This window comes from Terrabacter sp. Ter38, assembly GCF_024519435.1.
Taxonomy (GTDB): domain Bacteria; phylum Actinomycetota; class Actinomycetes; order Actinomycetales; family Dermatophilaceae; genus Terrabacter.
The window spans coordinates 1-56675 of the sequence record NZ_JALJRZ010000003.1 but is presented as its reverse complement, the minus strand read 5'-3'; the positions used below and the strand labels follow the sequence as shown (position 1 = coordinate 56675).

Genomic DNA, 56675 nt, shown 5'->3' with positions numbered 1-56675 from the left:
GCTCACCCAGCGGCTTCGAACACTCCCGGACAACCCCCGTGTCGTCGTCAGCGGCAACATGGCGGTCCCCTGGGAGGGTGTCCGGGCGCTCGACGCGGCCCAGCCGAGCTACGTGCTGCACGCGCTCAACGCGCCCGCCGGTCTTCCCGACCGAGAGGGCGTCACCGTCGAGACGTGCTTCGTCGGACCGGGTATGCGTCGGCACCCCCGGCTGCGCTACGTGCCCTCGCGTCTGTCGCTCGTGCCGCTGCTCTACGGCCGTGCCCTGCCGCCAGACGCCGTGCTGCTCCACTGCGCGCCGCCTCGCGACGGCCAGGTCAGCATGGGCCTGGAGGTCAACGTCCTGCCCGCTGCCCTCGAGGCGTGCCGGGCCCGAGGCGGGCTCGTCGTCGCGGTCGTCAACCCGCAGATGCCCTACACGTTCGGCGACGCCCAGGTGCCGCTCGAGCACGTCGACCTCGTCGTCGAGGTCGACGTGCCGCTGCCCTCGCACGCAGCGACCGAGCCTGACCCCGAGAGCCGGCTCATCGGCGAGCGCGTGGCGGCCATGGTCCAGGACGGCGCGACGATGCAGCTCGGCATCGGCGCGGTGCCCGACGCGACGCTCTCTGCGCTGACCTCCCGCCGAGGCATCCGGATGTGGACGGAGATGTTCTCCGACGGCGTCCTCGCGCTCGACGAGGCCGGGGCCCTCGATCCGGACCACCCTCTCGTGACGTCGTTCAGCTTCGGCTCGACCGACCTCTACGCCTGGCTCGACGGCAACCCCCGCGTCCGGATGATGCGCACGGAGAAGACGAACGACCCCGGCCTCATCGCCTCGCAGCGGCAGATGACCTCGGTCAACACCGCCCTCGAGGTCGACCTCTTCGGCCAGGCGAACGCCTCGCGGATCAACGCGCGCATCCACTCCGGCTTCGGCGGGCAGACGGACTTCATCGTCGGCGCGCTGCACTCCGCAGGTGGCCAGTCGTTCATCGCGCTCCGCTCGTGGCACCCCCGCGCCGACGTGTCGACGATCGTGCCGCTGCTCGACGAGCCGGTCACGAGCTTCCAGCAGAGCGCCATCGTCACCGAGCAGGGCGTCGCGCCGCTGTGGGGCCGCAGCGAGAAGGACCAGTGCCACGACATCATCGAGAAGTGCGCCCACCCGCGCGTCCGCGACGACCTCTGGGAGGAGGCGCAGTCGTTGGGTCTCGGCTCGTAGGGTGGCGGGATGAGCTCTGCGCCTCGCTCCGACGCCCCCGCAACGAACCCGGACAGGCGTCCGGTCGCGGTCGTCACCGGCGGCACGCGCGGCATCGGGCTCGCCCTCGTGCGGGACCTTGCCCCGACCCACCACCTCGTCGTCGGCGGGCGCAGCGCCGCGTCGGTCGCGGACGTCGTCGCCTCGCTCCCGTCCGCGGAGGGGCTCGTCGCCGACCTCGCCGACTGCTCCCCAGGCGGGTCGCTCGACACCGCCCTCGCGGCGCTCGCCACTCACCTCCCGCGTGTCGACGTGCTGGTCCACTCGGCCGGCGTCCTGCGCAACGGCACCGTCGCCGACTCGCCCGTGCAGGACTGGGCCGACTCGATGACCGTCAACGTCGTCGCCGTCGCTGCCGTGACCCGCGCGCTCCTGCCGGCGCTCCGGGCCGCGCACGGCCTCGTCGTCACCGTGAACTCGGGCTCGGGCCTGACGGCGACCCCGGCCTCCGGCGCCTACTGCGCCTCGAAGTTCGCCCTCCGAGCACTCACCGACTCGCTGCGGCAGGAGGAGCGCGAGCACGGCGTCCGCGTCACCTCGCTCCACCCAGGCCGGGTCGACACCGACATGCAGCGCGAGCTCGTGGAGTTCGAGGGCGCCGACTACGACCCGAGCTCCTACCTCGAGGTCGACTCAGTCGTCCGGGCCGCGCGCCTGGCCATCGACGCCGGCCCGGACGCGAGCGTCGACATGGTCTCGGTGCGCCCTCGCGGCTGGCGCCCCGCGACCGCCTGATCCTCCCGACGTCCCCGGAGAGGCCCCTTCCGGGCAACACACCGAGCAGGTCACAACCCACCGGGATCGGATCGCGGTGGGTTGTGACCTGCTCGGTGTGTTGCCGGGTGGAGGCGGTCAGATGCGGCTGGCGCCTCGGGTCGGGACGAGGGCGAGGCGCGCGAAGGCGAGCGCCTCGGCGAGGTCGACCTCCCGCTGGTCCCGACCCACCTTGCGCGTCGACACCTCGACGACGACGTCGCCGCTCCAGCCGCTGTCGGCCAGGTGCTCGAGCACGGCGCCGCACGGCTCGCCGCCGCGTCCGGGGACGAGGTGCTCGTCGAGGAACGAGCCGAGTCCGTCGGCGAGGTGCAGGTGCGCGAGCCGCGACCCGAGCGACTGCGCCATGAGCAGCGCGTCGGACCCCGCGGTCGCCGTGTGCGAGAGGTCGAGCGTCACGTGGTCGTAGGGCTGGCCCACCGGGTCCCAGTGCGGGAGGTAGGCCATGACCTCGCGCCGCGCGGTCCGCCAGGGATACATGTTCTCCACCGCGAGCCTGATCCCCGACTCGTGCTCGCGCAGCGCCACCCCGTCGACGAACCCGGCGGCATACTCCCGCTGCCAGCGGAAGGGTGGGTGGAGCACGACGGTGCCGGCACCCACCTCCAGCGCGAGGTCGATGGAGCGGTCGACCTTGCCCCACGGGTCGGTCCCCCACACGCGCTGGGTCAGCAGCAGAGTGGGCGCGTGCACGGAGACGATCGGCAGGGCGTGCAGCTCGGACAGCGCTCGCAGCGCACCGGCCTCCTGCGTCACGGGGTCGGTCCAGACCATGACCTCGATCGCGTCGTAACCGAGCCGCGCCGCGGTCGCGAAGGCGGTCGCCGCGTTGTCGGGGTAGAGCGAGGCCGTCGACAGGCCGACCCGGATGGTCATGCGGCCATTCTGCGCCACGCACCCGGGGCGGGTTCGGGCCGGTCCATGCGGCCGCTGTGGATCCGCTGCGTCACGACGTCAGGTGGTCGAGGCGACGGAGGATGAGGCCCTCGCGCAGGGCCCAGGGGCAGATGTCGAGCTGCTCGACCTGGAGCAGGTCGAGCGCTGCCTCGGCGACGAGCGCCCCCGCGTAGAGCTGCCGGGCGCGACCCTCGGACACCCCGGGCAGGTGCGAGCGCGCGGCCGTGTCGAGCCGTCCGACGCGGATGACGATCTCGTGGAGGTCGTCACGCGAGAGGGTCCGCCGCACGAACGGGCCGTCCGCGCGCGGCGCGGCACCCGCGATCCGGGCCAGCGAGCGCATCGTCTTGGAGGTCCCGACCGCTCGGTCGGGGCTGCCGGACGTCAGCAGCGGTCGCACCTGCTCGGCGAGGCATGACCGGACGTGCGCGCGCAGCTCTCGGGCGACCGCTTCCGAGGGCGGGTCGTCGGGCAGCCGCTCGCGGGTCAGGCGTCCGGCCCCCAGCGGCAGGCTGAGGGCCACGTCGGGCTCCTCGTCGAGACCGCAGGCCAGCTCCAGCGAGCCGCCGCCGATGTCGACGACGAGCAGGCGCCCGCTCGACCAGCCGAACCAGCGACGCACGGCCAGGAAAGTCATCCGTGCCTCGTCCGCACCGCTCAGGGCCTCGAGCTCGACGCCGGTCTCGGTGCGCACCCGCTCGATGACCTCCTCGCCGTTCGGCGACTCACGCAGCGCCGACGTCGCGAAGGCGAAGAGGTCGCTGACGCCCTGGTCCTCCGCGACGTCGAGGCACTCGCGGACGAAGGCGACGAGCCGACCGGCCGTGGCATCGCTGACCCTGCCGTCGGCCTCGAGGCTCTCCGAGAGGCGGAGCTCGGTCTTGTGCGAGAAGGCAGGCAGCGGCTGCGCGCCCGGGTGTGCGTCGACGACGAGAAGGTGGATCGTGTTGGACCCGATGTCGATGACGCCCAGGCGCATGCCCCAACCCTAGTCAGGCCGCCGAACCCCGGACGCGGCTCCCGTGCCGGGCCGGTCACGGAACGTGGCGTATGCCGTCAGGCGGAGCGGCGGCTCAGGGTGAGCGAGGCGAGGGCCAGGGCTCCGGCGATGAAGGCGGCGACGATGCCGAGGTCGCCCAGCACCGCGGTCACAGGGTCGGCATTGCGCGCGATCTCCTTCATCGCGTCGACGGCGTAGGAGAGCGGCAGGACGTTGCTGACCCACTCGAGGACGGTCGGCAGCTGGTCGCGCGGGATGAGCAGCCCGCAGAGCAGGAACTGCGGCAGGAGGAAGGCGGGCATGAACTGCACCGCCTGGAACTCGGTGCGCGCGAAGCCGCTCGCGAGCAGGCCCAGCGCCGTGCCGAGGACGGCGTCGAACACCGCGACGACGACGAGCAGCCACACCGGCCCGGCAACGCCGAGGCCGCACACCCAGACCGCGAATCCCGTTGCGATCACGGCCTGCACGACGGCGAGCGCTCCGAAGGCCCCGGCATACCCGAGCATGAAGTCACCCTTGCCCATGGGCGTGGTGAGGAGACGCTCGAGCGTGCCGGACTGGCGCTCACGCAAGGTCGCGACGGAGGTGACGATGAACATCACGACCATCGGGAAGACACCGAGCAGGGCCGGGCCGATCGCGTCGAAGACGGGCGTGCCGGTGTAGATCCACGCGAGCAGGCCGAGCAGGACGCACGGCACGACGATGATGAGGCCGATGGTGCGGTGGTCGGTGCGCACCTGGCGCAGGACGCGGCCGGAGGTGGCCGCGGTGAGTCCGGCGTTCACGACGAGCTCCTCTCTCCGGACCGGGCGGTCTCGGCGTCGATGAGGGCGAGGAAGGCGGCGTCGGCATCGACGGCGCCCGTCTGCTGGAGCAACTCGGCAGGCGTGGCGTCGGCGAGGACGCGACCCTCGCGGAGCAGCACGAGCCGGTCGCAGCGCGTCGCCTCGTCCATGACGTGGCTCGACACGACGAGCGAGTGTCCGCGGTCGGCGAGGTGGCGGAAGAGGTCCCACAGGTCACGGCGCAGGACCGGGTCGAGGCCGACGGTGGGCTCGTCGAGCACGAGCAGGCTCGGCCGGCCGACGAGCGCGGCGGCGAGGGAGACGCGGGACTCCTGACCACCCGAGAGGTCCTGGACGAGCTGGTCGGCGTAGGACACGAGGTCCACCTCGGCGAGGGTGCGGTCGACGGCCTCGCGCAGCTCGGCGCCGCGCAGCCCGATGGCCCGACCGAAGTAAGTGACGTTGTCGCGGACGCTGAGGTCGGCATAGACGCTGGGACTCTGCGTGACGTAGCCGACGCGGTCGCGGAGCGTGGGCGAGCCCGCCGGATGGCCGAGCACCGTGACGGTGCCCGACTCGACGATCTGCACGCCGACGATGCACCGCATGAGCGTCGACTTGCCCGAGCCGGACGGCCCGAGCAGGCCGACCACCTGGCCGGCGGGGATCTCGAGGTCGAGGCCCGGGATGACCCGCCGCTTCCCGCGCACGACCTGCAGGCCGCTCACGGCGACCGCCGGACCACTGTTATTCACCATGTGATGAAATCTACTCCTGCTCGGGCACCCTGTCCACGAGATGGTGCTGGAGGACGGGTCCGATGCGCTCGACGAGCTCCTCGCGCGTCGCGTCGGCCAGCGCCGGCACCCGGATGACGTAGCGCGCCACGACGAGCCCGATCATCTGCGACGCGGCCAGCGCGCCGCGCAGCTGCGGGTCCGGGGCCCCGGTGCTCGCGGCGATGCGGCCGAAGACCTCGCGCCCGAGGAACTCCCGCAGCATGCGCGCGGCCTCCTCGCTCGTCATGCTCGACCGGACGAGCGCCACGAGGGCGTCACGCCGCTCCGGCGGCTCCCAGACCGTCAGGAAGGTCTCGACGATCCGCCACCCCAGCCGGTCGACGTCACCCGACGTGATGCGCGCGATGAGCTCGGCCGGGTCGACCGGCACGTCGAGCGTGGCCGCGAAGAGTCCCGCTTTGCCCTCGAAGTAGTGGTGCACGAGCGCCGGGTCGACGCCTGCGTCGCGGGCGATGCCGCGCAGGCTGGCCTTGTCGTATCCCTTGGCCGCGAAGGACTTTCGCGCTGCGTCGACGATGGCTGCACGGGTGTCGGCGCCCCCCGGCCGTCGTCCGCGCCCCTTCGGCGTCGCCTCGCTTGCCGTGCTCGACGTCATGCCCACACGCTAGCCCTCGAGTCGCGGGGCTCCTGGCGTATGCCGTCCGGCGGCGTCGCGCAGCACGGCCGCGGCGCGCTCGCCGCGGGCCCAGACCGCCCAGCGGTAGGGCGTCGTGCCGTGCATCGCGTCGACGACGGTCGGGTCGGCTCCGGCGTCGAGGAGCGCGGTGACGAGCTCGACGTCGTCCATGAAGGCCGCCTGATGCAGCGCCGTGCGACCGTTGCGGAGGCTGTCGACGCGAGCGCCGGCGGCGACGGCGGCGCGGACGGCTTCGGGCGTGGCCGCTCGATGGATGTCAGGCACCCTCGGGTCACCCGGCCACGTGCCGGTGACCGGGATGTCGTCACCCACCACGTCGTCCGGTGCCAGGTGCAGCGCTCCCTGTGTCGCGAGGCCGTGCGCGACGAGGAGCGCGAGGCGGTCGACGAAACCGTGGGCGCGCGCCCACTCGACCTGCCGCGCGAGCATCTCGTCGATCGTCTCGGCGGGCTCGCCGGTGCGACGGGCCCAGACCTCGGACGCCGGGTGCCCCAGACCGTGCTCGAGGAGCAGCTCGAGGTGGCTGTCGTCGCGGTTGAACATCCGGTTGTAGAGCGCCTGCCGGTCGTTCGGGTCGGCGCCGCGCTCGAGGAGCAGCTCGGCGAGGGGCCGCCACTGCGGGTGCCTGGGCTGGCGGCCCGGTCCCATCTCGCCCTCGCCGAAGACGCCGGTCAGCGCGGTGAAGGCGGTGGGCAGCCCCTGCCAGAGGTAGCCGCTGTCGGGGTCGGCGCCGGCGTCGAGCAGGACGCGCGCGGAGCCGATGGCGTCGACCTGCGGAACGCGCGAGTAGACGAGGTAGAGCAGCGGGGGCCACCGGAACGGCCCACCCTCCCGGGTGGCCGCTCCGCGCGCTGCGGCGACGTGCGCCCGCAGGGCATTCGCGTCGCCGGCGGCCGCGGCGAGGAAGACGTCGCGGTTCACGAGATCCGGATCGTCCGCGAGCAGCCGCGCCGCTCGGGCCCATCGCTCGGGCTCGTCGCGGTCCGTGTACGTCAGGCAGGCGAGCGCCGCTGCGAGAGAGGCGGACTCGCCAGTCGCCTCTCCGTCGGCTCGGTCGGCGCCACCCGACGCGGGGTCAAGGGCGGCGGGGTCGCGGCTCAGGTCCGCGGCCGCCGTCAGGTAGGAGCGCAGCCGTGGCCAGCTCGCGAAGCCGAGCCGTCGCGCCACGACGAGCTGCGCGTCGGCCAGGGCAAACGACGCCGTCTCGCCTCGCAGCCCCTCGGGGTGCAGTCGGGACACGAGGCCCAGCGCGACTGGTTCGGCGGACCGGACGGCGCGCTGCAGGCTGCGTGCATCGCGCCGCAGGTGCTCGAGGTCGGGGTTCTGGGGCAGGGACAGGGCCATGACGGCCTCCTCTCGTCGTGCCCGCGTGCGCTGGTCGGGCCGAAAGGAGGTCGGACCGCATGCTGCCGTGCCCCAGGGAGGCTGAGCCCCTTCCCGCGCACCGGAGGCGCCCTGGACGCCACGGTCAGCGTACGCCGCCGCCCGCACCCGGGGAAGCACACGGCATACGCACGCAGGCCCCCCCGCGACGCACCATCCACGGGGTGGGCGTCGTCGGCGCGGCGGAAAGGTCGGCGGCATAGGGTGAGCCGGTGGCTGAAGCACCTCTGGACCTCCCCCGCGTCTGGGTCGAGTTCACCGACCCCGCCGACACGAACCAGCGCTACCGCTGTGACCTGACCTGGCTCACGAGCAGCTGGACGTGCATCTTCGGCAGCGGCTGCCAGGGCATCTACGCCGGCCGGCCCGACGACGGGTGCTGCACCCTCGGCGCCCACTTCACCGAGAAGGACGACTGGAAGCGCGTCGCCAAGGCCGTCGAGGACCTCGGCGAGGACGAGTGGGAGTACCACTCGGTCGGCCGCGCCACCGGGAGCAAGGACGACTGGACCGAGAAGGAGGACGGCGCGCGCAAGACGAAGGTCGTCGACGGCGCCTGCATCTTCCTCAACCGACCCGGATTCCCCGCGGGCGCCGGGTGCGCGCTGCACCAGCACGCGGTCCTCACCGGCGTCGAGCCGCACACCCTCAAGCCCGACGTGTGCTGGCAGCTGCCGATCCGCCGCACCTTCCGCACCGTCGAGCTGCCTGACGACTCGAGCTACCTCGAGGTGACGATCACCGAGTACGACCGCCGCGGCTGGGGTCCCGGCGGCCACGACCTCGACTGGTACTGCTCCGGCAACTCCGAGGCGCACGTCGGCCGCGAGCCGGTCTACCGCTCCAACGCACCCGAGCTCACCGAGCTCATGGGACCGCTCGCCTACGCCGAGCTGGCGATCCGCGCCGAGGCGCACCTCGCCCAGGTCAAGGCCGTCCGCGCGCGCGGCGTGCGCAAGCTGCTGCCGCTGCTCGTGCACCCCGCCACCATCGAGGCCCAGCGCAACCCATGAGCGACGAGTCCGGGATCATCCCCTCCCCCAACATCTGGGAGACGCCCGACGTCTACGAGGTCGAGAACCGCGGCGTCGACCGCGCCCACGTCATCGAGGACGCGATGCGCTCGGTCCTCGACTGGTCGGGTCTCGACGTCGTCGACATCGGGTGCGGCACGGGTTACCACCTGCCGTTCTTCGCCCGCGACGCACGCTGGGTCGTCGGTGTCGAGCCACACCCACCGCTCGCTTCCCTTGCCGCACAACGTATCTCGGGTATGCCATCCGTCTCGGTCCGCGAGGAGGGTGCCGCCGCGATCGGCGTGGCCGATGGGTCGTTCGACCTCGCGCACGCGCGGTGGGCGTACTTCTTCGGGCCAGGCTGCGAGCCGGGGCTCGCCGAGCTCGACCGCGTCATGCGGCCGGGCGGCGCGGCGTTCGTCGTCGACAACGACGCGACCCGCTCGACGTTCGGTCAGTGGTTCCGGCGGGCGCTGCCGGGCTACGACCCGCGCGCGGTCGAGCGCTTCTGGGAGCGGCAGGGCTGGCAGCGCGAGCGCCTCGACATCCGGTGGGACTTCGACTCGCGCGAGGACTTCGAGGCCGTCGTCGGCATCGAGTTCGCACCCGAGCACGCCGACCTCATCCTCGCCGAGCATCCCGACGCCACCGGCGTCGACTACGCCGTCAACCTCTGGCACCGACGCTACTGACGCCGGTCGAGAGCCCAGCTCCGGCCGCCCCCGACCCGTCGAGGCCGGAACCCGACGTGGTCATTCCTACCCATGCCCTGCGTCGGGGATGGGCACCGCTGCCGACGCGGTGACCGCCCTGCCGTTCCTACCGTCGAGACATCGACCACCGGGAGGACACCATGGAGACCATCGAGACCGTCATCGTCGGCGCGGGCCAGGCAGGGCTGGCCACGGCGCACGAGCTCGCCGAGCGGGGGCACGAGTGCGTGCTCCTCGAGCGCAACGAGGCCGTCGGGGACGGCTGGCGTCAGCAGTACGACTCGCTCCGGCTCTACTCCTCCGTCCGGCACGACTCCCTGCCCGGGATGCCGTTCCCGGGCGACCCCCGGTCGTTCCCCGGCAAGGACGAGGTCGCGGCCTACCTCCAGTCGTATGCCGCCCGCTTCCGTCTGCCCGTTCGTCTCGGCGTGCGCGTGGAGCGGCTCGCCGCCGCGTCCGAGGGTGACGGCTTCGTCGTCACGACCGACCGCGGGAGCATCGCCTGTCGCAACGTCGTCGTCGCCACGGGGACCTTCGGGCGTGCGCCTCACGTGCCGGCCTTCGCGGCCGACCTCGACGCCTCGATCCTCCAGCTGCACTCGAGCGAGTACCGGCGGCCCAGCCAGCTGCGCGACGGGTCGGTGCTCGTCGTCGGCGCCTCGCACTCGGGCTGCGACATCGCCTACGAGCTCGCGGAGGACCGGCGCACCGTGCTGGCCGGGCGAGACTGCGGCCAGATCCCCGTGCGCTGGGACACCCCTGCCGTGCACGTGGCGTTCCCCTTCCTGCTCTTCGCGTGGCGCCACGTGCTGACGCGCCGGACGCCGGTCGGTCGGAAGATGATGGCCGAGATCCGCCACCACGGCGGACCGATGCTGCGGGTCAAGCGCGAGGACCTCGCCGCGCGTGGTGTCGAGCGCCAGGTGCAGCGCGTCACCGGCGTGACCGACGGGCGCCCGACCCTCGACGACGGGACGGTCCTCGACGTCGCCAACGTCGTCTGGGCCACGGGGTTCGAGCAGCGCTTCGACTGGATCGACCTCCCCATCATCGGCGAGGACGGCTGGCCGCGGGAGTACCGCGGCGTCTCGACGGACGTGCCCGGCCTCTTCTTCTGCGGACTCGCCTTCCAGTTCGCGTTCGCCTCGATGGTGCTGCCCGGCGTCGGTCGCGACGCGGCTCACGTGGCGACCCACATCGCCAGGCGGTCGATCGCGTCGACCACGCGGCTCGAGGTGGGCGCCGCTGCCGGGTGAGACCACCGGGGAGGTGCGGTGCCGGACCGGTCGAGGATCTTGACCGGTCCGGTCTCAGTGGTTCGGCGAGGTCAGGGCTGACGGCGCACGAGGTCGTGCTCGAAGGCGAAAGCCGCTGCGGCCGTGCGGCTCCCGACGTCGAGCTTGGTGAAGATGTTGCTCAGGTGGCGGGCCACGGTCCGGTCGCTCAGCACGAGCGCGGTCGCGATCTGGGCGTTGCTCCGGCCCTCGGCGACGAGGCCGAGCACCTCGACCTCGCGCTCGGTGAGGCCCCCGGGTCGCGTGCCGGGTGAGCCCAGCCGGTCGAGCGCGTCGACGTCGGGTCGGGCCCCGAGCGCCACGAGCTCCTCGCGCGCCGACGCCAGTGACCGCCGGGCCGACTCGTCGTCGCCGAGCGCGAGGAGCGCCCGCCCGCCGGCCGCCTGGGCGAGCGCGGCCTCGTGCGGCACGTCGAGGCGCACCCAGGCCTGGTGCGCCTTGCGCAGGTAGGGCAGCGCACCGGCCGGGTCGCCGGCAGCCAGCTCGACGCGGCCCCAGGCCGTGGCCGCCGTCGCGGCGAGCACCTCTGACCCGAAGGACTCCGCGAGGCCGTCGAGCTCGCGAGCGCCGTCCCGGGCTGCGTCGACGTCGTCCGCGGCCAGCAGGACCTCCACGGCGGCCGGCAGGATCCGGCTGCGTCGCACCGCCGGGCCCGGCTCACGAGCAGCCTCTTCACTGCGGCGAGCGCGGCAGCCGTCCTCCCCCGGGCCAGCCAGAGCAGGGCCGAGCCCGGCTGCGGGTCGTAGCCGTGCTCCGCACTCAGCTGGTAGGCCGCGTCGGCGGCCTCGAGGTCGCCGCGCAGGCGCAGCAGGTCGCCGCGTTCGCAGGCGGCCTGCCCGACGGCGTCGGTGGCACCCGCCAGCCGGTAGCGCTCGACGGCAGCCGTGAGCTCGTCGAGCGCGGCGTCCCAGGCGCCGTGAGCGCGCATCACCTGGGCGCGGTGCAGGCTGCACTGCCCGGTGAAGGTCACGAGGCCGGGCTGGTCGGTGCACCAGCGGTGCAGCAGCTGCGTCCACTCGACGACGCGGCGCAGGTCGGAGACCTCCTGACAGCCCTCGATGGCCGTGCAGTAGACGTGCCCGAGCATGACCGGGGCCAGGGTCCGGGTCGTCGCCTCGAGCATCGACTCGTCGAGGAGGGAGAGACCATCGGTCACGCGGTCGCCGTAGATGGCCATCCGACCCTGGGCGCACAGCCCGGTCGCCAGCAGGCCTGCGTCGTCATGGCGCCGTCCGGCCTCGGTCGCCTCGAGCGCGCACGCGTGCGCCTCCGCGAAGCGACCCGCACCGAGGTGCGTGAACATCCGCGCGAACGCGACGTAGCCGGACTCCAGGCTCCCGTCGGGCAGTGCCGCGACGAGGCGCTCACCGCGGCTGAGCCACGCAGCTGCCGCAGAGTGGTCTCCGCTCGTGCGGCCGACCATCGACAGGTCGAAGGCGCACCGGGCCGCCCCGGCGGTGTCGTGGTCGGAGAGCCTGACGTCGAAGGCCCGCCGATAGCGCTCGACGGCGTCCGTCATGCGTCCGAGCAGGTGCGCTGCGGCGGCGGACGACTCGAGATCGTCGGCCGTCAGCCCGGCGGCCTCGACCCCGGACCACCGGTCGAGGGCCGCAGACCACTCGCCACGCTCGAACTCGGCTCTGGCGCGGACCAGCTCGTCGACGACCCCCACGGCACCCTCCTGCCCCGCAAGGCTACGCCCGCCACCACCGCCGACCGCCCCGTTTCCCTCAACCGTCGACAGCCACGTTCGGCCGCTTCCCGGCGGTCGAGTGGCCAGTCGTCGCGGCAACCACACGTGGCCTCTCGACGGGTTGGAGGCGGCCACACGTGGCCTCTCGACGGGTCGGAGGCGGCCACACGTGGCCTCTCGACGGGTCGGAGGGGGCCACACGTGGCCTCTCGACGGTTCAGTCGGTGAGGTCGAGGGCGATGTCGACGATGGGTGAGCTGTGCGTCAGGCCGCCGACCGACACGAAGTCGACACCGGTCCCGGCGTACTCCCGCACGACCTCGAGCGTCAATCCACCGGTCGCCTCGATCTCGACGGGCTCGCCGGCGCCGCGCAGCAGCCCGACGGTCTCGGCGAGCACGTCCACGCTCATGTTGTCGCACATGATGAAGCGCGCGCCGGCGTCGTAGGCCTCCTGCGCCTCGGCCGGCGTCGTCACCTCGACCTGCACGTCGACGTCGGGGAAGCGCCCGCGGACGAGCGCGTACGCCGCTGCCACCGAGCCGGCCGCGAGCTTGTGGTTGTCCTTGATCATCGCGACGTCGTAGAGACCCAAGCGCTTGTTCGTGCCGCCCCCGCAGCGCACGGCGTACTTCTCGAGCCAGCGCATGCCCGGCGTCGTCTTGCGCGTGTCGAGGACCATCGTCGACGTGCCCTCGAGCGCGTCGGCCCAGCGACGGGTGTGGGTGGCCACGCCCGACAGCCGGCTCAGGATGTTGAGGATCGTCCGCTCCGCCACGAGGATCACCTGGGTGGGCCCGGTCAGCCGCGCGATGACGTCGCCGCGCTCCAGCCGCGAGCCGTCGTCGCCCACGACCTCCACCGTCGGCACGTCGCGGCCGAGCTGCTTCGCGACCGCCGCCAGCACGAGCCCGATGACGGGCACGCCCGCGACGACACCTGGTGCCCGCGCGACGACCTCGGCGGTGCGCGTCTGGTCGGCGGGGATCGTCGCGAGGGTCGTCACGTCGACGCCGTCGGGACCGAGGTCCTCACGCAACGCGACCGCGACGAGCTCGCGCGCCCACTCGTCCGGGAACCCGCTCAACCCGTCGCCGCTCACTGCGTCTCCTCCGTCGATCCCACTGGTTGCGTATGCCGTCCAGCCCCGTTCGCGGGTCTCGCCCCGTCCGCGCGGTCCTCGTCGAGCACGTCGAGCGGCACCGAGCCGTCGAGGTCGAGGCCGTCGAGGTTCGCGCGGGGCACGGGCACGACCGTCGCCTCGAGCACGCCGGAGCCGGAGCGCTGCAGGTGCACGTGGTGCAGGAAGTGCGCGTCGTCGCGGGCCGGGAAGTCCTCGCGCACGTGACCGCCACGGGTCTCGTCACGCAGCGCGGCCGCATACGTCAGCGCGCGTCCGAGGTGGAGCAGGTTGGTCGTCTCCCAGCTCTTGGGGCCGCCCTGCTTGTCGGCGTCGTCCGCGACGGCGCGCGCCGCGAGGGCCGCAAGGGTCTTCTGCGTCGCGGCGAGCGACTCGGCCGAGCGCACCGTCCCCGACCCCGAGGTCATGGCGCGCTGCACGTCGAGGCGGCGCTTGCCCCGGATCAGCTCGGGCTCACCGACGGGGGCGACCGGCGTCGTCTCGGAGAGCTCCCCGGCGCCGAGCCGGGCCGTGAGGTCGTCGGCGATGCGGCGCGCGAAGACGAGGCCCTCGAGGAGCGAGTTGCTCGCGAGGCGGTTGGCGCCGTGGACGCCGGTGCACGAGGTCTCTCCGCACGCGTAGAGCCCCTCGAGGGAGGAGCGGCCGCGCAGGTCGGTGCGCACGCCACCGCTCGCGTAGTGCTGCGCGGGCGCGACCGGCAGCAGCTGGGTCGCAGGGTCGAAGCCGAGCTCACGGCAGCGCTGGACGATCGAGGGGAAGCGCTGCTCGAGGAACTCGGCACCGAGGTGGCGGCAGTCGAGGTAGACGTGGTCGGTGCCGGTCTCGCGCATCCGGGCGATGATGGCGCGGGCCACGACGTCGCGTGGCGCGAGGTCGGCGAGCGGGTGCTGGCCCTGCATGAAGCGCTCGCCCGCCTCGTCGACGAGGAAGGCGCCCTCACCGCGCACGGCCTCGGAGATGAGCGGCTGCTGACCGCGAGAGCCCTCGCCGAGCCACAGGACGGTCGGGTGGAACTGGACGAACTCGAGGTCGGCGAGCACGGCACCGGCCCGCAGCGCGGCCGCCATGCCGTCCCCGGTGGCGACGGACGGGTTCGTCGTCGAGGCGTAGATCTGGCCGAGGCCGCCGGTGGCGAGGACGACGGCACGGGCGTGGGCTGCACCGACCCCGTCGACCTGCCCCTCGCCGATGACGTGGAGCGTCACGCCGCACACCCGGGCGTCCGCGTCGGTCAGCAGGTCGACGACGAGGGCGTGCTCGATCACCTCGATGCCGGGGTCGTCACGCACGCGGTCGAGGGCGGCGATGAGGGCGCGGCTGATCTCGCGGCCCGTGGCATCGCCACCAGCGTGGAGGATCCGGTCGCGGTGGTGCCCGCCCTCGCGGGTCAGCGACAGCCCGCCCGTGTCACCGCGGTCGAACTCGGCCCCGAGGGCGATGAGGTCCCAGACGGCGTCGGTGCCCTCACGCACGAGCGCCTCGACGGCGTCGACGTCACAGAGACCGACCCCGGCGACGAGCGTGTCATGGATGTGCTCGGCGGCGCTGTCCTCGGGCGACATGACGGCGGCGATGCCGCCCTGCGCCCAGGCCGTCGAGCCCTCGTCCAGGACGGTCTTGGTCACGAGGAGCACGCGGTCGACGCGGCGCCGGAGCCGCAGGGCCGTCGTCAGGCCGGCGACGCCCGAGCCGACGACGATGACGTCGGCGGTGGCCGTCCAGCCGGGCGCGGGCGCACGCAGCCGTCGGGGGACCGTCACGTCGGGGAGCCCGCTCTGCGACATACGGCTGGCCTCTCAGTCCTGGTACTCGTGGTGGCGCCCGGTGACGGCGGAGGTCATGAGACCGAAGCCGTCGGGCACGTCACCGGCATCGTGCCCCACCTCGACGACGCGGTTGTCGTCGTCGACGAAGACGACCTGCGGCTCGAAGGTGCGTGCCTCGGCATCGTCCATCGCGGCGTACGCGATGATGATGACCGTGTCACCGGGCGAGATGAGCCGGGCCGCCGCGCCGTTGATGCAGACGATGCCCGTGCCGCGCTCGCCCTCGATCGCGTAGGTCGTCAGGCGGTTGCCGTTGTCGACGTCGACGACGTCGACCTGCTGGCCCGGCCACAGGTCGGCGGCGTCGAGCAGGTCGCGGTCGATCGTCAGGGAGCCGACGTAGTGCAGGTCGGCCTGCGTCACCGTGGCCCGGTGGATCTTCGAGTGGAGCATGAAGCGCTGCACGACTGGGACCTCGAAATCGTCTGTGGTGGAAGGGAACTCAGGGCTGAGAGAAGGTCTCGAGCGCGCCGCCGCCGGGGCCGACGAGCACCGGCAGGTTGTCGATGAGACGAGTCGTGCCCACTCGGCCCGCCACGGCAAGGAGCGCCTCGCCGCGATACCACTCCGGCACGTCCTCGAGCGTGTCCGGGTGGACGAGCACGAGGTAGTCGACGAGCGCGAGCGGCTCGCGCACGAGCACGGCCCGGGCGGAGCGCCGGACGGCCGACGGGCCCTCGGGTGCGGCGTCGGCTCCCGCGCGCAGCGCGGCCGACAGGCACAGGGCGGTCTCGCGGTCGGACTCGGTGAGGTAGGTGTTGCGGCTCGACATCGCAAGGCCGTCGGGCTCGCGGACGGTCGGCACCGCCACGACGCGCACCGGGAAGTCGAGGTCACGGCACATCCGGCGGATGAGGAGCAGCTGCTGGGCGTCCTTCTGCCCGAAGTAGGCGGCGCTGCACCGGGTCAGGTGCATGAGCTTGCCGACGACGGTGAGCATGCCGTCGAAGTGGCCGGGTCGCGACTGGCCCTCGAGGACGTCACCGAGCGGGCCGGCAGAGACGCGGACGCCCGGGTCGCCGTCGGGGTAGATGACGTCGGGCGTCGGGGCGAAGACGACGTCGACGCCCGCGGCCGTGCAGATCTCGAGGTCGGCGTCGAAGGTGCGCGGGTAGCGCGAGAGGTCCTCCTTGGGCCCGAACTGCAGCGGGTTGAGGAAGATCGTCACGACGACGTGGCGGTGCGTCTTGCGTGCCTGGTGGATCAGCGTCGCGTGCCCCTCGTGCAACGCCCCCATCGTCATGACGACGGCGACGTCGGCGTCGTCGAGCGCCGACCGGGCCTCGCTCAGCTCGTCCCTCGTCCTCGCCACCACGGGCGACCCGGGCCGCGTGTCGGTGACGGCGGCGGCGGCGTGGTCGCCGGCGCCCGTGGTCGTGCCGGTCGTGCCGGTCGTGCCGGTCGTGCCGGTCGTGCCGGTCGTGCCGGTGGCGGTGGTGTCGGTCACGGTTGGTCCTCCTCGTGCGCGAGCAGCTCGAGCAGCGGGCCGGCGTCGGAGGCGCGGAGGCGTCCGCTGAGCAGCGCTCGCTGCGCCGTCGCGCGGGCCAGGGCGAGGTAGGTCGGGCGAATGTCCGGGGCGACCGTGCGCAGCATCGCGACGTGCCCGGCCACGGTACCGGCATCGCCGCGCGCGACCGGACCGGTGAGGGCTGCGTCACCCCGGCGGAGGGTGTTGGAGAGGGCAGCGGTCAGCAGCGGTTCGAGCACGCGCGCCGGGTCGTCGACGCCCGCCTCGCCGAGCAGCTGCATCGACTGGGCCACGAGCGTCACGAGGTGGTTCGAGCCGTGCGCGAGGGACGCGTGGTAGGTGACACGGTCCTCCTCGGCCACCCACACGGGGTCGCCACCCATCTCGATGACGAGAGCCTCGCCGAGGGGCCGCGCGAGGTCGAGGGTCGTCACCCCGAAGCAGCAGTCGTGGAGCCGGTCGAGGTCGATCTCGGTGCCGGTGAACGTCATCGCCGGATGGATCGCGAGGGGCACGATGTCGCTGTCGGCTGCCGCCTCGAAGACCGAGATGCCGTGCGCCCCGGAGGTGTGCATGACGAGCTGTCCGGGCGTGAAGGTAGCGGTGGCGCTGAGACCCGCGACGAGGTCGGCGAGGGCGTCGTCCGGCACCGCGAGGACCACGAGGTGCGCGCCGGAGACGACCTCGGGGATCGGCTTGACCGGCACGCCCGGCAGCAGCGTGGCCGCCCGCTCGAGGCTCTCCTCGCTGACGGCCGAGACGCCGCTGACGACGTGACCGGCCCGGGCCAGGGCGGCTCCGAGGACGGCTCCGACGCGTCCGGCGCCCACGACGCCGACGTCGAAGCGCGCGGGACGCTCGTGCGGGGTGCTCACCCACGGCACGCTATCGCCTACAGTCGGCGGTCGTGGATCCCCTTCCCTGGAGTGAGGCGTGGCACGAGGCGTTGTATGCCGCCGAGCAGGGTTTCTACGTCACGCGCGGTGGGCCTGCAGCGCACTTCACGACGGCCGCCCACGGCCCGACCGGACGCGTGCTCGCCGAGGCCCTGCTGGCGCTGTGGGCCGCCGAGCACGGCCCGGCGCTCCCCTCGGTCGTCGTCGACGTGGGCGCGGGCCGGGGCGAGCTCGCGACGCACCTGGTCGACGCCCTCGAGCTCCTCGGGTCGAGGTGTGCCGCCACGCCCGAGAGCGAGGAATCACCTCGACCCAGCGACGCCGACTCCCGGTCGAGGGATGCCACCGCGCCGGGCCGCGACGAGTCACCCCGACCGAGGGTGGTGGCGGTCGACGTCGTCGACCGGCCCGAGGGGCTCGACGACCGGGTGGAGTGGGTCCGCTCCCCCGGCGGCTCGGCACTGCCCCCTGAGCTGACCGGCCTGCGCAGCGCCCTCGTCATCGCCCACGAGTGGCTCGACGTCGTGCCGTGCACCGTCGCCGAGGTGGACGCCGACGGAGTCCTGCACGAGGTGCTCGTCGAGCCGACCACCGGCGTGGAGTCGCTCGGTCCCCTGCTCCGCGACGCCGACCGGCGCTGGGCCGAGGCCCACTGGCCCACGCGCACGCCAGGTGACCGCGTCGAGGTCGGGCTCGCCCGCGACGAGGCGTGGGCCGAGCTCGTCTGCCGGGTCGAGGACGGCACCCTGGTCGCCGTCGACTACGGCCACACGGCGACGGGACGTCCGTCCGGGGGGACGCTCACGGCATACGCCAGCGGTCGGCTGACGACGCCCGTGCCCGACGGTTCGTGCGACGTGACGGCCCATGTCGCGATGGACACCCTCGACGCCGACCAGGTGCTGACCCAGCGCGAGGCGCTGCAGGCGCTCGGGCTGAGCGGCACCACGCCGCCGCACGCTGTCGCGAGCACCGACCCGCTCGGCTACCTCGCCGCGCTCGAGCGGGCGAGCCTCGAGGCACGGCTGCTCGCCGCGGACGGCTTCGGCGGCTTCCGGTGGGCGGTGAAGCGCGTCCGCGGGCACGACGTAACCTGAACGGCATGCGTCGTCTCGCCTCCGCGCTGCTCGCCCTCGGACTCCTCACCCTCGGACTCCTCGTCGCCGTGCCGACGACCGCCTTCGCGCACGACGTCCTCGAGCGCACGAACCCTGCCGACGGCACGAGCGTCACGCAGCTGCCGGGCACCGTGGTGCTCACCTTCTCGGAGGCCCCGCTCGAGATCGGCACCCAGGTCGTCGTCACCGGCCCGGCGGGGCCCGTGTCGTCCGGCACCCCGACGATCGAGGGCCGCGACGTGACGCAGGCCCTCGCGCCCAACGCGCCCGGCGGCGACTACACGGTGTCCTACCGCGTCACCTCCGACGACGGTCACCCCGTCACCGGCACGTTCTCCTTCCACGCGGCGATCGGGCTCGACGGGTCGACCGCCACGGCCGGAGCGAGCGTGCACGTCAAGCCCACCGCCGGCGCCGACGACGCCCAGGGCTCGCTCCTCGTGCCGATCCTGCTCACCATCGTGGGCACCGTCGTGCTGCTCGGGGTGGGTGGCATCCTCGTGCTGCGTGGCCGCGAGGCCGAGCGCAGCTGACGCCGTCCGAGCGGCTCAGTCGGGCTCCGGCCCCGCTTCCGGCGCCGGCTCGGTAAGGGGCTGGTTGAGGAACCAGCGGTGCCCGAACGGGTCGTGGAAGACGGCGAGCCGGCCGATCGGCGGGTTGTCCTCGGGTGGCCGGTCGACGGTGGCTCCCGCGTCCTGAACCCGGCGGCAGAGGGCGTCGACGTCGGTCACCGTGAGGTGCAGCGTGACGGCGTTGCCGCGGCCGGGGTCCGGCGGGGCGACCCCGGCGGACTCGAACGCGTCGGACATCATCCAGCGCGCGCCGTCGACCGCCAGCTCGCAGTGCCCGACGTGCCCGTCGTCCATGACGATCGGCTCGTACGTGACCTCGGCCCCGAGGTGCTCGCGGTACCAGTCGATCGCAGCCCTCGAGTCGGCCACGCAGATGTAGGGGGTCAGCTCACTCATCGCTCCACCCTCCTCCGTCGGGTCCGTCCGTGGGGCGTTGCCGGACGACGAGGTGCTCGTAGCCGCGCAGCACGAACGTCGGTCGCCGCACCGCCTCGACGACCTCGATCGGCCCCAGCCGCTCGAGGAGGGCCCGGACCGAGATCTGCAGCTCCATCCGGGCCAGGGGCGCCCCGAGGCAGAAGTGGATGCCGGCGCCGAACGCCAGGTGCGGGTTGGGCTCGCGCGATGCGTCGAAGCGGTCGGGGTCGGCGAAGACGGCCGGGTCGCGGTTGGCGGCGCCGAGCAGCGCCGCCACCTTCTGGCCCGCCCGGACCGCCACTCCATGGAGCTCGACGTCGGCCGCGGCGGTGCGCTCGAAGAGGTGCAGCGGTGAGTCGTGCCGGAGCATCTCCTCGACGAGTCGCTCGACGGCGGTCGGGTCGTCGAGGCGGTCGTGCACGGCGTCCCGCTCCCCCGCGTCGGCAAGCAGCGACGCCAGCCCGTTGCCGAAACCGTTGACGCTCGCCTCGTGCCCGGCGTTGAGCAGCAGCACGACGGTCGCGACGAGCTCGCGCGGCGAGAGGCGGTCGCCGCCGTCCCTTTCCTGGACGAGGGAGGTCAGCAAGTCGTCGCCCGGTGCGGACGCCCGTTCTGCCGCGAGTGCCTCGACGTACGAAGCGAACTCGTCACATGCGCGCTGCGCGTCGTGCTGGGACTCGGCATCGGGGTCGACCTCGTACATCCTGACGATGGCCTGGGACCAGTCCCGAAGCACCTTCCAGTCAGCGGTCGGCGCACCGAGCAGCTCGCAGATGACGAGGACGGGCAGCGGTTCGGCGTAGGCGGCGATCACGTCGACCCGGCCGTCCCGGTCGAGGACCCGCTCGACCTCGTCGAGCAGCCCGGCCGCGATCTCCTCGACGCGCGGGCGCAGGCGCGTGACATGCCCTCGGGCGAAGGCACCGGCCACGAGACGCCGCAGCCGCGTGTGCTTCGGTGGCTCCGAGTCGAGGATCGAGTCGGCGTGCAACCAGTCGAACGTCGTCCACGCGTCGTCACCCTCGGAGCGCGGCCGCAGGATCCGCCCGAGCCTGCGGTCACGCAGCACGTCGTTGGCCGCAGCGTGCGTCGTCGTCACCCAGAGGCCCAGACCCTCGTGCCACAGGACGGGCGCCTGCTCACGGGCGGCGGCGAGGGCCCCGTAGGGCTCGGCCACGAAGGCGGGGTCGCGCAGGTCGAGCACGTCGGTCACCCCCACACTCTGCCCGACCGGGAGTGCCCCGGGGAGGGGCCACACGGCATACGCCCTCCGCAGGGGCCGTAGGCTCGGGCCCATGACGGAGACCACCGCCTCGTCGCCGCCCCGGCGTCAGGCCCTGACCGTCGGCATCGGTGCGGGCGGGCTCGCGACCGCCGACATGGTGCTCAACATCGGGCCGCAGCACCCGGCCACGCACGGCGTGCTGCGGCTGCGCATCGTCGTCGACGGCGAGCGGATCATCAGCGCCGAGCCGATCGTCGGCTACATGCACCGGGGCGCCGAGAAGCTCTTCGAGGTCCGCGACTACCGCCAGATCCTCGTGCTCGCCAACCGTCATGACTGGCTCAGCGCCTTCTCCAACGAGCTCGGCGTGGTGCTCGGCGTCGAGCAGATGCTCGGTATGGAGGTGCCGGAACGGGCCGTCTGGGCGCGCACCGCCCTCGCCGAGCTCAACCGTGTGCTCAACCACCTGATGTTCCTCGGCTCCTACCCGCTCGAGCTCGGCGCCATCACGCCCGTCTTCCACGCGTTCCGCGAGCGCGAGGAGCTCCAGGCCGTGATGGAGGAGGTCTCGGGCGGACGCATGCACTACATGTTCAACCGCGTCGGCGGCCTCAAGGAGGACCTCCCGGCCGGCTGGATGGGCCGTGTCGACAAGGCGATCGCCAACGTGCGCAAGCGGCTTCCCGACCTCGAGCGGCTCATCGTCGGCAACGAGATCCTCGAGGCCCGCACCCGCGGGGTCGGCGTGCTACCGCTGTCGACCGTCCAGGCCTACGGCGTCTCGGGACCCATCGCGCGGGCCAGCGGCCTCGACGTCGACCTGCGCCGGGACGCGCCCTACCTTGCCTACGGCGAGCTCTTCGGCGACAAGGGCCCGGGCCGCGTCGTGACCCGCACGGCCGGTGACTGCCTGTCGCGCCTCGAGGTGCTGCTCGAGCAGGTACACGTCTCGCTCGACCTCGCGCAGGCCTGCCTCGACCGGCTCGTGCAGCTGCCGCAGGGGCCGATCAACGTCAAGCTGCCCAAGGTGCTCAAGGTGCCCGAGGGCGAGATCTACAGCGCGACCGAGAACCCCCTCGGCTTCAACGGCTACTACCTCGTCTCCCGCGGCGAGAAGACCCCGTGGCGCCTCAAGCTGCGGTCGGCGTCGTTCAACAACGTGTCGGTGCTGAGCGAGATGCTGCCCGGCCAGCTCATCGCCGACATGGTCGCGATCCTCGGCTCGATGTTCTTCGTCGTCGGCGACATCGACAAGTGAGGGGTCGTATGCCGTCCGCCCGGGTCTCGCGCGCCACGGTCCTCCGCGCCGCCGCCGTCACCGTCATCACCGCGACGGTGACGCTCGCGGCAGCCTGCTCCGACGAGGACACGGTCGACACGATCCCGCCGCCGTGGCCCGTCCGGACGACGACACCGGACGGGCCGCCCAAGCCGCCGTCGGTGTCGACCACGACGCCGGCACCCACCTCGACGATCACCGTCGCCGGCACCACCTGAGTCCCGCCTGCCGACCCGTCAGAAGGGCGGCACCCCGAGCACCCGCGGCCTGCCCGACGCGATGTCGATGACCGGCCGCGTGCCGAGCGGCTGCGCCAGGTGCAGCCGCGCGGGGCGCGACGCGTAGTCGAGGGTGCAGGCCGTGTCCTTCGGCGGCGGCGGCGTCGTGCCGCCGACGACCACCATGTCGTCGAGCTCGACGACGTGTGCGACGAGACCCGAGTCGCAGCCTCCCCCGCCGATGCCGACGTCGATGGTCGTGCCCTCGACGCGCCTGAGCGAGTCCGCGCCGTGAAACTCGGGCGGCGCGTCGGGCAGCCCGGGCAGCGGCCCCAGGTGCTGAGGCTGCGCGAACACCCCGTCGGCGACGGCGATCACCGAGAGGGGGTGAGCGAGGCCGTCGACGGTGAGGCGCCAGACCGGCACGGTCGCGTCTCCTCCGCCCGTGCGCACCGCGGCCTCGACCAGTACCGCCTCGGACACGACGAGCCGGCACAGCGCGGCGGGGACGCCGTCACAGTCCCTGGGCGTGCTCAGGGCACCCTCGAGAGCACGGTCCAGGGCCGGGCGGACTCCGACGAGGGCGACCGGTCGAGACGAGCCGTCGGGCATCCGGAGGGTCCCGGAGCCGGCGACGGCCTGGTCGACGGCCGGCGCGAGCGTGACGTGCCCGTAGGTCCACGCGACCTTCTGCTCGCCCGTGTCGAAGCCCTCGACGAGCGCCCAGCTCGACAGGAGCACGGGTTGGGTGGGGACCGGCGGCGGGCCTGCGCGGCGTACGGCGTGGGCGACCACCCTTGCGCGCTCGGCGAACTCGGCCGACGGAGCACGGACGGGCAGCATGCCGGGGTCCGGGCTCGGCAGGGCTGGCACCGGTGCCGAAGTCGTGGCATCGTGTGCCGGCACGCTGGTGGCGACGCGACCGTCCTCGCGACCCGGAGCGTCGGCCGAGCCGCACCCCGTCAGCAGCACGAGCCCCAGGGCGAACATGCCCATCCTCGATATCGCGCGACGAGAACCCCGTGACGTCATACCTGTGATGACAGCACGGGGACGCCGATCGTTGCATCGAAACCCGACATGATCCGGCACGCGTCACGCGTCAGCGGCGGGTGTCCGCCTCGCGCTCGTCCTCGTCCTCGTCGTCTCGCGGCCGGAGGCGGCACCAGTTCTGGACGACCATGCCGGCGACGGCGAGGAGCAGTGCGACGACGGCGTGCAGCACGAACGGCAGGATGCGCCCGCGCTGGGCGTCGACGTCGGCGTCGGGCAGCAGGACGAGGGCGTTGGCGAGGTACCAGCCGACGAGCACCGAGCCCGTGAGCGCCCCGGCCTGTCCGAGCACGAGCGTGCGGGCCGCGCGGAGCGGCGTGACGGCGGGGTTGGGCACGCCGTCGCGGACCTTGCGCACCTGCCGGCCGGCGAGGACGAGGCCACCGGTGAGGAAGAGCATCGCGGCGGCGCCGACCCAGCCGGGCTCGGGCACGGCGCTGCCGCCGGACGTCATCCAGCGCAGCGCGAGCCACGCGACCACGGTCATGGCGAGTCCCGCGAGCACGAGGGTCGTGACGCGGATGCCGGAGTGTGGTCTCACTGCTGCTCCCATCGGGGACCGGGACGCACGCCCGATCGGTCGAGGTCGGCCACCAGGTCGGCCACCGGTCGGATGCCGTGAGCGCCCTCACCCATGCGCAGCGTGGCTCGCGGGTCGGCGTCGAGCCACGGCACGAGCACGAACGCCCGTTCGTGGGCACGGGGGTGTGGCAACGTGAGGCGCTTGTCGTCGCTCGTGACCTCGCGGTGGCCGCCGGGGTGGCCGTACTGGATGAGGTCGAGGTCGAGCGTCCTTGCGCCCCAACGCACCTCGCGCGTGCGACCGTGGTCGGCCTCGATCCGGTGCAGCTCCGCGAGCAGGTCGGTGGGGTGCAGAAGGGAGCGGCCGACGACCACGGCGTTGAGGTACTCCGGCTGCTCGGGCCCACCGACCGGGTCGGTGGCGACGATGTCGGACACGCCCGTGAGGGTCAGCCCCGGCAGCGCGGTGAGGGCCGCCACGGCGTCGGTCAGCGTCTGGCCGCGGTCGCCGAGGTTGGTACCGAGCGCGATGACGACATGGGCGGCGTTGCTGCGTGAGACCTGCACCTGGACGTCGGTGAACGGGTGCCCCACCGGCGCCTCGGGCTTGTGCACGACGACCTCGACGGCATCGACGAGGTCGTAGCGCAGCACGTCGTCTGCGATGACCTCCGCGAGGCGCTCGATGAGGTCGAAGGAGGGGCCCGTGATGCGGGCCACGACGTCGCTCGCCACCGCGGCGTAGTTGACGGTGGCGGCGAGGGCGTCGGTGCGGCCGGCCGGCTCGAGGTCGAGCGTCATGGTGACGTCGACGAGGAAGGTCTGCCCGTCGCGCTTCTCGACGTCCAGCACGCCGTGGGTGCCGCGCGCGGAGACGCCCTCCAGGACGATGCGGTCGGTCATCGGTGGAGGCCCTCCGGGTCTGCAGGGTCGTGGACGTCGGGGTCGTCGGGGGCGTGCTCGAGCGCAGCCTGGACGACGGTCAGCGCGCGCACCGTGGAAGCCACGTCGTGGACGCGGACGCACCAGAGCCCCGCCATGGCGGCCATGACCGACGTGGCCGTCGTCTCGATGTCACGCTCGGCCGCGGGCCGAGGGGCCTCACCCTCGTCGCGGCCCAGCCGTCCGAGGAAGGTCTTGCGCGAGGCACCGAGCAGGATGGGCTGGCCGAGGTCGTGCAGCGCGGGGAGCGCGGCCATGAGGGTCCAGTTGTGGTCGGAGTTCTTGGCGAAGCCGAGGCCCGGGTCGAGGACGAGGTGCTCCTCGTCGATGCCACCGTCGAGGAGGGCGTCGCGCCGCTCCGCCAGCTCGCGCAGGACGTCCTCGACGACGTCGTCGTAGGCGGCTCGCGACTGCATCTCGGTGCTGTGCCCTCGCCAGTGCATCGCGATGTAGGGCAGGCGGTTGGCCGCCACCCACGGGACCATGTCGGGGTCGGCGAGGCCACCCGAGACGTCGTTGACGATGGAGGCACCGGCGTCGACGGCCGCTCGGGCGACCGAGGCGCGCATCGTGTCGACGGAGACCACGGCACCGTCGGCGGCGAGGGCGGTCACGACCGGCACGACCCGGCGCAGCTCCTCCTCGACCGACGGGCGTTCGGCGCCGGGGCGGGTGGACTCGCCACCCACGTCGACGATGTCGGCGCCCGCCGCGAGCACGTCACGACCGTGCGCGATGGCGGCGTCCTGCTCGAACCACTGCCCGCCGTCGGAGAAGGAGTCGGGCGTGACGTTGACGACACCCATGACGATCGTGCGGTCGCGCACGCCGAGCAGGGACGTCGCGTCGAGGTCGGGGCGGCGCACGGTCATGGGCGCCATTGTGTCGCGGCCGGTGGCTCGGGTGTCGGGCCGTCGGTCACTTGTTGCCCTCGAGCATGAGCGCCATGGCCTCTGCTCGAGTGGCCGCGTCGCGCAGCTGGCCGCGCACCGCCGAGGTGATGGTGCTCGCGCCGGGCTTGCGGATGCCGCGCATCGACATGCAGAGGTGCTCCGCCTGGACGACGACGATGACGCCCTGCACGTCGAGGTGCTCGACGAGCGCGTCGGCGATCTGGGTCGTGAGCCGCTCCTGCACCTGCGGGCGCCGGGCGAAGACCTCGACGAGCCGCGCGAGCTTCGACAGCCCGGTGACCCGTCCGTCCTTGCCCGGGATGTAGCCGACGTGCGCCACCCCGTGGAAGGGCACGAGGTGGTGCTCGCACGTGCTGTAGAGCTCGATGTCCCGCACGATGACGAGCTCCTGGTGGTCGATCTCGAACGTCGTGCCGAGCACGTCGGCCGCCGTCATGTCGAGCCCGGCGTAGATCTCGGCGAACGACCGAGCCACGCGGCCCGGGGTGTCGAGCAGGCCCTCGCGTTCGGGGTCCTCACCGATGGCGAGGAGCAGCTCCCGGACGGCCGCCTCGGCGCGCGGCTGGTCGATCGACACCCGTCAGCTCTTCTCGTTGGGGTTGACGGGGCGGTCGTCCGGCACCTCGATGACCTGCTCGACGGGGTGCTCCTCGGCGAGGGGGTGCGCGCCGACGGAGGCGGCCTCGTCGATCTTGTGCTCGATGACGCGGTCGGCCGGCACCGGCGGGGGGAGGTGGCCGTTCTGGCCCGAGCCGTTCTGCGCGGCGATCTCGGCCGGCGTCAGGACCGGCGGACGGTCGCTGAGCTGGCGCGTCTGGGACGAGAGCCACGTCGGCCGGGTCGGCTGCTTGACGACCGGCTTGAAGAGCTCGGCGAGCTCGTGGACGTTGAGCGTCTCCTTCTCGAGCAGCTCGAGGACGAGGTGGTCGAGCAGGTCGCGGTTGGCGTTGATCGCCGCATACGCCTCGTCGTGGGCCGCGTCGATGAGCGAGCGGACCTCCTCGTCGACGATTCGGGCGACCTCCTCGGAGTAGTCGCGCTGGTGCCCCATGTCGCGACCGAGGAAGACCTCGCCGGTGCTCTGGCCGAGCTTGATGGCACCGACCCGCTCGGACATGCCGAACTCGGTGACCATCTTGCGGGCCATGCCGGTCGCCTTCTCGATGTCGTTGCTCGCACCGGTGGTCGGCTCGCGGAAGACGATCTCCTCGGCGACGCGGCCACCGAGGGCGTACGCGAGCTGGTCGAGGATCTCGTTGCGCGTCGTGGAGTACTTGTCGTCGATCGGCATGACCATCGTGTAGCCGAGGGCACGGCCGCGCGGGAGGATCGTCACCTTCGTGACCGGGTCGGTGTGGTTGAGCGACGCGGCGACGAGGGCGTGGCCGCCCTCGTGGTAGGCCGTGATCTTGCGCTCCTTGGCCGACATGATGCGGGTGCGCTTCTGCGGGCCGGCGATGACGCGGTCGATGGCCTCGTCGAGGGCCTCGTTGTCGATGACCGTCTTGTCACTGCGGGCGGTGAGCAGGGCGGCCTCGTTGAGGACGTTGGCGAGGTCGGCGCCGGTGAACCCGGGTGTGCGGCGAGCGACGGCGAGCAGGTCGACGTCGGCCGTGACCGGCTTGCCCTGGGCGTGCACCTCGAGGATGCGGTGGCGGCCGATCATGTCCGGGGCGTCGACGGCGATCTGGCGGTCGAAGCGGCCCGGACGCAGCAGCGCCGGGTCGAGGATGTCGGGGCGGTTGGTCGCGGCGATGAGGATGACGTTGGTCTTGACGTCGAAGCCGTCCATCTCGACGAGCAGCTGGTTGAGCGTCTGCTCGCGCTCGTCGTGGCCGCCGCCCATGCCGGCGCCGCGGTGGCGACCGACGGCGTCGATCTCGTCGACGAAGACGATGGCGGGCGCGTTGGCCTTGGCCTGCTCGAAGAGGTCGCGGACGCGGCTCGCGCCGACACCGACGAACATCTCGACGAAGTCGGAGCCGGAGATCGAGTAGAACGGCACGCCGGCCTCACCCGCGACGGCGCGGGCCAGGAGGGTCTTGCCGGTACCGGGCTGGCCGTAGAGCAGCACGCCCTTGGGGATCTTGGCGCCGACGGCGAGGAACTTCGCCGGCTCCTGGAGGAACTCCTTGATCTCCTGGAGCTCCTCGATGGCCTCGTCGCAGCCGGCGACGTCGGCGAACGTGACCTTCGGGGTGTCCTTGGTGGCGAGCTTGGCGCGCGACTTGCCGAACTGCATGACGCGGTTGCCGCCGCCCTGCATCTGACCCATGAGGAACCAGAAGAGGCCGAGGATGATGATGATCGGCAGGATCGAGAAGAGCAGCGAGCCGAACCAGCTGGGCTCGTCGATCTGGTCGTCGACGCCCTGGGCCGGCGGCTTGGCGTTGAGGGCCTGGACGACGTCGGTGCCGCGGGCGTCGACGTAGTAGGCGTAGACCGACTTCGCGTCCTTCACCGTGCCGTCGGGCGAGGTGTAGGGGGTCTTGAGGGTCAGCTCCATGCGCTCGTTGTTGAGCAGCTTGGCCGACTCGACGTTGCCGTCGGTGATCTGCTTCATGGCAGCCGAGGTGTCGATCCGGGGCGGCCCGGACTCGGAGAACATCATGCCGAAGACGAGCGCGCTGATGAGGACCAAGATCCACAACAGTGGTGTGCGCAGAATCCGCTTAGCGTCCATGTACGTGCGGGGCCTGTGGGGCCCCGGTCCTCCTGCTCGTCCGGTGAGTTAGTCCACCGGCACAACGTCCGGGGGACTACCAGTGTTCCGCATGCGGCGGGCTGGTGACCAACCAGCCCACGCACGGATCGGCGTGCCGACCGGGCGGGCACGCCGATGACGTATGCCGTGTGCCCGGGCTCCCGGCCCGGAACCGGTTGCCGCACGCTCCCCCGCATGGACCGCCAGTGTGGGGCCGCCGCGCCCACCACAGCTCCCGGACACCTCACCACCCGCCAGTTCGGGGACCGCGGCGCCGGGGGTGCGGGTCAGTCGGTCGCGGCGCGGAGGGCCTCGAGGACCCGCCGGTCGATGCCGTCGGGGCTCAGGCGCGCCTCGTAGTTCGCGTTGCCGGCCCAGTCGGCGAGGGCCGTCGCGACGTCGGCGTCGGTGAACCCGGCCCGTGCCAGCCTTCCGCGCACCTCGTCGGCGAGCTCGCCCGCGAGCGGGGCGACGTCCTCGGGCTTGCCGAAGTACATCTCCCAGTCAGACAGCAGGCGTCCGAGCTCGCTCACCGGGTCGACGTGGTCGTCGACGCGCAGGTCGGCGAGCACCCCGCACGCGTCGTAGCCGGAACCCGGCTCGACGGCATACAGGGCTGCGCTCTGGCGTCCACGGGAGTCGCCACCGGCGGCGTCGCCGGCCACGAGCGCGGCGAGCAGTCGCCCGGCGAGCGGCTGGCCTGCCGTCTCGTGCCAGGCGCGCTCCATCTCCTCGACGACCTCGGGACCGGTGAGGATGTTGCCCTGGATGGCGTATGCCGTGTCGCCGTCGTCGCGCGCGACGCCGCCGGCCCAGTCGTTGCACTCCGAACCCGTGAAGGTCGCGGCCGTGCCGAGCCCGACGATGCCGACCTGACGGGTCTCGCGACCCTCGTCGAGCGCGGTCGCGGCCGCCAGCGCCTCGTCCGCGGGCTCGCCGGCAGCGAGGCGCCCGAGGAGCTCGTCGAGGTACGCGACGCGGGCGAAGGACTGCGTCGCGACCGCGCCCACCCCGAGACGGGCGGCCGGGACGACCGCACCGACGGCGAGGAACTTGCTCGCGACCGCGATGCCGTGGGCATCACCCTGGCGGGCGACGATCGAGAAGGTCACCGGAGGCCGCCGAGGTCAGGCGTAGACGTGCGGGGCGAGGGTGCCGACACAACGCAGGTTGCGGTACTTCTCTGCGTAGTCGAGGCCGTAGCCGACGACGAACTCGTTGGGGATGTCGAAGCCGACGTACTTGACCGGGATGTCGACCTTGACGACGTCGGGCTTGCGCAGCAGCGTGCAGATCTCGACCGAGGCCGGCTTGCGCGACTCGAGGTTGGACTTGATCCACGAGAGCGTCAGGCCGGAGTCGATGATGTCCTCGACGATGAGCACGTGGCGACCGCTGATGTCGGTGTCGAGGTCCTTGAGGATGCGCACGACGCCCGAGCTCTTCGTGCCGGAACCGTAGGACGAGACCGCCATCCAGTCCATCGGCGCGGTGCCGGGCAGGGCGCGCATGAGGTCGGCCATGACGACGACGGCACCCTTGAGGACGCCGACGAGGAGGAACTCCTTGCCCTCGTAGTCCCGCCAGATGTCGGCGGCGAGCTCGGAGAGGCGGGTCTGGATCTGCTCCTCGGTGAGCAGGACCTTGGCCAGGTCATCTCCCATGTGCTCGTGGTCCACGAAGGCTCCTCAAGTGCGTTGCGGGGGGTGTTGCGCGGGGTCGTGCGGGGCGGGTCCATTCAACCGCACGCGGCCGGGTGCCGTCGCCGCCGGGGACGCGGGCCGTGCGGCTCAGCCGCGAGCCGCCCGAGCCACTCCTCCAGCCGGGCGTATGCCTCTCGCCCGGCTCAGGCGGGGGCGGTCTGACGCAGCGGGCTGAAGACGATCGCCCCGCCCGTGCGCGCGACGGCGATGCCGCCCGGCACGTGGAGCGGGCCTTGTCCGTGCCAGGACGTGAGGAGCGCGTCGAGCGACTCGACGTGCGCGGCGCTGACGTCGGCGAGCGGTGCGCCGGCCTCGGCCGCGAGGATCCGCCAGACTCGCGTGCGGATCGCCCGTGGCAGGGCCCCGAGCGCGTCGAGGTCGATGCCCTCACCGCCGGGACCGGCGGGCAGGTCGGCTCGGGCGCGGACGGCCAGGCTCTCGAGGTAGTCGGCGTCCTCGCGCAGCAGGTCGGCACTGCGGGCGAGGGCGGCGCCGAAGCCGGGTCCGAGGTCGGACTCCAGGGTCGCGAGCAGCCGGCGGGCGCGGACCCGGCGGAACGAGTCGTCGCTGTTGTGCGGGTCGTCCCACGGCTCGATGCCGTGGGCCGCACAGGCGGCCAGGGTCGTGGCCCGCGGCAGGCCGAGAAGGGGGCGGACGAAGCGGTCGCGCCGCACCGGCATACCGCTCAGCGACCGCGCCCCCGATCCGCGGGACAGGCCGAGCAGCACCTGCTCGGCCTGGTCGTCGCGCGTGTGGCCGATGAGCACCAAGGACGCGCCGACGCGGTCGGCCGCTCGCTCGATGGCGGCGTAGCGGGCCGTCCGGGCGTCGGCCTCGAGGCCGGCGCCGCTCGTGCGCACGTCGGCACGGACGACCTCCACCGGGTCCAGGCCGATCTCGCGGCACAGGGCGGCAGCGGCCTCGGCGACCTGGGCAGACCGGTCCTGGAGGCCGTGGTCGACGACGACCGCACCCGCACGCACACGGGAGCGCGGCGCCTCGAAGGCGAGGGCCGTGGCGAGCGCCACGGAGTCGGGGCCGCCCGAGCACGCGACGAGGACGACACCGCCCTGGGGCACGTCGGCCAGGTGCTCACGCACCGCGAGCCGGGTGGCGGCGACGGCGGGGTCGGGACCGGGCATGTCTGCGGGACCTCGCATCGTTCAGCCGTGGACCCGACGCACCCAGGCGTCCGGATCGACGATCTCGGCGGCCCGGGGCAACGTCTCCGGGGAGGACCACACGACGTTGAAGCCGTCGCGGCCCACCTGGTCGGTGACGGCCCGGACGAAGACGGCGCCGTCGCGGTACTGGCGCATCTTGGCCTCGAGGCCGAGGAGCTTGCGCAGCAGGCGGTCGATGCCGACCGAGCTGCTGCGCCGCTCGTCGAACTTGCGCCGGATCTCGCTGACACTCGGGATGACCTGCGGACCGACGGCGTCCATCACGACGTCGGCGTGGCCCTCGAGCAGCGACATGACGGCGGTGAGCTCGGCGATCTGGGCCTTCTGCTCCGGGGTCGCGAAGAGCTGCCCGATGCCCTCGCCGGAGCTGAACACCTCGGGGAGGTTCTTCGTCAGCTGCTCGAACCGCTTGGAGAGGTCCTCGGGGGTCGGCGCGAGGTCGACGGCGAGCGCCTGGGTGCGCGCCACCATGTGGTCACGCAGCCACGGCACCGCGGTGAACTGCACCCGGTGGGTCTCCTCGTGCATCGCGACCCAGCGGCGGAAGTCGGTCGGGTCGACCTCGAGGCGTCGCTCGGTGGCGACGATGTTGGGGGCGACGAGGAGCAGCCGGGGCGTGCCACCGGGTGCGAGGTCGTACTGCCCGAGCACCTTGCTCGACAGGAAGGCGAGCAGGCCGCCCATCTCGGCACCGGTGACCTTGCCGCCGATCGCCGCCGCGGTTGCGCTCGTCGACGACTTCTTCGTCGCGTTGAGCTTGTCGACGACGGGGTCGAGCATCGACTTGAACGAGTCGACGTTGGCGCTGATCCAGCCCGCACGGTCGACGACGAGGGGCGCCGGCGCGTCAGCGGGCGCGGTCAGTGCGCTCGTCTCGGCGACCGGAGCCACGGCGGACGCAGCGGCAGCACGCAGGTCGGCGACGATCGCCGCGGCCTCGTCACTCGAGACCTGGGGGCCCGGGTTGACGATCGCCCGACCGGTCCGCTTCGCGAACTCGTAGTCGACGGACACGGCCGGTGCACCACCCCTCGAGCCATCGGGACGTCCGGTGTCCACGGGAGTCGGGAGGGTCGTGTCGGTCATGCCAGCCCTTTCGGTGCCGTGACGGTGTCGACGTCGCGCGAGGTGTCTGGAAAGCCCAGCCGGCAACACGGAGAGGTCACGACCACCGTCGCGCACCAGGACCCCGAGCGGCCCACCGGCCCGTCAGCGGCACCCGCACGAGGCGATCGCCGCTACAAAACGGTCCAACGCCGCTCGCGCGTCGTTGGTTCCCACGCCGGCGACCATACCCACGAAGACGAGCAGCCGACCGTCGTCGTCGACGACGCTCCCGGCGAGGGCGTTGGCCCCCGTCAGGGTGCCCGTCTTGGCCCGGGCGCGACCCGCGGCGTCGTGCTGGGCGCCGGTGAAACGGTCCGCCAAGGTGCCGGTCAGGCCACCGATCGGGAGGCCGTCGAGGGCTCGCCGCAGCACGGCGTGCTGGCCGTCGTAGCCGAGCACGAGCACGTCGGACAGGAGCGAGGCGCGGACCCGGTTCTCGCGGGAGAGGCCGCTCGCGTCGGACAGGATCACGCCGGCCGTGTCGAGGCCGAGTGCCGCCACCTGCGAGACCACCCACGCCCCGACCTGGGCGAAGCCGGTGCCGGCGCCGGCGCGATAGGCCGCCTGTCGGGAGAGGATCTCGGTGAGCGCGTTGTCGCTGTCGGTCAGGGCCAGGGCCAGCTGTTCGCGCACCGGGGCGGACTCGACGCTGCCGAGGACCGCTCCCGGGCCGCTCGCGGGCGCGTTCGGCGTCGCGGCCGCGGTCGTCGGCGCCTGCGCGCCGTCGGACGGCGCCCCGTCGGGCGTCGCCCCGTCGGACGGCGTGGCGGACGGTCCACCGTCGGCGGCCGGCGTCGGCATCGGCGACCCGGGGACGCCGGGTGCCTGACCTCGCGCAGCCAGCCTCACGTCGATCCCTCGCCCCTCGAGCTGTCGGGCGAAGGCCGCCCGGACCGAGGCGACGGGGTCGGCCGGCCCGGGCGCCCCACCATGGGCGCGCTGGCTCGACAGCCCGAGCATCGCGACCGCGCCGGTGATGCCCGAGCTGCGGAAGGTCGATGCCCACGTCGGCGCCGTCGTCGGCCCGGCGGCATACGTCTCGTCGACATAGAGGGTGACGCTCATGGTGCCGCTGCGCTCGAGGGCCGTGGCCACCTGCTCGGCCAGGTCACGCAGTCCGGCTCTTCCGGCGACGGCGTCAGGCTCGCCCCTGCCGGGGTTGAGCAGGGAGTCGCCGCCCGCGACGAGGACGATCTCGTCGGGCGTGTCGCCTTCGCGCACGACGGTGCGCAGCGTCTCGTCGGGCGCGAAGGTCTGCCCGATGGCCGCGGCCGAGAGCAGCTTGGTCGTCGAGGCCGGGATGCGCAGCTCGTCGCCGCCCTGGTCGAGCAGCACGTCCCCGGTCTGCCCGTCACGGACGACGAGGGCCGAGTCGCGCAGCGCCGGGAGCGCACGCACCGATGCGAGCGCCTGCTCGATGCCGGCGGCCGACGGGGCGGCGGTGTCGCCGGCGAGCGAGGGCAGCGGCGGCGCGACCGAGGTCGACAGCGTCGGCTGCGGGACCGAGGGCAGCATCCGCGTCGCGACGGTCTCGGTGGGCGGGGCCGGCGGCAGCGGGCGCACCGTCAGCGCACCGGGCGCGGCGTCGGCGACGTCGAGGACGGCATACCCGAGCAGGATCGCGACGACCGACCACACCGCGGCCATGCCGTAGGTCAGGCGGGGACCGCGGCGACCCGGCTGCGTCTCGTGCGCCATCGCGGGTCACCCCCTGTCCGTCGTCCGTCGCTGTTTCGCGCAAGGACCGCCCTTGCTGACACACTGTCGCGGACGATTCTGTCAGCCGCCGACGGGTGCCCCGACACCCGAGCCGCACCCGAGACAGCACCCGAAGACCGTGAAGAAGGGGAAGACGTGGAGTTCGACGTCACCATCGAGATCCCGCGCGGACAGCGCAACAAGTACGAGGTCGACCACGAGACCGGTCGGATCCGCCTCGACCGCTACCTCTTCACCCCGATGGCCTACCCCGCCGACTACGGCTACATCGAGGACTCGCTCGGCGAGGACGGTGACCCCCTGGACGCGCTCGTGCTGCTGCCCGAGCCGGTCTTCCCCGGCGTCGTCGTCGAGGCCCGCCCGATCGGTGTCTTCCACATGACCGACGAGGCCGGCGGTGACGACAAGGTGCTCTGCGTGCCCGTCGACCCGCGCACCGCCGATGTCCAGGACATCTCCGACGTCAGCACGTTCACCCTCGACGAGATCCAGCACTTCTTCGAGCGCTACAAGGACCTCGAGCCGGGCAAGCACGTCGAGGGCTCCGACTGGGGCGACCGCGAGGCCGCCGAGAAGATCATCGGCGAGGCCTTCGACCGCGCCAAGGAGCAGGGCACCTCGACCGCCCGCTGGGCGATGCCGCAGGGGCACTGAGCCTGCCGATCCGCTCGGCGTCGCCCCGGCGTATGCCGTGTGCCCGACCCCCGCAGCCCAGCCGGGCCGCGGGGGTCGTGTCGTCTTCCGCAGCGCCTGCGGTCCGTCAGGCGTGGCTGCTGGCTGGACGGACCTCGGGCTCGATGAGGCAGCAGATGGTCCTGCGTCCGGCGGGGTGATGACCCCACCGGACGCAGGACCACGCGCCGGTTCATGCCGAGGACGGTGTCAGCTCGCCTCGGCGCCGTCTGCTGCGGCGACGGCCACCGTCTCTCGCGTCGGCTCGCGGTTCGGCTCGGTCAGCGCCTGGGGCGGGCGCGGCCGGAGCACGAACGCTGCTACGAGCAGCGCCACGAGGGTGAAAGCCGCCGACGTGAGGAACGCCGGCTCGACGCCCGGAACGAACTGGCCCGGGACCGCCTGCGAGGCGTACACGCTGACGATCGCGGCGAGGCCGACGGCACCACCGAGCTGCTGCGAGGTCTGGAGCAGCCCGGAGACCGTCCCCGCCTGGGCGCGGTCGACCCCGCCGAGCACGACGACCGTGACCGGCATGAAGACGAGAGCCGCCGACACACCGTTGAGCACCAGCGCACCCAGGAGGTGGGCGGCATACGTGCTCGTCGTCGACATGGTGCTCAGCCACACGAAGCTGGCGGTCAGGCCCAGCGTGCCCACGAGGAGCATCGGCCGGGGGCCGACCTTGGCGACGAGGCGGGCGCTGACCCGTGACGTCGCGAAGATCGCGAGGCTGAGCGGGAGGAACGCGGCGCCGGTCGCCACCGGGCTGAAGCCGAGGACGAGCTGGAGGTACTGGGTCACGAGGAAGAACGTCGAGAACTGTGCGCCGACGACGAGCGCCATGAGCACGAGGGCTCCGCCGCGGGTGCGGTTGCGGACGAGGGTGAGCGGCAGCAACGGCGAGCTGACCCGACCCTCGGTGCGCACGAAGAGCGCGATGAGGGTGGCACCGACGACGAACGATCCGATCGTCACGGGCGACGCCCAGCCGCGGTCGGCCGCGCTGATGAAGCCGTGCACGACGGAAACGGACCCGAGGGTGGCGGTGATCGCGCCGACCACGTCGAAGCGGCCACGGATCCTCGGTGTCTCGGTCACGTAGCGGCGCGCGAGGACGAGCACCACAGCCCCGATCGGGACGTTGACGAAGAGCGTCCAGTGCCAGCTGACGTAGTCGGTGAGGATCCCACCGAGGAGCAGACCGATGGACGCGCCGGCGGACGACACGGCCGTGAAGAGCGCGAGACCGCGGTTGCGGGCCGCCTCGTTCGGCGCGCTCGTCGTGACGAGGGCGAGGACGCTCGGTGCGGCGAACGCGGCGCCGACGCCCTGCAGGGTGCGCGCGGCGATGAGCCAGGCCGGGGAGGTGGCGAGGCCGCCGAGCAGGCTCGCGACGGTGAAGATCGCCAGGCCGATCTCGAACATGCGCAGTCGCCCGAAGACGTCGCCGAGGCGCCCGCCCAGGAGCAGCAGCCCGCCGAAGGCGAGGGTGTACGCGTTGAGCACCCAGGAGAGGCCCGCGGGCGTGAACCCGAGGTCGGTCTGGATGTGGGGCAACGCGACGTTCACGACGGTCGCGTCGAGCACGAGCATGAGCTGGGCGACGAGGACGACGCCGAGGCCGATGGCGCCGCGTCGGGCGGCCCGCTCCCCCGTGGAGCGCTCGGGTTGTCGGGTGACGGGTGATGCGGTGGTGCTGGTCGACATCTCTGACCTCAGGATTCGTGGTGCACGGACGGGCGGTGCGAGCTCTCGTCGGCGAGGTCGCGGGCCATGGGCGTGAAGGAGGTGGCGGGAGTGCGGCGGCGGCGCTCACCGTCGCTGGCACCCTGGGTGCCGTGGGTGCCCTCGACTCCGTGGATGCCGCGGGGCACGAGCGGGGCACGGTGGGTCGTGGCGAGGTGCGACAGGTGGACGCGTCGGGCCTGTCGGGTGGGCTGGATCGTGGTGGTCATGGGTGCCGGACTCCTCTGTGACGACGATCGGCGCTACGATTAGCGGAGAACCACTCCGGTTCTGCCTGACCCACAATACGGAGACTGTCTCCGTTTTAGCAAGGGAGATGTCTCGTGAGGCCTGCCGAAGCTGGCAGTGCGACGCTCGAGTCGTCGCCGGGATCTGTTGCCGCCCAAAGGGATTCGGCAGACGGACCGGCTCCGGAGAGCCCCGAGAATTCGCCTCGCCCGATGCGTGCCGACGCCCGACGCAACTACGACAAGATCCTCGCGAACGCCCGCATCGTCTTCACCGAGCGCGGCACCGACTCCTCCCTGGACGAGATCGCGAAGCGGGCGGGGGTGGGCGCCGGCACGCTCTACCGCCACTTCCCCACCCGTGAGGCCCTCGTCGACGCCCTCATGCAGGACTGGACCGACCGAGTGTCTGCGGACGCCGACGCCGCCATCGGCACGGGTCTGCCCGCGCGGGAGATGCTGCTCGGCTGGTTCGAGCACTTCATCGACCACATCACCCTGCACCGCGGCGCGGCCAGCAAGATCTGCGCCGCCATGGACGACCCCGCGTCCCCGATGTACCGCAAGTGCCGCGTCATGGGCGATGCCAACCGGCGCGTCATCGACCACCTCGACGCCGAGGGCGAGCTGCGCCCGGGCGTCGACGCCGCCAACGTCATGCGCCTCGTCAGCGGTGTCGCGAGCGTGGCCGACACGAGCCACGCCGACCTCGACGTCCGGCCCATGCTCGAGGTCGTCGTCGACGGGATTGTTCGCGCCTGACCCGTGGTTGCCATCATGGAACCCACGACCCCGTCATCGACTCCCCCGCTCTGGCGAAGCCGGTGCAGGCCGGTGGCGTGCCGATCATCATCGTTGGTGGCGGCAAGCGGCGCACGCCGGCTCTCGCCGTGAGGTATGCCGCCCAGTTCAACGCGCCGTTCGTGTCGGCCACCGAGGCGAGCCGGCTCTTCGAGCGCGTTCGCGAGGTGGCACGCGAGGCCGGACGGGAGCCCGCCTCGCTGCGGTGCTCGGCAGCCCAGGTCGTCTGCATGGGCCGCGACGACGCGACCCTGCGGCGCCGAGCGGATCTACCTCCAGGTCCTCGACCTGTCCGACCTCGACCACCTGTCCGACCTCGACCACCTGGCCGACGTCGCCGACGGTGTGCTGCGCCAGCTCACCTGACCGCACCCCTCCGCTGGAGTGGGCACCCAGCCCCGCCCGAGTGAGCGCCCGGCCCCTCGCCGGCGACACTGGACTTGAGATGCATAGGTTATCTATGTAAATTGAGGCGAGTGACCGAACCGACCACCTTGGGCAACGACCTGCTGCGCTCGGCCGCGCGACTCTCGCGCTGGGCCAGCCGGCACGCGTCCTTCGACGTGCCCTTCGCGCAGGCCCGCCTGCTCGCCCTCCTCGACGAGCTCGGACCCTCCCGCGTCAGTGCCCTCGCGGCCGCCGATCACAGCAGCCAGCCGACGATCACCACCCAGCTACAGCGCCTCGAGGCGTCGGGGTGGGTGCACCGCGCGTCCGACCCCGACGATGCCCGCGCCACGGTGATCTCCCTCAGCGACGAGGGCCGTGCCGCGCTCGAGACCGTGCGCCGGGCCCGACTGGCCGTCCTGTCCCCCGCCCTCGACCAGCTCGACGGACCGGCCCTCGACCGGGTCCGCGTCGCCATCGACGTCATGAACGAGCTGCTCGCCGCCGCGGCGGACGCCCCTGTCCCGCACCCCACCCGAAAGGACGGATGACCACCACCATGTGGCGCCAACCCAAGACCGTCTGGTCGATCGCCTTCGCCTGCGTGATCTCCTTCATGGGCATCGGCCTCGTCGACCCCATCCTCAAGCCGATCGCCGACGAGCTCGGCGCGGGCCCGTCGCAGGTCTCGCTCCTGTTCACCAGCTATCTCGCCGTCATGGGCATCGCGATGCTCGGCACCGGCTGGGTCAGCAGCCGCGTCGGCGCCAAGCGCACCCTGCTGATCGGCCTCGCGCTCATCATCGTCGGTGCGGCCTTCGCCGGCAGCCAGGACACCGTCGGCGGCATCGTCGCCTTCCGCGCCCTCTGGGGACTCGGCAACGCGCTCTTCATCGCGACCGCCCTGGCGACGATCGTCGGCGCGGCGTCCGGCTCGGTGAAGCAGGCGATCATCCTCTACGAGGCCGCTCTCGGTGTCGGCATCGCGACCGGCCCGCTGCTCGGCGGCTGGCTCGGCGGCATCTCGTGGCGCTGGCCGTTCTACGGCGTCGCCGTGCTCATGGCCGTCGCGTTCATCGCGACCCTGACGACGCTGCCCAAGACCCCGCCGGCCGAGAACCCGACCTCGATCACGGCGCCCCTGCGGGCCCTCGGCCACCGTGGCCTCCTCACGGTCGGCATCACGGCGCTGCTCTACAACTTCGGCTTCTTCACGCTGCTCGCCTTCACGCCCTTCCCGCTCGCCATGGGCGCGCACGAGATCGGCTTCATCTTCTTCGGTTGGGGGGTTCTCCTGGCGATCACGTCGGTCTTCGTCGCCCCGATGATCCAGCGCCGCTTCGGCACGCTGGCCGGCATCGTCGGCGCGCTGCTCGGTTTCGCGATCATCCTCGCCGCCATGGCGGTCTGGACCGACAACAAGACCCTGCTCGTCGTCGGCGTCATCGTCGCCGGCGCCTTCCTCGGTGTGAACAACACGCTCATCACCGAGACGGTCATGAAGATCTCCCCCGCCCCGCGCGCCGTCGCGTCGGCGGCGTACTCCTTCGTCCGCTTCAGCGGCGGTGCGGTCGCCCCCTGGCTCGCCGGCAACCTCGGCGAGAAGTCGATCCACCTGCCGTTCTGGGTGGGTTCGGGCGCGGTCGTGCTCGCGGTCCTCGTGCTCCTCACCGCTCGCCGGATCATCAGCGCGCTCGACGAGGCGCCCGGGCACGGCGCCGAGGAGGTCACGTCCCGCACCGAGGCCGAGGCCCTCACCGTCGGCGACGCCTGACGGCCACCCGACTCCCTCCCCGAACGCGGCGTTCGGTGTCGAACTCACTGGTAGAACGCTGAGCTCGACACCGAACGCCGCGTTCGCGCCTCAGGTCAGCGGAGGAGGTCGTCGAGGCCGGTGGTGCCGCGCCGGCGGCGGCCACCGCGGATGTCGTAGGACTCGAGGAGCAGCTCGGCCAGCTCACGACGATCGAGACGGTCGAGCCGCGCCCACATCGTGACGCGGTAGCGGAACGTGTCGATGTGTACGAACGTGTCGCGCCGGTCGGCGAGCGCCTGCTCCGTGTCCATCTCGCCGGTCCACACCTGGATGAGCTCGCGCCCGTCGTCGTCCCAGCGCAGACGAGCAAACGTATGCCGTCCGGCGTGCCAGGCGGGAGAGCCCTCGTGTGCGACCCCGAGCACCGCGCCGGGCAGGCGGCCGGCCACCTCGTCCACGTCCGCCCACGTCGCCATCGCTCCTCCTCCCGAGCAGGCTAGCCCGCAACAGGTGGCCACTCGACGGGTCGGCACCGGCGGAACGTGGCCACTCGACGCGTCGGCACCGGCGGAACGTGGCCACTCGACGGGTCGGCACCGGCGGAACGTGGCCTCTCGACGGTTGGAGGGGGCGCGACCGTCAGTGGAAGGTGACGGAGCGGCCGGCCTGCATGGCGGCGTACGCGTCGGGATCGGCCTCGAGGGCCGCGCGCCGCGCCTGGTGCCGGTAGCGCAGGATCTGCACGATGCCGAGCGCCCACACGGGGTACTGCACCGTCATCGCGACCCGGAACGCGTCGACGTCCCACGTCGACGGCCCGGCGGGGGCGACCCGGTCGAGGACGACGCCGACGAGGGCCACCGCCGTCAGGGTCGCGATGAAACCGCCGGTGTTGACGATGCCCGAGGCGCTGCCGATGCGGGTCGGCGGGTTGAACGTGCGCGCGACGTCGAAGCCGATCATCGAGCCCGGGCCGCCGATGGCGATGAGCACGACGAGGACGACGAGCATCCACAGCGGCGCGCGCCCCGGCCAGAGCAGCACCACCGTCCAGGCGGCGATCGCGGCGGCGACGATCCACAGCACGAGGGTGCTGCGCGAGAACGGGTAGCGCATCGTCAGCGTGCCGATGACGGGGCTCGACACGACCGTCGTGACGACCATGAGCATGAGCAGCACGCTCGCCGTCGACGCCGAGACTCCTTGTCCTGCAACGAGGAACGGGAAGCCCCAGAGCATCGTGAACATGTTGGCCGCGAACTGCGACGTGAAGTGCGACCACAGCCCGAGCCGGGTCCCCGGTACGAGCCACGCTGCCCGCAGCGTGCGCGCGATGGCCCGCAGCCGGAGCTCGTCGCGGTGGTGGTCGACGTAGGGGCTGTCCTTGACGACGACGACGAGCGCGACCCCGGTGAGCACGCCGACGGACGCCGCGACGGCATACGACGGGGTCCACCCGAAGTGGTGGAGCGCGGCTGCGAGCGGGCCGGCGGCGGCGAACGCACCGAGCTGCCCGAGCACCCCGGTCAGCTGCGTCACCATCGGCGTGCGGCGCGGTGAGAACCACAGGGCGACGAGGCGCAGCACCGAGATGAAGACCATGGCGTCGCCCATGCCGAGCAGCACCCGGCAGAGCAGCGCGGCCGGGAAGGCGTGGACGAACGCGAAGCCGAACTGGGCCAGCGTCAGCAGGGTGAGCCCGACCCCGAGCATCCGCTTGCTGCCGTAGCGGTCGAGCAGCGCCCCGACCGGCAGCTGCATCGCCGCGTAGACGAAGACCTGGACGATCGTGAAGGTCGACAGCTGCGAGCTGCTGATGCCGAAACGGTCGGCGGCCTCGAGACCGGCGACGCCGAGCGAGGTGCGGTGGAAGACGGCGAGGACGTAGACCGAGATGGCGGCCGCCCACACCGCCCAGGCGCGGCGGCCGTCGAGCGGATAGCGCTGTCCGGGATGGGTCGTGCTCGTCATCCGGTCGGTCGTGCTCCTCAGTTGGCGCCGGTCATCGGGATGTTCTTCGCCGGGGCCTTGGGCACGCAGTCGACGATCGCCTTGGCGACGGTCTTGCTCATGTCGGGCTGGAAGACGCTCGGGATGATGTAGTTCGGGTTCAGCTGCTCGTCGGTGACGACCGAGGCGATGGCGTCGGCGGCCTTGATGAGCATCTCGGTCGTGACGTCGGTCGCCCGGGCGTCGAGCAGGCCGCGGAAGACGCCGGGGAAGGCCAGCACGTTGTTGATCTGGTTCGGGTAGTCGCTGCGGCCCGACGCGACGACGGTGGCCCGCTGCGTCGCCTCGTAGATGTCGACCTCGGGGTCGGGGTTGGCAAGCGCGAAGACGATGCGCTTCTCGGCCATCTCGTCGATCCACTCGGGCGCGAGGATGTGCGGCGCGCTGACGCCGATGAAGACGTCGGCGCCCTGGAGGCCGTCGCGCAAGGTGCCGGTGAGGCCCCGCGGGTTGGTCTTCTCGGCGAGGTCGCGCCACGCCGGCGTCAGGGACTCGTCGTCCTGGTTGAGCAGGCCCGGCCGGTCGGAGACGGTGACGTCGACCGCACCGGCGGCGAGGAGCAGCTGGACGATCGCCGAGCCGGCCGCGCCGCCGCCAGAGACGATGATGCGCGCGTCGGGCAGCTTCTTGTCGATGCAGCGCAGCGCGTTCTTCAGCGCTGCGAGCACGACGATGGCCGTCCCGTGCTGGTCGTCGTGGAAGACCGGGATCGAGAGGCGTTCGCGCAGCTTGGCCTCGATCTCGAAGCAGCGCGGGGCGGCGATGTCCTCGAGGTTGATGCCGCCGAAGCCGGGGGCGATGAGCTCGACGGTGCGCACGATCTCGTCGACGTCGGTCGTGTCGATGCAGATCGGCCACGCGTCGATGTCGGCGAAGCGCTTGAAGAGCGCCGCCTTGCCCTCCATGACCGGAAGCGCCGCCATCGGGCCGATGTTGCCGAGGCCGAGCACGGCCGAGCCGTCCGTGACGACGGCGACCGAGTTGCCCTTGATCGTCAGGCGCGGCACGTCCTCGGGGTGCTCGAAGAGGGCCTGGCTCACGCGGCCGACGCCGGGCGTGTAGGCCATCGCGAGGTCCTGGCGGTTGCGCAGGTTGACCTTGGACTCGACGGAGATCTTGCCGCCGAGGTGCAGCAGGAAGACGCGGTCGGAGACCTTGTGGACGCGGACGCCCTCGAGCGTCTCCACCGCGTCGACGACCTCGGTCGAGTGCTCGGCGTTGCTGGCGGAGCAGGTGAGGTCGATGACGAGCCGGTCGGGGTGCGAGTCGACGATGTCGAGCGCCGTGGTGATGCCGCCACTCTCGGCGACCTTCACCGCGAGGGCCCCGATGACCGCCGGGTCGGTGCCGGCGTGGATCCGCATCGTGATCGAGTAGGAGGCAGTGGTGGCGCGGGCACGTTGGATCGACTCAGTCACGCGCCCCATCGTCCCACGACCCGGGAAGCACCCCGGACCTCGTCCGAAGACCGATCAGTAACCTTTGTCCGCCACCCGGGGACGACGGTCGTATGCCGTCGCGCCGGCGTCCCGAGACGCCTCCGCAGCGCTCGCGCGCGTTCCACCGCGGAGGCCAGCACCCGGCATACGACAATGGGCCGGTGACGACAGACGGGGCGACACACGGCCCGACACACGGGACGACGGACGGCCCGACCCCTGGCGGTGCGACCCTGACCCGGCCCGAGGGGCTGACGGGTGCCGAGGTGGCCGAGCGCGTCTCGCGTGGCGCCGTCAACACGCTGACCGAGCGGACGTCACGCTCGATCGGCGAGATCGTCCGGGCCAACGTGCTGACCCGCTTCAACGCGATCCTCGGCGCCCTCTTCGTCCTCGTCATGGTGACGGGGTCGTTCGCCGACGGGCTCTTCGGGATCGTCCTCGTCGTCAACTCCGCCATCGGCATCGTCCAGGAGTACCTCGCCAAGCGGAAGCTCGACCGGCTCGCGCTGCTCAACGCCCCGACGACGCGGGTCGTGCGCGACGGCGAGGTGCGGGTGGTGCCGACGACCGCGGTGGTGCAGGACGACCTCATCGAGCTGCGCACGGGCGACGAGGTGCCCGCGGACGGCACTCTCCTCGCGAGCGCCGGGCTCGAGCTCAACGAGGCGAACCTCACCGGGGAGTCAGACCCGGTGCCGCACGGCGAGGGCGACGACATCATGTCGGGCACGAGCGTCGTCTCGGGGTCCGGCCGCTACCGCGCGAGCAGGATCGGCGCCGACGCCTATGTCAACCGGATCGCCGCTGACGCAAGGAAGTTCACGCGCACGCGCTCGGAGATCCAGGACTCGATCAACACCCTGCTGACCTACATCACGTGGGTCATCGTCGGCGCCCTGCCGATCGCGATCTGGTCGCAGTGGCAGACCGTCGGTGACCAGGGCTGGCGCGAGGTCGTGATCCGGTCGGCGGCGGGCGTCGTCGGCCTCGTGCCCGAGGGACTCGTGCTCCTCACGTCGGTGGCCTTCCTTCTGTCCGCCGTGCAGCTGACCCGGCGCAACGTCCTGGTGCAGCAGCTCCCGGCCGTCGAGGGCCTCGCCCGGGTCGACGTCGTCTGCCTCGACAAGACGGGGACGCTGACCGCGGGCGAGATCGCCTTCGAGGGCGCGCGCACCCTCGACGGGCAGGATGCCGACGAGATCCGTTGTGCGCTGGGAGCGCTCGCCGACGACCCGAACGCCAACGGCACGCTGACCGCCGTGGCCGCCGTCGTCGAGGCGCCCGGCTGGGAGCGCACGCAGACGATCCCGTTCAACTCCTCGCGCAAGTGGAGCGCGGCGTGCTTCGCCGAGCGCTCGACGTGGGTGCTAGGCGCGCCGGAGGTGCTGCTCGCCGCCGACCCGCAGCCGTCGCCGCCGAAGGTGGTCGAGGCGATCCGGGCGCAGGTCGCCGAGCTCGCCGACTCCGGGCGGCGCGTCGTGCTGCTCGCCCGGAGCGAGGAGCACCTCACGGATGCCACACTGCCGGCCGACATCACCCCGGCTGCCCTCGTGACGCTCACCGAACAGGTGCGTCCCGATGCGAAGGCGACCCTCGACTACCTCGCCGAGCAGGGCGTCGTCATCAAGGTGATCTCGGGAGACAACCCGGTCACCGTCGCCGCGGTGGCCCGAACGGTCGGGCTGGAGGTCGGCGAGCCTGTCGACGCGCGCGGCCTGCCCGACGACGAGGACGCCCTGCGCGCGGCCCTCGCGACGCACGCGGTCTTCGGCCGCGTCACCCCGGAGCAGAAGCGCGCCTTCGTCCACGCGCTCCAGGCCGACGGCCACGTCGTGGCGATGACCGGAGACGGCGTCAACGACGCCCTCGCCCTCAAGGACGCCGACATCGGCGTGGCCATGGGCAACGGGGCGCAGGCCACCAAGGCGGTCGCCGAGCTCGTCCTGCTCGACGGGAAGTTCTCGCACCTGCCCGACGTGCTCGCCGAGGGACGCCGGGTCATCGGCAACGTCGAGCGGGTCGCCAACCTCTTCCTCGCCAAGAACGCGATGAGCCTCGTGGCCATCCTCGCTGCTGCGCTCATCGCCGTCCCCTTCCCGTTCCTGCCGCGCCACCTGACGCTCGTGTCGGCCGTGACCATCGGCATCCCGGCGTTCTTCCTCGCCCTCGGACCCAACAAGCGCCGCTACCTCTCCGGATTCCTCGGGCGCATCCTGCGATTCGCCGTGCCGTCCGGCGCCGTCGCGGGCGTCGCCGTCATCACGTCCTACCTGCTCGCCGGAAGCAGCTACGGCGTGCCGCCGGACGAGTTCTCGACCCGTTGCGCCGTCGAGTCCGGCGCGAGGACGGTCGCCGACGTCGCCTGCTGGCAGCCGGGCAGCGGCGCGACGATCACGCTCCTCACCGTCTTCTTCTGGATCCTCGTCGTGCTGGCCCGGCCCTTCCGGCTGTGGAAGGCCGTGCTCGTCGCCGCGATGGTCGGTCTCGCCGTCACGGCTTTCGCGTGGCCGTTCGCCGCGTCCTTCTTCAACCTCGACGCGCCGTTGCCGCTGGTCTGGCAGTCGCTCGCGGTCGGCGCGGTCGGCGCTGGGCTGGTCGAGGTGATCTACCGGCTCTCGCCGTCGGTGCGCCACGCCCACCACCTGCGCGACTGACGACCCGCGCGGAGCGTCGCCCGTCGCCGCCCTCCGACCGCTCGTCGAGCGGTGGCCGGGTCCCGGAGCGCGACGCCCTACACTGGAGGTGCACAGGGATCTGGCGTGACCTGTTGGGCGGGTAGGCACGCACCCTTGTCGCGTACCCCGCGACCAGATCCGGAGCTGCACACGTGTCCCCCATCGACTCCTACCGCCACCTCTTCGGCCTCACCGGCCGCACCTACATCGTCGTCGCGTTCCTGGCCCGAATGCCGCTCGCGATGAGCCAGCTGGGCACCCTCCTGCTCGTGTCGTCAGCCACCGGCAGCTACGGCGCCGGCGGCTTCTGCGCCGGCGCCCTCGCCGTGGCCAACGCCGTCGGGGCGCCCTTCTGGGGCGCCCGGGCCGACCGGCTCGGCCAACGCCGGGTCGTTGCCTTCCAGTCGCTCGCCGGAGCGGCCGGCCTCGTCGGCATCCTCCTCGTCGTGGGTGCCGGGCTCCCTTGGGGCGTGGCCGCGGTCGCGAGCGCCGTCGCGGGTCTCCTGCTGCCGCAGATCGGTCCGCTGGCCCGCGTGCGCTGGCGCCCCATCACCGCCGAGACCGGGCCGCGCCAGCACCGGCTCGTCGATGCCGCCTTCTCCTACGAGGGCGCGGCGGACGAGGCCTCCTTCGTCCTCGGCCCTGCGCTCGTCGGGCTCGGCGTCTCGCTCGCGAGTCCCGCGGCGGCGTTGGCGCTCGCGGCCGCGGGTCTCGCCGTCTTCGGCACCTGGTTCGCCCTGCACGAGACGGCGACGGTCACGCACGCCGCGACGTCACGGACGACCGGCGCCGTCGGCCGGCTGATGACACCCGCCGTCGTCGTCCTGTGCGCCGCCCAGCTGCTCGTCGGCACCGTCTTCGGGTCGGTCCAGACCGGCACGTCCGTCCTCGCCACCGCCGCGGGCTCCCCCGGCCTCACGGGCTACTTCCACGCCCTGCTCGGGGTCGGCAGCGTCATCGCCGGTCTCGCCGTCGCGGGGCTGCCCGCCCGGTTCGCGCTGTCGACGCGACTGCGGTGGTTCGCGGTCGGGCTGCTCGTCCTCTCGGCGCCGCTCCTGCTCGTCGGGTCGCTGCCGGCTCTCGTCCCCGTCCTGCTCGTGCTCGGCCTCACCGTCGCGCCGTACATGATCACGACGTTCACCTTGGGCGAGCGCGTCACGCCGCCGTCCCGCACCGGCGCCGCGATGACCGCGCTCGCCGCGGCCACCGGGCTGGGCTACGCGCTCGGCGCCGCGCTCGCCGGACGCCTCGCCGACTGGGGCGGGCACACGCCGGCGTATGCCGTCACCGTCGGCGCCGGCGCCGCCGCCGTCCTCGTGTCGTGGGGATTCCGACGGGTCCTCGAGCGCGCCCAGCCCCACGAGCCCGCGCCGGCGCCCATTGCCTGAGCCGGAACGGTCCGGTCCGGTCCAGTCCGGTCCAGTCCGGTCCAGTCCAGTCCGGTCCGGTCCAGTCCGGTCCCACCACGAGTGCGCCCTCGCCCCGAAGGTGCGCGGTGCACCGCGCACCTTCGGGGCGACGGCGCACCCATAGCGCCGGCCAGCACCCGAACCCGACCATTCCGGCGCCGCGGCCCCCGAACCGACGCCCACCCCTCCCCGAGCCCGACCACTTCGGCGCGACGGCCCCGAACCGGCGGCGCGTCAGCGGTCGAGGCGGAGCCGCATCGCGGGCCAGGCCGTCGGGGTGAAGCCGAGCTCCTCGTAGAGCCCCGACCCCTCTCCCGTCGCGAAGAGCTCGACGACCGTGGCCTCCGTCTCGTCGCGCAACCAGTCGAGGACTCCCACGACGCACGCGCGGGCGAGGCCCTGCCGGCGAGCCCGAGGGCGGGTGGCGACGTTGTTGACGAGACCCCAGACCCCGTTCGGGTTGACCGGCGAGGGGGTCTCGAAGCGGAGCCCCGCCATGGCCCCGGCCACGACCTCACCGTCGGCGTCCTCGGCGACGACGACGCAGGCCCGGCCGCCGTCGAGCTCCCGCTCGAACCACTCCCTGGCCGCCTCCTGCCAGCCCGGGTCGTCGACACCCGGCACGCCCATCGCCGAGAACATCAGGGCCCGCAGGCCGACCACGACCGCGGCATCGGGGGCGGTGGCCCGCCGGGTCGTCCAGGCGGTCACCGGAACGCACCACCGGTGAACGCCGGGGCGAGCGGCACGTCGGTGGCGGCATACGTCGTCTCGACGGCACGCGCCAGCTGCAGGGCGACCTCGGCGAGCTCGGGCAGCGCCCGCCCGAGCGCGGCGGTGCGCAGGAAGCGGAGCACCCGGTCGGGCATGCCCGGCATCGGCTTGACCGGGTTGACCCGCTGCGGCTCCCCGTCGACGAGTCCGGCCAGGCACCAGCTGCCCGCGAGCCACGCCCAGGCCTCCGTCGCGAGGTCGAGGTCGTGATCGAAGTCGGCGCCCAGCACCTCGGGCCACTCCACCGCCACGGCGGCGCGCCATCGCCCCAGCGCCACCTCCGCGGCAGAGGCCTCGAGCGACCAGGCGCACCAGCACGTCGGCCACGGCACCCTGAGGTAGGCCGCGTCCCAGACGATCGGTCGCCACACCGCGAACTCGAAGTCGAGCAGGACGAGGCCGCCGTCGCGCACGAGGTTGTTGTCGGGGCACATGTCGGCGGCGGACAGACTGCAGGCGTCTACCCGGAAACGGTCCGGCACCCTCGCGAGCACGTCGAACGTCCCCTCGTGCACCGGGACGTCGAGGGCAGCGGCGAGGCGGTCCCACACCGAGGCGGCCTCGCCGAGGTGTGTCGGGAGGTAGTCGACGTCGACCGGCTCCGACGATCGCGCCAGCACGCCGGACTCGAAGGCGTCGCGCACCTGCCGCCCGGCCCGGTGCAGACCCGCCACGGCCGTGGCCCACCCGGACAACGTGGCCGCGGCGCGGTCGGCGTCGTCACCGAGGAGCGCGTCGGCCAGGTGCGTGCCGTCCCCGAGGTCGCCCATCACGACGAGGCGCGGGTCGCCGGACTCGGCCAGCAGCGTCGGCGTCTGTGCGACCCCGGTCAGTGCCTCGAGGGCGGACGCCTCTCGGGCGTAGGCCTCCCACCCCTCGTCACCGAGGTAGCGCTTGACGACGAACGAGCGGCCCGAGGCGTCGACGGTTCGCACGACGAGCGTGCGGCGACTGCCGGGGAAGGGCTCGCCCACGGCTCGCAGCGGACCTCCGACGAGAGCGGCGGCGACGGCCAGCGTCTCGGCCAGGACGTCCTGGCCCACGTCTGCCCGGGTCTCGCTCACCGGGTCACTGTGCCAGATCGACGGCGGCCCGGGCTCGACCGGCAACTTCTACAAAAGCCCCACCACCCACCATTTCCAAACTTCTCGGCACAAATTTGTCGAAAGTCCGTACGCGGGGCCACAGGTTCATTAATGTCACACCTGTAACACCCCCACGGCTGGCACGCACCCCCCCATCCGCACCAGCCTCGAAGGAGCCCATCCTGCGCGCGCAGGTGGGCTCCTTCGTCATTCCCGGGAGTATGCCGTCGCCACCCATGCGACTCGGGTTCTCAGTCCCTGGTGAGCTCGGCGATCAGTGCCTCGATGCGGGCGCGGATCTCGTCGCGGATGGGTCGGACGTGGTCGAGGTCCTGACCGGCCGGGTCGTCGAGGACCCAGTCCTCGTAGCGCTTGCCGGGGTAGAACGGGCAGGCGTCGCCACAGCCCATGGTCACCACGACATCTGCCTCCCGGACTGCGTCGTCGGTGAGCAGCTTTGGTGCCTCGGCGGTGATGTCGATGCCCACCTCGGCCATCGCCGCCACCGCTACGGCGTTGACCTGGTCGGCGGGCGAGGACCCAGCGGACCTGACCTGGATGCGGTCGCCCGCGAGGTGCTGCAGGTAGCCGGCGGCCATCTGGGACCGGCCGGCGTTGTGCACGCACACGAACAGGACGGTGGGCCGGTCGGTCGGGCTGTGGTCGGTCATGAGCGGGCCTTTACAGATGGGAGGGTCGCGGTGTCACTGCGTCGGGGGTGCAGCAGGGTGACGACGCCGAGTCCGGCTGCGCCGCCGAGGATCTGGGCGAGAACGAACGCGGGGACGCTGGCCGGGGCGATGCCGGCGAAGGTGTCTGAGAGGGTGCGGGCCACCGTGACGGCGGGGTTGGCGAACGAGGTCGAGCTGGTGAACCAGTACGCGCCCAGGATGTAGCCGCCCACGGCAAAGGCGACGCGGCTGCGGTCGGCGCCGCGGAGGGTGCCGAAGACGATGACCACGAGGCCGAGCGTGGCGACGGCCTCGCCGAGCCAGAGCCCGGGGCCGGTGCGCACGTGCTGGGAGATCGAGATCGCGGGCTCGTCGAACATGAGGTTGGCGACCACGGCTCCGACCACCGCACCGGCGACCTGCGCGGCCACGAGCGCGGCGGCCACCCGCGTGGGGATCGTGCCGAGCACACGCTCGAGCACCGTGATGACCGGGTTGAACGAGGCCGACACCGGATGCAGGGCCAGGATCAGGGCGACGAGCACAGCCCCCGTGACGACGGAGTTCTCCAGAAGCTGCAGGCCGACGTCCTCAGGGGACAGACGACTGGCGGCGATGCCCGATCCGATGACGGCCGCGACGAGGAACGCGCTCCCGACGAACTCGGCCGTGACCTTCTGCCGGAGCCTCACGAGGCCGGGTCGGAGATGAGCGTCGCCAGCGCCGACAGTGCGGCACCGCTCGAGCGGTAGTAGACCCACACGCCGCGCTTCTCACGATCGAGCAACCCGGCCTCGTGCAGCACCTTGAGATGGTGGCTGATCGTCGGCTGCGACAGCTCGAACGCATCGTTGAGATCGCACACGCACGCCTCACCGCCCTCGTGGGAAGCGACCAGCGACAACAGACGCAGGCGCACGGGGTCGGCCAGCGCCTTGAGCATCGGTGCGACCCGCTCGGCGGCCTCGCGGCTCAGAGGCTCTCGGCTGAGCGGAGAGCAACAGGCCACGGCCTCGACGGGCGTCAGGGTCAACATCGCAGAGTTCGACACGCGTCGATATTGACAGACATCGATGCCGTGCTGCAACGTCGGTTCCACACACATCGACAGCCATCGATCTCTTAGGAGCCCATCATGAGTCGCATCCAACTCGCCCTGAACGTCGACGACCTTCAGGCCTCCATCACCTTCTACGCGACGCTGTTCGGCTCCGAGCCGGCCAAGGTGCGTCCCGGGTATGCCAACTTCGCCATCGCCGAGCCCCCGCTGAAGCTCGTTCTCATCGAGAACCCGGGGCAGGGCGGCAGCCTCAACCACCTCGGCGTCGAGGTCGCCGACGTGGATGCGGTCGACGCGGAGCAGACCCGGCTGGCGGAGGGCGGCCTGGCGATGCGCCAGGAGCGAGGCACGACGTGTTGCTACGCCAAGCAGGACAAGTTCTGGGTTCAAGGGACCCCGAACAGGGAGCGGTGGGAGGTGTACACCGTGCTCGCCGACAGTGCCGCCTTCGGTGGAACCTCACCAACCGAGACCTCAGGATGCTGTGCAGATGGCGGCGCAGACGACGCCGTGCCGACCGCGAGCGCGTGCTGCTAGTCCGAGCGTCAGCAACCCCGCCGCGGCGCCCCCTGCCCGGCGCCCTTCGACGATCGCGCGCACAGCGCGGCACGGCCGCGCGACCCTCGTCGCCTCAGAGCGGCACGTCCGGACCCGCTCTCCTCACGAGTGGCGCGATCCGGTGGGCAGCGCCATCCGGCGCTCCGGGAGCCGCCAGCCGGCCAGCCATGGGGCCCACCGTCCAACTCACGCGGGCAGATCTGACGTCTGAGGAGCAGAAACGCCCCCGGCAGGGCCGGGGGCGTGACTGGAGCCGCTTATCGGAATCGAACCGATGACCTATTCATTACGAGTTCGTCCTCGACGCCGTTTTGGGCCGCGTTCGTGCTGTGGGTGCCTGCCATGTGGTGCTGGCTGGCATGGCTGTTGAGGGCGGTCGGGGGCACGTCGGGGGCACGTTCGGGGCAGATGCCGGCCCTGCGGGCTTGCGCATCGACCATCGCCCGGCCGCTCGAGAAGGCGCCGCGCAGAAGGCGCTCGACCAACTCAGCCGAGCGGGTCGTCGTCGCCAGGTGGCTGTCGAGGTGGGCAGTGGTCCTCCGTGGGGCTGTGCCCGAGCGGCGACGGCTGGGGCCTCCCTCGTCCAGGCGCTTGTATCCCGGCGGATCAACGAGTCGCCGGCCGCGAGTGGGGTCTGGACGTCGGGCTCCGCCGCGAGCTCGTCATAAAGCGTGGGGGCGGCGGGGTGCGCGAGGACGGCGCGCCAGCGCCGCCCGCAGCGCGGGGTCCCTGCCGCGGGTCCCCGCGCTTTTCTGCGCCGCAGGCGCAGCTTGAGCCAGTACAGAAACTCTTCACCGACTCGAATCCCGATTGCGCGGCCCGTGGATCCTGCATGCTCGGGGAGCGGCATGAGCGTGAATCCCATCTTGGGATGCAACGGAGTATGCTCGTCCACATGAGCACTCAGATTGCAGTCCGCCTGCCCGACGAGATGGTGGCCTTCCTCGACCGTGCTGTGGCCGCGGGCGAGGCGCCGAGCCGGGCAGCCCTCGTCACGTCGGCACTGGAACGAGAGATGCGCCGGCTGATCGCGGAGCACGACGCGCGGATCCTTGGCTCCAAGGGCGCGGCGGACGATCTTGACGACCTGGTGGCCTGGACCAGCACCCACATTCGGGTCGAGGACTGACCGGGTGCGAGAGATCTGCTTGGTCCGGCTCGACAAGACGCGACCAGCGCTGGTCCTGACCCGGGAAGCTGCTCGGGGTGCGATGACCAAGGTGACCGTGGCCCCCATCACCGGCACCATCAAGGGGTTGTCCAGCGAGGTGGCGGTGGGACCCGGCAACGGACTGGACCACGACTGCGTGGTCTCGTTGGACAACGTCCTCACCGTCCCGGTGGGCGCGCTTGGGCGCACCGTCGGCTATCTCAGTCCCGCACAGGAAAGGCAGCTCGCGCGAGCTGTGGTGCTGGCATACGACCTCGAGGTGCCACTTCTCGAGTAGCTCACGGCGGCAATGTCGGGCGAGCGTAGCCGCCCTCAACGCGGCCGTAGCGGACGTTGCTTCCGTTCGGTGACCACCTGCCTCAGGGCCTCGCGGTACTGTAGAAAAGCTCCTATGCCACCCGGGGATGCTCCGCCTCACGACCCACGACTGGATCCCTTCCTTGATGCCGTCTGGGAACTGAGCCGTCAGGGGAGGGTGGAGGCGTATCTCGTCACGAATGTGTCGAACTTCCGGTACTGGCCGTTTGGCCGCAAACGCCGTGACTGCATGTGGTTCAGGGTCTGCTGGCCCGACGGCCGATTTGAGGTGCCTGAGGACGATTACGGACCTGAGTGGTACTTCGTCGCCGACTTGGAACAGGGCAAGTTCCATGGATCCGACGGCGCGTTCGACGCCAGGCCAGTGGAGGGTCCCCTTCGTGACCAGCTTTGGGAACAGTACGGGCCACCGTGACAACCGAAGTGGCGAGACGCCCCCTCTCCCTGTGCAACCCGGCACTCACCCTCCGCGGCAATGTCGGACGTCCCGTCCTCCGAGCGGCAGTTGCGGACGCTCCTACGTCGCCGGCCACCGCCAATATTCGACCTCGTAGGCGTCCCCCAGCTCGGCTTGAAGCCGTTGAGCCAGCCACTGTCCCTCCTCATCCCAAGACCTGTGTCCGGATTCGTCAACGATGGCGTAGCGCGATGTCCGGACACCCATGAGCTCCTCCCACTCTTGAGCCCACCGACACAGCTCACTGCGAAGTCGGTCTGACACTTGGAGTCGGTCGAGGTCAGCCATCCCCGTTTCATCCCACACCGGATCGGCGCTGTAGTCGGGGAACACCCGCAGAAGCGGGCGGCTGTCGGCTGTAGGGGACACAGCATGATTATCCCTTCCGGCGTCTTGCGGAAGGTCTGAGGACGTTTCTCGTAATGCGCCGAGTGCGCAAAGTCGGATGTTGTGTCCGAACGGGCGTACGGCGGCGAGCCGCGCGTCGACGCAGCCCCGCGAGGGCATCCGCTTTGAGGACGGCAGGCACAAATGGCAACAGGACGTCCATCGGCAGGCGAGGATGGCGCCGTGAGCGAGTTAACCATCGCTCTCGACCTGGTCGAGAGAGAGACTGCAGAACTGGACACCCCGCCCCAACGACAACGTGGCCGTAGATGCTGTTGAGGCGGTCGCCCTCGAAGGTGAGGTAGGCATCGAGCTGCGATGGACACAGGGGTCGGTCGGGTCCGCTCAGCGGCGCTTCACGCTGATCATGACGGTCCATGAGCTGCTCAACCTCGGCTACGGAGGCGTAGACCCTGTGGATTGGGCGGCCGGGTCTCTGACCCTGGCGGTCGAGGAGCCGCATGCCGAGTGTCGACGCCGCTCGGAAACGAGGCCGTTCCGACGGTCGAAAACGAGGCCACCGGTTTGTCGGTTCTAGTCTGCCGGGTCTTGGGTTCTGATGCTGGGCAGGGTGTCGATTCCTCGGTTGCGTAGCCGGTAGCTGGCGCCCTTTAGGGTCAGGACGTCGGCGTGGTGGACGATGCGGTCGATCATGGCGGCCGCGACGGCTTGGTCACCGAAGACACCGCCCCAGCCGCTGAACGGCAGGTTGCTGGTCAGGATGAGCGAGGCGTGTTCGTAGCGGCTCGACACGAGCTGGAAGAAGAGGTTCGCGGCGTCTTGCTCGAAGGGCAGGTAGCCGACCTCGTCGACGATGATCAGCCCGTAGCGCCGCAGCCTGGCGAGCTCGTGCGAGAGCCGTCCGGCGCGGTGGGCCTCGCTGAGGCGGGTGACCCAGTCGACGGCGGTGGCGAACAGGACGCGGTGGCCGTGGTGCGCGGCCGCGATGCCCAGGCCGGTGGCGAGGTGGGTCTTGCCGGTGCCGGGCGGCCCGAGCAGCACGACGTTGCGTGCCTCGGTGAGGAACCCGCCGGAGGCGAGTGCGGCGATCTGTTGCCGAGCGGCGGGGTGGGCGTCCCAGTCGAACTCCTCGATCGTCTTGCGGGACGCGAATCCGGCGGCCCGGATGCGGAGCTGGGCGCCGGAGGCGTTGCGGGCGGCGACCTCACGGTCCAGGACCGCGGCGAGGTACTCCTCGTGGGTCCAGCCGGCGTCGCGGGCATGGTCGGCCAGCCTGGCGGCGGCTTCGGCGATCCGGGGTGCCTTCAACGCCGACGCGAGATAGGTCAGCTGCTTGAGCGCCTCGGTCGCGTCGGTCTTGCTCTTCGCGGTCGCCATCACGCCACGTCCTCCCCGCCCCGGCCGCCGCCGTCGATGACGCCGAAGGCCCGGTCGTAGTCGGTCAGGTCCCGCGCCAGCTCCTCGTGTGGGTCGGCTGAGGGGCGGGGCTGCTGGAACTGTTTCCGCAGCGTCCGCGCTGCCGCGACGTGGGCCGGGTCGGTGATCGTCTGGCTGCGTGCCCACACCCGATCGTGTGCGGCGACCACGCGTCCTTCATGGCGGACTTCGACACCAGACAGGTCCGCAGTGACGTCGACGAACCTGCCGATCACGGTCGGGTCGACGGAGTAGTCGTTGCTGTCGACGCGGACGTAGTAGTCGCGGCCAAGGCGGACCCGGTTGACCCAGCCCACCGCGGGCGGGACCGGTGGCAGCGGAAGCATCGCGGCCCGATCAGCATCGACCCTGTCGACCGGACGCGCCCGGATCGTGCGCACCACGCGGCTGTTGGCGATGGTGAGCCAGTCGGTGAACTGGGCGTCGAAGTCCGCCGGGGACTCGAAAGTCCTGCCGGGCATGAAAGAGGTCTCGTAGTAGCCGTTGCGACGCTCGACCACGCCCTTGGACTCCGGGTCATACGGCTTCAATCGCTGCACCGTGGTGGCCAGGGTGCCAGTGAATGCACCGACCCCCTCGGCGTGCCGCTTCCCGCGGCCGATGCCGCTCTCGTTGTCCCAGATCAGCCGGCGCGGGACCCGGCCGAGCTGCTGCAGCAGCTCCCACATTCCCAGCAGCAGGTCGGCGGTGTGCCGGGTCGGAATCATCCGCCCGAGCATGAACCGCGAGTGCGCTGCCGTCATCACGAGCACCGGCAGCAGCGTCGTCGTGCCGTCCTCGAGCGGGATCTTCCGCGGCGGGAACCACAGGTCGCACTGCGCTGCGTCCCCGGGCAACCACGTCAACCGGTCCGCCGGATCGACCGGCCTGTGCTCAGAGCGCAGTCCCCGGACGTTGTCGCGGAACCACGTGATCGACCCGGCCCAACCGACCCGCTCGGCGATCACCGTGGCCGGCATGTCCGGATGCTCGGACAGCAGCTGCCGCAATGCTGGCTCGAACGGCGTGAACGTCGTCGGCACGGCCGGCCGCTCGTACTTCGGTGGCCGGTCCGAGGCCAACGCCCGCTCGACCGTCGACCTACCGATCCCCAAGTCCCGTGCGACCTGACGCTGCGGAACACCATCCGCAACCAGTCGCCGGATCAGAGCCCAATCCTCCACTGAGATCACCCATCCAATCTGTCTGGGTGGCCTCGTTTTCGACCGTCGCTATGGCCTCGTTTTCAAGCGTCGTCGACACCGAGACGCACCCGGGCGTGCGAGAGGTTATTCGATCTCTCCCGTAAGGGTCGTGTGCATGATCGAATGCCGATTCGGTCAGCGGCAATGTCGGGCGAGCGTAGCCCCCCTCAGAGCGGCATGTGCGTGAGGTCGGCGGGTCAGCTACTGCCCGTACGAGAGCCGCAGGTCGCG

The 56675-nt window shown here is 72.1% G+C and carries 56 protein-coding genes (1 of these 56 running past the window's edge); 19 read left to right on the top strand and 37 right to left on the bottom strand.

Features of this window, described 5'->3' with window-relative positions:
• Window positions 1-1207 carry the 3' portion of an acetyl-CoA hydrolase/transferase C-terminal domain-containing protein gene (locus NR112_RS07615; protein WP_256793392.1) on the top strand. The gene continues 23 nt to the left of window position 1, outside the view, so only the last 1207 of its 1230 coding nucleotides appear in the window; the start codon falls outside the window, past its left edge; its stop codon occupies window positions 1205-1207.
• A gap of 9 nt (window positions 1208-1216) precedes the next feature.
• Window positions 1217-1981 carry an SDR family oxidoreductase gene (locus NR112_RS07610; RefSeq protein ID WP_256793391.1) on the top strand — a complete coding sequence of 255 codons (765 nt, stop codon included), beginning with the start codon at window positions 1217-1219 and terminating at the stop codon, window positions 1979-1981.
• Between the two features lie 117 nt (window positions 1982-2098).
• Here NR112_RS07610 and NR112_RS07605 read toward each other — a convergent pair whose 3' ends face one another.
• The 6 genes from NR112_RS07605 to NR112_RS07580 all read right to left on the bottom strand — a co-directional run bounded on the left by NR112_RS07605 (window position 2099) and on the right by NR112_RS07580 (window position 7489).
• Window positions 2099-2896 carry a sugar phosphate isomerase/epimerase gene (locus NR112_RS07605; RefSeq protein WP_256793390.1) on the bottom strand — a complete coding sequence of 266 codons (798 nt, stop codon included), beginning with the start codon at window positions 2894-2896 and terminating at the stop codon, window positions 2099-2101.
• A 70-nt stretch (window positions 2897-2966) separates the two neighbouring features.
• A complete protein-coding gene (locus tag NR112_RS07600; RefSeq protein WP_256793389.1) occupies window positions 2967-3896 on the bottom strand; it encodes a Ppx/GppA phosphatase family protein in 930 nt (309 codons plus the stop codon).
• Window positions 3897-3973: 77 nt separating this feature from the next.
• Entirely contained in the window at window positions 3974-4708 is a 735-nt protein-coding gene (locus tag NR112_RS07595; protein ID WP_056773583.1) for an ABC transporter permease, read from the bottom strand.
• Window positions 4705-5466, bottom strand: coding sequence for an ABC transporter ATP-binding protein (locus NR112_RS07590; protein WP_256793388.1), 762 nt, complete (start codon window positions 5464-5466; stop codon window positions 4705-4707). The genes NR112_RS07595 and NR112_RS07590 overlap by 4 nt, the downstream gene beginning before the upstream one ends.
• A gap of 10 nt (window positions 5467-5476) precedes the next feature.
• Complete coding sequence (locus NR112_RS07585; RefSeq protein ID WP_256793386.1) at window positions 5477-6103, bottom strand: TetR family transcriptional regulator; 627 nt, start codon at window positions 6101-6103, stop codon at window positions 5477-5479.
• A 9-nt stretch (window positions 6104-6112) separates the two neighbouring features.
• Window positions 6113-7489: an ankyrin repeat domain-containing protein gene (locus NR112_RS07580; protein WP_256793385.1), complete on the bottom strand. Its 1377-nt coding sequence runs from the start codon at window positions 7487-7489 to the stop codon at window positions 6113-6115.
• Window positions 7490-7740: 251 nt separating this feature from the next.
• Here NR112_RS07580 and NR112_RS07575 point away from each other — a divergent pair, with 251 nt between their 5' ends.
• The 3 genes from NR112_RS07575 to NR112_RS07565 all read left to right on the top strand — a co-directional run bounded on the left by NR112_RS07575 (window position 7741) and on the right by NR112_RS07565 (window position 10513).
• Window positions 7741-8541, top strand: coding sequence for a hypothetical protein (locus tag NR112_RS07575; protein WP_020145095.1), 801 nt, complete (start codon window positions 7741-7743; stop codon window positions 8539-8541).
• Window positions 8538-9236, top strand: coding sequence for a class I SAM-dependent methyltransferase (locus NR112_RS07570; RefSeq protein ID WP_256793384.1), 699 nt, complete (start codon window positions 8538-8540; stop codon window positions 9234-9236). The genes NR112_RS07575 and NR112_RS07570 overlap by 4 nt, the downstream gene beginning before the upstream one ends.
• A gap of 161 nt (window positions 9237-9397) precedes the next feature.
• A complete protein-coding gene (locus NR112_RS07565) occupies window positions 9398-10513 on the top strand; it encodes an NAD(P)/FAD-dependent oxidoreductase (protein WP_256793383.1) in 1116 nt (371 codons plus the stop codon).
• 71 nt (window positions 10514-10584) lie between these two features.
• Here NR112_RS07565 and NR112_RS07560 read toward each other — a convergent pair whose 3' ends face one another.
• The 6 genes from NR112_RS07560 to NR112_RS07535 form a co-directional block, all read right to left on the bottom strand.
• Window positions 10585-11166 carry a LuxR C-terminal-related transcriptional regulator gene (locus NR112_RS07560; protein ID WP_256793382.1) on the bottom strand — a complete coding sequence of 194 codons (582 nt, stop codon included), beginning with the start codon at window positions 11164-11166 and terminating at the stop codon, window positions 10585-10587.
• Between the two features lie 1296 nt (window positions 11167-12462).
• On the bottom strand, window positions 12463-13347 hold the full coding sequence (gene nadC, locus NR112_RS07555; RefSeq protein WP_256793381.1) for a carboxylating nicotinate-nucleotide diphosphorylase: 885 nt from the start codon (window positions 13345-13347) through the stop codon (window positions 12463-12465).
• Entirely contained in the window at window positions 13344-15170 is a 1827-nt protein-coding gene (locus tag NR112_RS07550; protein WP_256793380.1) for an L-aspartate oxidase, read from the bottom strand. Before NR112_RS07550 ends, nadC begins: the two co-directional genes overlap by 4 nt.
• A gap of 12 nt (window positions 15171-15182) precedes the next feature.
• Window positions 15183-15617, bottom strand: coding sequence for an aspartate 1-decarboxylase (gene panD / locus NR112_RS07545; protein ID WP_020145101.1), 435 nt, complete (start codon window positions 15615-15617; stop codon window positions 15183-15185).
• A gap of 37 nt (window positions 15618-15654) precedes the next feature.
• The gene (gene panC, locus NR112_RS07540) at window positions 15655-16659 is read right to left on the bottom strand and encodes a pantoate--beta-alanine ligase (RefSeq protein ID WP_374511843.1); all 1005 of its coding nucleotides are present in this window, start codon (window positions 16657-16659) and stop codon (window positions 15655-15657) included.
• On the bottom strand, window positions 16656-17564 hold the full coding sequence (locus tag NR112_RS07535) for a Rossmann-like and DUF2520 domain-containing protein (protein ID WP_256793379.1): 909 nt from the start codon (window positions 17562-17564) through the stop codon (window positions 16656-16658). Before NR112_RS07535 ends, panC begins: the two co-directional genes overlap by 4 nt.
• Window positions 17565-17587: 23 nt before the next feature.
• Between NR112_RS07535 and NR112_RS07530 the strand changes: the two genes are divergently transcribed.
• The gene (locus tag NR112_RS07530) at window positions 17588-18673 is read left to right on the top strand and encodes an SAM-dependent methyltransferase (protein ID WP_256793378.1); all 1086 of its coding nucleotides are present in this window, start codon (window positions 17588-17590) and stop codon (window positions 18671-18673) included.
• A 5-nt stretch (window positions 18674-18678) separates the two neighbouring features.
• Window positions 18679-19227, top strand: coding sequence for a copper resistance CopC family protein (locus NR112_RS07525; RefSeq protein ID WP_256793377.1), 549 nt, complete (start codon window positions 18679-18681; stop codon window positions 19225-19227).
• A gap of 15 nt (window positions 19228-19242) precedes the next feature.
• On the opposite strand, the gene NR112_RS07520 is transcribed toward NR112_RS07525, so the two are convergent.
• Together NR112_RS07520 and NR112_RS07515 are read right to left on the bottom strand one after the other, a co-directional pair.
• On the bottom strand, window positions 19243-19662 hold the full coding sequence (locus NR112_RS07520) for a glyoxalase/bleomycin resistance/extradiol dioxygenase family protein (RefSeq protein ID WP_256793376.1): 420 nt from the start codon (window positions 19660-19662) through the stop codon (window positions 19243-19245).
• Window positions 19655-20896, bottom strand: a complete 1242-nt coding sequence (locus NR112_RS07515; RefSeq protein ID WP_256793375.1) for a cytochrome P450 — start codon at window positions 20894-20896, stop codon at window positions 19655-19657. The genes NR112_RS07520 and NR112_RS07515 overlap by 8 nt, the downstream gene beginning before the upstream one ends.
• A gap of 82 nt (window positions 20897-20978) precedes the next feature.
• Here NR112_RS07515 and NR112_RS07510 point away from each other — a divergent pair, with 82 nt between their 5' ends.
• Both NR112_RS07510 and NR112_RS07505 read left to right on the top strand, forming a co-directional pair.
• Window positions 20979-22166 (top strand): NADH-quinone oxidoreductase subunit D, encoded by a 1188-nt coding sequence (locus tag NR112_RS07510; protein WP_256793374.1) that lies wholly within the window; start codon window positions 20979-20981, stop codon window positions 22164-22166.
• An 8-nt stretch (window positions 22167-22174) separates the two neighbouring features.
• The gene (locus tag NR112_RS07505) at window positions 22175-22405 is read left to right on the top strand and encodes a hypothetical protein (RefSeq protein WP_256793373.1); all 231 of its coding nucleotides are present in this window, start codon (window positions 22175-22177) and stop codon (window positions 22403-22405) included.
• Window positions 22406-22423: 18 nt separating this feature from the next.
• Here NR112_RS07505 and NR112_RS07500 read toward each other — a convergent pair whose 3' ends face one another.
• From NR112_RS07500 to NR112_RS07450, 11 genes are all read right to left on the bottom strand, one after another.
• A complete protein-coding gene (locus NR112_RS07500; RefSeq protein WP_256793372.1) occupies window positions 22424-23395 on the bottom strand; it encodes a hypothetical protein in 972 nt (323 codons plus the stop codon).
• Window positions 23396-23507: 112 nt separating this feature from the next.
• Entirely contained in the window at window positions 23508-23999 is a 492-nt protein-coding gene (locus NR112_RS07495; protein WP_256793371.1) for a DUF3180 domain-containing protein, read from the bottom strand.
• Window positions 23996-24883 (bottom strand): 2-amino-4-hydroxy-6-hydroxymethyldihydropteridine diphosphokinase, encoded by an 888-nt coding sequence (folK, locus tag NR112_RS07490; RefSeq protein ID WP_256793370.1) that lies wholly within the window; start codon window positions 24881-24883, stop codon window positions 23996-23998. The genes NR112_RS07495 and folK overlap by 4 nt, the downstream gene beginning before the upstream one ends.
• Window positions 24880-25803, bottom strand: coding sequence for a dihydropteroate synthase (gene folP, locus NR112_RS07485; RefSeq protein WP_374511835.1), 924 nt, complete (start codon window positions 25801-25803; stop codon window positions 24880-24882). Before folP ends, folK begins: the two co-directional genes overlap by 4 nt.
• A 37-nt stretch (window positions 25804-25840) precedes the next feature.
• Window positions 25841-26413 carry a GTP cyclohydrolase I FolE gene (gene folE / locus NR112_RS07480; RefSeq protein ID WP_256793368.1) on the bottom strand — a complete coding sequence of 191 codons (573 nt, stop codon included), beginning with the start codon at window positions 26411-26413 and terminating at the stop codon, window positions 25841-25843.
• A 3-nt stretch (window positions 26414-26416) separates the two neighbouring features.
• The gene (ftsH, locus tag NR112_RS07475) at window positions 26417-28519 is read right to left on the bottom strand and encodes an ATP-dependent zinc metalloprotease FtsH (RefSeq protein WP_256793367.1); all 2103 of its coding nucleotides are present in this window, start codon (window positions 28517-28519) and stop codon (window positions 26417-26419) included.
• A gap of 308 nt (window positions 28520-28827) precedes the next feature.
• On the bottom strand, window positions 28828-29652 hold the full coding sequence (locus NR112_RS07470; RefSeq protein WP_256793366.1) for a DUF1028 domain-containing protein: 825 nt from the start codon (window positions 29650-29652) through the stop codon (window positions 28828-28830).
• A 15-nt stretch (window positions 29653-29667) separates the two neighbouring features.
• Window positions 29668-30219, bottom strand: coding sequence for a hypoxanthine phosphoribosyltransferase (hpt, locus tag NR112_RS07465; RefSeq protein WP_020145118.1), 552 nt, complete (start codon window positions 30217-30219; stop codon window positions 29668-29670).
• A 167-nt stretch (window positions 30220-30386) separates the two neighbouring features.
• On the bottom strand, window positions 30387-31385 hold the full coding sequence (gene tilS, locus NR112_RS07460) for a tRNA lysidine(34) synthetase TilS (RefSeq protein WP_256793365.1): 999 nt from the start codon (window positions 31383-31385) through the stop codon (window positions 30387-30389).
• Between the two features lie 21 nt (window positions 31386-31406).
• The gene (locus tag NR112_RS07455) at window positions 31407-32513 is read right to left on the bottom strand and encodes a zinc-dependent metalloprotease (protein ID WP_256793364.1); all 1107 of its coding nucleotides are present in this window, start codon (window positions 32511-32513) and stop codon (window positions 31407-31409) included.
• Between the two features lie 123 nt (window positions 32514-32636).
• The gene (locus tag NR112_RS07450; protein WP_256793363.1) at window positions 32637-34232 is read right to left on the bottom strand and encodes a D-alanyl-D-alanine carboxypeptidase/D-alanyl-D-alanine-endopeptidase; all 1596 of its coding nucleotides are present in this window, start codon (window positions 34230-34232) and stop codon (window positions 32637-32639) included.
• 156 nt (window positions 34233-34388) lie between these two features.
• On the opposite strand from NR112_RS07450, the gene NR112_RS07445 reads away from it, so the two are divergent.
• A complete protein-coding gene (locus NR112_RS07445) occupies window positions 34389-34907 on the top strand; it encodes an inorganic diphosphatase (protein ID WP_256793361.1) in 519 nt (172 codons plus the stop codon).
• Between the two features lie 228 nt (window positions 34908-35135).
• Here the strand turns inward: NR112_RS07445 and NR112_RS07440 are convergent, their stop codons facing one another.
• Both NR112_RS07440 and NR112_RS07435 read right to left on the bottom strand, forming a co-directional pair.
• Window positions 35136-36635 carry an MFS transporter gene (locus NR112_RS07440; protein ID WP_256793360.1) on the bottom strand — a complete coding sequence of 500 codons (1500 nt, stop codon included), beginning with the start codon at window positions 36633-36635 and terminating at the stop codon, window positions 35136-35138.
• 8 nt (window positions 36636-36643) lie between these two features.
• Window positions 36644-36883: a hypothetical protein gene (locus NR112_RS07435; RefSeq protein ID WP_256793359.1), complete on the bottom strand. Its 240-nt coding sequence runs from the start codon at window positions 36881-36883 to the stop codon at window positions 36644-36646.
• Window positions 36884-37114: 231 nt separating this feature from the next.
• Between NR112_RS07435 and NR112_RS07430 the strand changes: the two genes are divergently transcribed.
• The 4 genes from NR112_RS07430 (at window position 37115) to NR112_RS07415 (ending at window position 39863) form a co-directional block, all read left to right on the top strand.
• Entirely contained in the window at window positions 37115-37663 is a 549-nt protein-coding gene (locus tag NR112_RS07430) for a TetR/AcrR family transcriptional regulator (protein WP_256793358.1), read from the top strand.
• On the top strand, window positions 37660-38112 hold the full coding sequence (locus NR112_RS07425; RefSeq protein ID WP_306216949.1) for an LLM class flavin-dependent oxidoreductase: 453 nt from the start codon (window positions 37660-37662) through the stop codon (window positions 38110-38112). The genes NR112_RS07430 and NR112_RS07425 overlap by 4 nt, the downstream gene beginning before the upstream one ends.
• Before the next feature lie 66 nt (window positions 38113-38178).
• On the top strand, window positions 38179-38640 hold the full coding sequence (locus NR112_RS07420) for a MarR family transcriptional regulator (protein ID WP_256793356.1): 462 nt from the start codon (window positions 38179-38181) through the stop codon (window positions 38638-38640).
• On the top strand, window positions 38637-39863 hold the full coding sequence (locus NR112_RS07415; protein ID WP_256793355.1) for an MFS transporter: 1227 nt from the start codon (window positions 38637-38639) through the stop codon (window positions 39861-39863). Before NR112_RS07420 ends, NR112_RS07415 begins: the two co-directional genes overlap by 4 nt.
• Window positions 39864-39958: 95 nt before the next feature.
• On the opposite strand, the gene NR112_RS07410 is transcribed toward NR112_RS07415, so the two are convergent.
• The 3 genes from NR112_RS07410 to NR112_RS07400 all read right to left on the bottom strand — a co-directional run bounded on the left by NR112_RS07410 (window position 39959) and on the right by NR112_RS07400 (window position 43282).
• The gene (locus NR112_RS07410) at window positions 39959-40321 is read right to left on the bottom strand and encodes a hypothetical protein (RefSeq protein WP_256793354.1); all 363 of its coding nucleotides are present in this window, start codon (window positions 40319-40321) and stop codon (window positions 39959-39961) included.
• Between the two features lie 163 nt (window positions 40322-40484).
• On the bottom strand, window positions 40485-41816 hold the full coding sequence (locus NR112_RS07405) for a nitrate/nitrite transporter (RefSeq protein WP_256793353.1): 1332 nt from the start codon (window positions 41814-41816) through the stop codon (window positions 40485-40487).
• 17 nt (window positions 41817-41833) lie between these two features.
• On the bottom strand, window positions 41834-43282 hold the full coding sequence (locus NR112_RS07400) for an NAD-dependent malic enzyme (RefSeq protein WP_256793352.1): 1449 nt from the start codon (window positions 43280-43282) through the stop codon (window positions 41834-41836).
• Between the two features lie 173 nt (window positions 43283-43455).
• Here NR112_RS07400 and NR112_RS07395 point away from each other — a divergent pair, with 173 nt between their 5' ends.
• Window positions 43456-45951: an HAD-IC family P-type ATPase gene (locus NR112_RS07395; protein WP_256793351.1), complete on the top strand. Its 2496-nt coding sequence runs from the start codon at window positions 43456-43458 to the stop codon at window positions 45949-45951.
• A 173-nt stretch (window positions 45952-46124) separates the two neighbouring features.
• Complete coding sequence (locus NR112_RS07390; RefSeq protein WP_256793350.1) at window positions 46125-47360, top strand: MFS transporter; 1236 nt, start codon at window positions 46125-46127, stop codon at window positions 47358-47360.
• A 255-nt stretch (window positions 47361-47615) separates the two neighbouring features.
• On the opposite strand, the gene NR112_RS07385 is transcribed toward NR112_RS07390, so the two are convergent.
• From NR112_RS07385 to NR112_RS07365, 5 genes are all read right to left on the bottom strand, one after another.
• The gene (locus NR112_RS07385; protein WP_256793349.1) at window positions 47616-48092 is read right to left on the bottom strand and encodes a GNAT family N-acetyltransferase; all 477 of its coding nucleotides are present in this window, start codon (window positions 48090-48092) and stop codon (window positions 47616-47618) included.
• Window positions 48089-49219, bottom strand: a complete 1131-nt coding sequence (locus tag NR112_RS07380) for a phosphotransferase (protein ID WP_256793348.1) — start codon at window positions 49217-49219, stop codon at window positions 48089-48091. Before NR112_RS07380 ends, NR112_RS07385 begins: the two co-directional genes overlap by 4 nt.
• A gap of 272 nt (window positions 49220-49491) precedes the next feature.
• Window positions 49492-49911, bottom strand: coding sequence for an arsenate reductase ArsC (locus tag NR112_RS07375; RefSeq protein WP_256793347.1), 420 nt, complete (start codon window positions 49909-49911; stop codon window positions 49492-49494).
• Complete coding sequence (locus NR112_RS07370) at window positions 49908-50603, bottom strand: aquaporin (protein WP_256793346.1); 696 nt, start codon at window positions 50601-50603, stop codon at window positions 49908-49910. The genes NR112_RS07375 and NR112_RS07370 overlap by 4 nt, the downstream gene beginning before the upstream one ends.
• Complete coding sequence (locus NR112_RS07365; RefSeq protein ID WP_256793871.1) at window positions 50600-50947, bottom strand: metalloregulator ArsR/SmtB family transcription factor; 348 nt, start codon at window positions 50945-50947, stop codon at window positions 50600-50602. Before NR112_RS07365 ends, NR112_RS07370 begins: the two co-directional genes overlap by 4 nt.
• 99 nt (window positions 50948-51046) lie before the next feature.
• Here NR112_RS07365 and NR112_RS07360 point away from each other — a divergent pair, with 99 nt between their 5' ends.
• The 3 genes from NR112_RS07360 to NR112_RS07350 all read left to right on the top strand — a co-directional run bounded on the left by NR112_RS07360 (window position 51047) and on the right by NR112_RS07350 (window position 52977).
• Window positions 51047-51508 (top strand): ArsI/CadI family heavy metal resistance metalloenzyme, encoded by a 462-nt coding sequence (locus tag NR112_RS07360; RefSeq protein WP_256793345.1) that lies wholly within the window; start codon window positions 51047-51049, stop codon window positions 51506-51508.
• A gap of 916 nt (window positions 51509-52424) precedes the next feature.
• The gene (locus NR112_RS07355; RefSeq protein ID WP_306216919.1) at window positions 52425-52658 is read left to right on the top strand and encodes a ribbon-helix-helix domain-containing protein; all 234 of its coding nucleotides are present in this window, start codon (window positions 52425-52427) and stop codon (window positions 52656-52658) included.
• A 4-nt stretch (window positions 52659-52662) separates the two neighbouring features.
• On the top strand, window positions 52663-52977 hold the full coding sequence (locus NR112_RS07350) for a type II toxin-antitoxin system PemK/MazF family toxin (protein WP_256793344.1): 315 nt from the start codon (window positions 52663-52665) through the stop codon (window positions 52975-52977).
• 1419 nt (window positions 52978-54396) lie between these two features.
• On the opposite strand, the gene istB is transcribed toward NR112_RS07350, so the two are convergent.
• Both istB and istA read right to left on the bottom strand, forming a co-directional pair.
• Complete coding sequence (istB, locus tag NR112_RS07345; RefSeq protein ID WP_256793343.1) at window positions 54397-55200, bottom strand: IS21-like element helper ATPase IstB; 804 nt, start codon at window positions 55198-55200, stop codon at window positions 54397-54399.
• Entirely contained in the window at window positions 55200-56432 is a 1233-nt protein-coding gene (gene istA / locus NR112_RS07340) for an IS21 family transposase (protein WP_256793342.1), read from the bottom strand. Before istA ends, istB begins: the two co-directional genes overlap by 1 nt.
• Window positions 56433-56675 lie beyond the last annotated feature (243 nt).

Bases quoted from the DNA above. Each gene is read 5' to 3' on its own strand.
- NR112_RS07610 (WP_256793391.1), top strand. From the start codon at position 1,217: ATGAGCTCTGCGCCTCGCTCCGACGCCCCCGCAACGAACCCGGACAGG.
- NR112_RS07605 (WP_256793390.1), bottom strand. From the start codon at position 2,896: ATGACCATCCGGGTCGGCCTGTCGACGGCCTCGCTCTACCCCGACAAC.
- NR112_RS07600 (WP_256793389.1), bottom strand. From the start codon at position 3,896: ATGCGCCTGGGCGTCATCGACATCGGGTCCAACACGATCCACCTTCTC.
- NR112_RS07590 (WP_256793388.1), bottom strand. From the start codon at position 5,466: ATGGTGAATAACAGTGGTCCGGCGGTCGCCGTGAGCGGCCTGCAGGTC.
- NR112_RS07585 (WP_256793386.1), bottom strand. From the start codon at position 6,103: ATGACGTCGAGCACGGCAAGCGAGGCGACGCCGAAGGGGCGCGGACGA.
- NR112_RS07580 (WP_256793385.1), bottom strand. From the start codon at position 7,489: ATGGCCCTGTCCCTGCCCCAGAACCCCGACCTCGAGCACCTGCGGCGC.
- NR112_RS07570 (WP_256793384.1), top strand. From the start codon at position 8,538: ATGAGCGACGAGTCCGGGATCATCCCCTCCCCCAACATCTGGGAGACG.
- NR112_RS07565 (WP_256793383.1), top strand. From the start codon at position 9,398: ATGGAGACCATCGAGACCGTCATCGTCGGCGCGGGCCAGGCAGGGCTG.
- NR112_RS07550 (WP_256793380.1), bottom strand. From the start codon at position 15,170: ATGTCGCAGAGCGGGCTCCCCGACGTGACGGTCCCCCGACGGCTGCGT.
- NR112_RS07525 (WP_256793377.1), top strand. From the start codon at position 18,679: ATGCGTCGTCTCGCCTCCGCGCTGCTCGCCCTCGGACTCCTCACCCTC.
- NR112_RS07520 (WP_256793376.1), bottom strand. From the start codon at position 19,662: ATGAGTGAGCTGACCCCCTACATCTGCGTGGCCGACTCGAGGGCTGCG.
- NR112_RS07510 (WP_256793374.1), top strand. From the start codon at position 20,979: ATGACGGAGACCACCGCCTCGTCGCCGCCCCGGCGTCAGGCCCTGACC.
- NR112_RS07505 (WP_256793373.1), top strand. From the start codon at position 22,175: ATGCCGTCCGCCCGGGTCTCGCGCGCCACGGTCCTCCGCGCCGCCGCC.
- NR112_RS07500 (WP_256793372.1), bottom strand. From the start codon at position 23,395: ATGTTCGCCCTGGGGCTCGTGCTGCTGACGGGGTGCGGCTCGGCCGAC.
- folK (WP_256793370.1), bottom strand. From the start codon at position 24,883: ATGACCGACCGCATCGTCCTGGAGGGCGTCTCCGCGCGCGGCACCCAC.
- folP (WP_374511835.1), bottom strand. From the start codon at position 25,803: ATGGCGCCCATGACCGTGCGCCGCCCCGACCTCGACGCGACGTCCCTG.
- ftsH (WP_256793367.1), bottom strand. From the start codon at position 28,519: ATGGACGCTAAGCGGATTCTGCGCACACCACTGTTGTGGATCTTGGTC.
- tilS (WP_256793365.1), bottom strand. From the start codon at position 31,385: ATGCCCGGTCCCGACCCCGCCGTCGCCGCCACCCGGCTCGCGGTGCGT.
- NR112_RS07455 (WP_256793364.1), bottom strand. From the start codon at position 32,513: ATGACCGACACGACCCTCCCGACTCCCGTGGACACCGGACGTCCCGAT.
- NR112_RS07450 (WP_256793363.1), bottom strand. From the start codon at position 34,232: ATGGCGCACGAGACGCAGCCGGGTCGCCGCGGTCCCCGCCTGACCTAC.
- NR112_RS07440 (WP_256793360.1), bottom strand. From the start codon at position 36,635: ATGTCGACCAGCACCACCGCATCACCCGTCACCCGACAACCCGAGCGC.
- NR112_RS07435 (WP_256793359.1), bottom strand. From the start codon at position 36,883: ATGACCACCACGATCCAGCCCACCCGACAGGCCCGACGCGTCCACCTG.
- NR112_RS07430 (WP_256793358.1), top strand. From the start codon at position 37,115: ATGCGTGCCGACGCCCGACGCAACTACGACAAGATCCTCGCGAACGCC.
- NR112_RS07415 (WP_256793355.1), top strand. From the start codon at position 38,637: ATGACCACCACCATGTGGCGCCAACCCAAGACCGTCTGGTCGATCGCC.
- NR112_RS07410 (WP_256793354.1), bottom strand. From the start codon at position 40,321: ATGGCGACGTGGGCGGACGTGGACGAGGTGGCCGGCCGCCTGCCCGGC.
- NR112_RS07405 (WP_256793353.1), bottom strand. From the start codon at position 41,816: ATGACGAGCACGACCCATCCCGGACAGCGCTATCCGCTCGACGGCCGC.
- NR112_RS07400 (WP_256793352.1), bottom strand. From the start codon at position 43,282: ATGGGGCGCGTGACTGAGTCGATCCAACGTGCCCGCGCCACCACTGCC.
- NR112_RS07375 (WP_256793347.1), bottom strand. From the start codon at position 49,911: ATGACCGACCACAGCCCGACCGACCGGCCCACCGTCCTGTTCGTGTGC.
- NR112_RS07365 (WP_256793871.1), bottom strand. From the start codon at position 50,947: ATGTTGACCCTGACGCCCGTCGAGGCCGTGGCCTGTTGCTCTCCGCTC.
- NR112_RS07360 (WP_256793345.1), top strand. From the start codon at position 51,047: ATGAGTCGCATCCAACTCGCCCTGAACGTCGACGACCTTCAGGCCTCC.
- NR112_RS07355 (WP_306216919.1), top strand. From the start codon at position 52,425: ATGAGCACTCAGATTGCAGTCCGCCTGCCCGACGAGATGGTGGCCTTC.
- istB (WP_256793343.1), bottom strand. From the start codon at position 55,200: ATGGCGACCGCGAAGAGCAAGACCGACGCGACCGAGGCGCTCAAGCAG.